Genomic DNA, 46,967 nt, shown 5'->3' on the forward strand with positions numbered 1-46,967 from the left:
GTGCGTCTCGGGCGTCGTGCGGGTGATGCCGCAATCGATCTGCGGGTTGGTGATCTTGCCGGTCAAATAGGAGAACGGCACCGGGTCCTCATCGGGACCCTGCCGATCGAGGCCGCGCCAGTCGATCGTCCGCCCGTCGAGCCGTGCCGGCGTGCCGGTCTTCAACCGCCCCAGCCGCAGGCCGAGCCGGCGCAGCGTGCCGGAGAGACCGGTCGACGGATCCTCGCCCATGCGGCCGGCCGGGATCTTGCGGTCGCCGATATGGATGAGGCCGGAGAGGAACGTCCCGGTCGTCAGCACCACCGCGCGGCAGGCGATGGTCCGGCCGTCCGAGAGGATCACGCCGGTGACGCGGTTGGCGTCGTCCAGCGCCAGATCGGCGACGTCGGCCTCGAGGACCGTCAGCCCGGCCTGCGCAGCGATGGCCGCCTGCATAGCGTCGCGATACAGACGGCGGTCCGCCTGGGTCCGGGGTCCGCGCACGGCCGGTCCCTTGCTACGATTGAGCAGACGAAACTGGATGCCGGCCGCATCGGCCACCTGGCCCATCAGCCCGCCCAGCGCGTCGATCTCGCGCACCAGATGACCCTTGCCGATCCCGCCAATGGCCGGGTTGCAGCTCATCGCGCCGATCGTATCGAAGCGATGTGTGACCAGCAGCGTCTCAGCGCCCGCCCGCGCCGCCGCACTCGCCGCCTCGCAGCCGGCATGGCCGCCGCCGATGATCAGCACGTCGCAGGAGGAAGGAGCGGCATGCGCCGGAGAAAAGGACATCGACATCTCTGAGGTCGTGACGGGCCGTGCCCGGAAGATCAAGGGAATCTCAGGCTATAGTCCCGAAAAGGGGCGGAAACAACGCCGCAGCCTAGCCACGGGTGCGCGCTGGTCTTCCGGGCAACAAAAGGCTCGCGCATCGTTTCACGTGAGTCGTTCTGCGGCTGGTTTCACGTGAGTCATCTCACTTTCCGATGCAGAACTCTGAAAAGATGACATCCAGCAGCTCTTCCACGCCGACCTGGCCGGTCAGTGCGCCCAGCCGATCCCCGGCCATCCGCAGCATCTCTGCGGCGACCTCGGGCGGCACCGAAGGGTCGGCCAGATACTGATCGAGTACCCGCAGCGCGTCACTCACCAACTCCCGATGGCGCACCCGCACGGGCACCGCCTCGTCGGGATCCCCGGCTGCCTCAGCTGCCAGCGTGGCAATCCGTTCGACGAGCGCTACCATGCCTTCCCCGGTCTGCGTCGAGATCGCGGCATCGAAGCGCACGTCGTTTCGCTCCTCGGCAGTCTCTGCGGACAGACCTGCCGGCGACATGTCGGTCTTTGTACGCACTGTCAGGATCTGGCGGCGTGGGTTATGCGGCGGCGGAGGTGCCTCCACGACCTCATCCCGCCCGGCCAGCATCATCGGGTGTTTCACGTGAGTCAGCAGTTCCCCCAGCCGAGCGAGCGGCCCCGGTGCCTGATCCGGATCGACGAGGACCAGGACGAGGTCAGCCGCCGCCATGACCTCCCGGGCGCGCTCGACGCCGATAGCCTCGATTTGGTCGGTTGTTTCGCGAATGCCAGCCGTATCGGAAAACCGCACCGAGATACCGCCCAGATCAAGCGTTGCCTGGATCACGTCACGCGTCGTGCCCGGAATCTCGGTCACGATCGCCACCTCTCGGTCAGCCAACGCATTGAGAAGGCTGGACTTGCCGGCATTCGGCGCGCCGACGATGGCGACCTTGTAGCCCTCGCGCAGGATTTCGCCACGCCCGGCCTTGGCGAGATGGTCCCGCATGTCTTCGGCAAGGCGGCGCATGTCGGACGCGACGTCGGCACCCACATCGGCGCCGACATCGCCCTCGTCGGCAAAATCGAACGAAGCCTCGATCATCGCCCGCGCGTGGGTCAGGCGCTGCATCCAGCCCTCATAGACGGCCCGCAAGGCACCACCGGCCTGCGCCACCGCCATGCGCCGCTGGCCTTCGGTCTCGGCGGCCAGAAGATCGGCCAGCCCTTCCGCCTCGGTCAGATCGATACGGCCATTCTCGAAGGCGCGGCGGGTGAACTCGCCGGCGACGGCCAGGCGCATGCCCGGCAGCGCCGTCAGCGTCTCGAGCAGCGCTGCAACCACCGCGCGGCCGCCATGCAGATGAAACTCGGCAAGGTCCTCGCCGGTGACGCTGCGCGGCCCGGCGAAGAACAGCGCGATGCCGCGATCGATCAGCCTGCGGTCCGGCCCGCGGAAGCTGCGCAGGCTCGCGCGCCGCTCCGGCGGCACGTCGCCGGCGATCCGCCTCAGCGCCTCCCTGACCGCCGGGCCGCTCACGCGCACCACGGCAACGCCCGAGGGGAGCGAACCCGTGGACAAAGCGGCGATGGTATCGGCGAGCATGGCAGTTCCGAACAATTGGGCTTCAATCGGGGCACCGGCACACGAGAGGGCGTCGGCGGCTTCGCAAACGGGCATCGGGCTGCAGCACGGTGCTCTCTACCACGCACATGGCCAGCGACGAAAAGGATTGCCGGCTCCGGCCCTCGAAAGCCGAGGCCGCCGCGTTAGCCTAAAGGCGACACCGCCCGAAGGGAAAGCCCATGAGCGACCAATCCGGCAACCGCCTGGCCAATGCCGTCAGCCCCTATCTCATCCAGCACAAGGACAATCCGGTACATTGGTGGGAGTGGTCGGACGCCGCGCTCGACGAGGCGCGCGCCACCGATCGGCCGATCCTGCTGTCGGTCGGCTATGCCGCCTGCCATTGGTGCCACGTCATGGCGCATGAGAGCTTCGAGGATCCGGAGGTCGCCGCGGTGATGAACCGGCTTTACGTGAACGTGAAGGTCGATCGCGAGGAACGCCCGGAGATCGACCAGCTCTACATGACGGCGCTGCAGGCGATGGGCGAGCAAGGCGGCTGGCCAATGACGATTTTCCTCACCCCGGACGGGCGGCCGTTCTTCGGCGGCACCTATTTCCCCAAACGGGCGAGCCACGGGCGGCCCGGCTTCGTGCAGCTGCTCGAGGCGGTGGCGACCGCCTGGCAGGACCGGCGGGAGGAACTCGACGGCAGCGCCACGGCCATTCTCGACCGGCTTTCCGGCTTCCTCTCCACTACGGCCGAGGCCGGGCGACTGGACACGCTGGGGGTGGCGCCGGCTGCCGGCCGAATCATCCAGCTGACCGACCCCGTGCTCGGCGGCTTCCGCGGCGCGCCGAAGTTTCCGAATGCGCCGTATATGGAGGTGCTGGCCCGCTCCAGCTTCGAGGGCGGCCCGGCGACGCATCGCGACGCGTTCGTGCGGACCCTGCGCTCGCTGTGCTCGGGTGGCATCTACGACCATGTCGGCGGCGGGCTGCACCGCTATGCGACCGACGAGCGCTGGCTGGTGCCACATTTCGAGAAGATGCTCTACGACAACGCTCAGTTCCTGCGCCATCTGGGCTGGGCCTACCGCGCGTCGGGCGACGTGCTGTTCCGCACCCGGATCGACGAGACGGTCGACTGGCTGGCCCGCGAGATGCGGGTGAAGGGTGGAGGGCTGGCCGCCTCGCTCGACGCCGACAGCCTCGATGCGACAGGCCATCCGGAGGAGGGCGCCTTCTATGTCTGGACCGAAGAAGAGATCGATGACGTGCTCGGCGGCGCCGACGCCGCGTTCAAGCGCGCCTATGGCGTGACGGCGGGCGGCAACTGGGAAGGCAAGTCGATCCTGCACCGCCTGCATCCGGGCGCGACCTCCGCCGATCCGGACTTTGCCAAGGCCCGCAACCGGCTGCTCGATGCACGGGCGGAGCGGACCCGTCCGGGTCGCGACGACAAGGTGCTGGCGGACTGGAACGGCATGGCCATCCGGGCGCTGGCGGAAGCCGCCCGCGCCACCCGCAACCCCCGGGCGCTGGAAATGGCGCAGGATGCCTTCGCCTATGTCTCGACGCATATGATCGTCGATGGCCGGCTGCGACACGCAGCCCGCAACGGGCGCACCGCCGGGCTGGCGCTCTCCACCGATTACGGCACGCTGATCCAGGCCGCCGTAGCGATGTTCGCGACGACGCTCGACAGCTCGTATCTTGACCGCGCATCGTTCTTCGCCGCCGAGCTCGAACGCTGGCATGCTGACGGCACCGGCGGACACTATCTCAACCCTTCGGATTCCTCCGACGTGCCGATCCGCCTGCGCGGCGATCACGACGAGGCGGTGCCCAGCGGCACGGCGACGGTGATCGAGGGGCTGTCGATGCTCGCCCAGGCGACCGGCTCGATCGAGATCGCCGAGCGGGCCGAGCAGGCGGCGCTGCTGGCAGCAGGCCGTCTCGGGGAAGGCGCCGGCGGAGCGCCGGGCATCGTTTCCGCAGCGGGGCGGCTGCGGCGGGGCAGCGAGCTCTGCATCATCGGCGATCCGGCCGATCCGGGCTTCATCGCGATGGTGGACCTCGCTCGGGCGCGGGTCGACCTCGACCGGCTCGACCTGATCACCGACGCGCCGGAGAAGCTGCCCGCCTATATGCCGCTTGCCGCGGTGCATCCGTCGCGCCTGCCGGCGGCCTATATCTGCGAGGATCGCGTCTGCCGGGCGCCGGTCTACGACGCGGCGGCATTGCAGGCGCTGCTTGGCGAGGGCTGAGCCGCCGCAAGCCACCAGCAGCTACAACCTCAGGTGACCGGCCCGGCGCTGGCGCCGGTGGCACTGCGCAGCTGCAGCGGCACCACCTCGAAGACGTGGCGGGGCGTGCCGGCTGCGGCCCAGACCGTCGCGTACTGGAACAGATCCTCGTCCATGAACGTGCGCAGCCGCCCGGAGCCGCCGAGCGGCGAGACACCGCCAATGGCAAAGCCGGTGGCCGTGCGGACGAAATCCGCGTCCGGCCGCTCCAGCGCTTCGCCGAGCAGTGCGGCCATCGCCGCCTCGTTGACGCGGTTGGCGCCCGAGACCAGCAGGAGATAGGCCTCGCCGCTGTCCCGGCCGCAAAACACCAGCGACTTCACGATCTGGCCGACCTGCGCGCCGACCGCCTCGGCGGCTTCCGCGGCGGAGCGGGCCGAGGTCGCGGTCTCGATGATGCTGATCTTCAGGCCTTTAGCCGCGGCATCCGCCGCCACACGCTCCACCGCATCCGGTCGCTGGGCCATTTCGACGCTCCCTCTCCTGTTACCCCCGACCTCTCGCAACAGGCTCACGGGTGTCAAGCGTGGAACGATGCTGAGGCGGAAACGAAAACGGCGACCCAAAGGCCGCCGTTTTGATCATCGAAACCAGAGCCGTTTGGCAGCGTCAGGTGTTCATCGAGTCGAAGAAATCCGAGTTCGACTTGGTCTGCTTCAACTTGTCGTTGAGGAACTCGATCGCATCGGTGGTGCCCATCGGGGCGAGGATCCGGCGCAGCACGAAGATCTTCTGCAGCTCCTGGCGCGGGACCAGCAGGTCCTCCTTGCGGGTGCCGGACTTGAGGATGTCCATGGCCGGGTAGATCCGCTTGTCGGCGACCTTGCGGTCGAGCACGATTTCGGAATTGCCGGTGCCCTTGAACTCCTCGAAGATGACCTCGTCCATGCGGCTGCCGGTATCGATCAGCGCCGTCGCGATGATCGTCAGCGAGCCGCCTTCCTCGATGTTTCGGGCCGCACCGAAGAAGCGTTTCGGCCGCTGCAGGGCGTTGGCGTCGACACCGCCGGTCAGCACCTTGCCGGAGGACGGCACGACGGTGTTGTAGGCGCGGCCGAGGCGGGTGATCGAATCCAGCAGGATGACGACGTCGCGGCCATGCTCGACCAGGCGCTTGGCCTTCTCGATGACCATCTCGGCGACGGCGACGTGGCGCGTCGCGGGCTCGTCGAAGGTCGAGGAGACGACCTCGCCCTTCACCGAACGCTGCATGTCGGTGACTTCCTCCGGCCGCTCGTCGATGAGCAGCACGATGAGGTAGCATTCCGGATGGTTGGCGGTGATCGAATGGGCGATGTTCTGCAGGAGCACCGTCTTGCCGGTACGCGGCGGCGCCACGATCAGGCCGCGCTGGCCCTTGCCGAGCGGGGCGACGAGGTCGATGACCCGGGCCGACAGATCCTTCTTCGCGGTCGGATCGTCGAGCTCCATCTTGAAGCGCTCGTCCGGATAGAGCGGCGTCAGATTGTCGAAATGGCTCTTGTAGCGGATCTTCTCGGGGTCGTCGAAATTGATTGTGTTGACCTTGAGAAGCGCGAAATACCGCTCGCCTTCCTTGGGGCTGCGGATCGGCCCCTCGACCGTGTCGCCGGTCTTCAGCTGGAACTTGCGGATCTGCGAGGGCGACACGTAGATGTCGTCCGGTCCCGGCAGGTAGTTGGCTTCCGGCGAGCGCAGGAAGGCGAAGCCATCCTGCAGGATCTCGACGACGCCTTCGCCGACGATCTCGACTTCCTCGGCGGCCAGCTGCTTCAGGATCGCGAACAGCAATTCCTGCTTGCGCAACACCGAGGCATTCTCGACGTGGTTTTCTTCGGCGAACGCGATGAGTTCCGGCGCGCTCTTGTTCTTCAGGTCCTGAAGCTTCATTCGGGTGGATGCTCTTTGGGGCTTGCCCCGATGGCTGGACCGGGACCGATGGGAAACTGCGATGGGGAAATATAAGGCCTCGGACGCGAACGGTCTTTGGCGGGAACGACACGGGGCACCTTGTTCGGCACCACCGCGCCTCTCAGGAGGCTGCATTCACACTTCGATATAGCCAGAGGCGGGCGCCAACGCAAGTGGGCTTTGACGTCAGCCCGGCGTGGCGAGGCCAAGCCGTTCAAGGACACGGGCCACGACCGCGGGCGGTGGCACGTCGACCGTCACCGTCACGCCGTCCTCGTCGGGGCCCAGTGGCTCCAGCGCGTCGAACTGCGACTGCAGCAGGGTCGCCGGCATGTAGTGGCCGCTGCGATGTTCCAGGCGGGACGCGACGAGCGCAGGATCGGCTGTCAGAGCGACGAACCGCACCCGCGCGCCAGATTCACGCAGCACGTCGCGATAGCGGTGCTTCAGCGCAGAACAGGTGAGGACGGTGGATCGACCCGCTGCCGCCTGTGCGGTGATCCAGTCCCGGATTTCTGCCAGCCAGGGCGCCCGGTCGGCGTCGTCGAGCGGGTGTCCGGTGGTCATCTTGGCGATGTTGGCTTTCGGGTGAAAGCGATCGGCTTCCGCGAACGGCCAGCCCAGCGCCGCGGCCAGCGCTTCGGCGGTGGTCGACTTGCCGACACCGGACGGGCCCATGACGACCAGCGCGGTCGGAATCTCGCCCGTCAACTCGCTCTGCCGTCCAGGCCCGTCGCGGTCGGCCGCCATCAGAAGGGCTTCACCACGACGAGAATGACGATGAGGATCAACAGGATGGTCGGCGCCTCGTTCATGATGCGCCAGTGCTTGACGGACTTCGTGTTGGCGTCGTTGGCGAAGCGCCGCACCGAGGCCGAGTAGTAGCCATGGAGGCCCGACATCAGCACGACCAGGACGATCTTGGCGTGCAGCCAGCCATTGCCGTCCGCGACGAACCAGCCGCCCTTGAAGGCCAGCCACAGGCCGGCAACCCAGGTGACGATCATCGCCGGGTTCATGATCGCCTTCAAAAGCCGGCGTTCCATGACCTTGAAGGTCTCGGACTGCGGCGTGCCGGGTCCGATCTCGGCGTGGTAGACGAACAGCCGCGGCAGATACAGCGTGCCGGCCATCCAGGCGATCAGCGCGATGATGTGCAGCGACTTCATCCAGAGATAGCCGGTGCTGTTGTAGTCGCCCGGGATCAGCAGGAAGACCAGCGCCACGGCGGCGGCGGTGATGACGAGGGCGATCACGGCGTTCTTCATGCGGAAACGATCCTTCGGGCGGCAGTCTGGGCAGGGCATAGACCGAAGCCGGCCGCGGCGAAAGGTTTATACCCTGGGCCGCGGCGAAAGGTTTATACCCTGGCAGCTGGACGGTTCGTGCTAGCCGCGGATGCGCCGAAGCAGCGCCTCGACATGCTCGACCGGGGCGTTCGGCGTGATGCCGTGGCCGAGATTGAACACCAGCGGGCCGCTGCCGAGGCTTTCCAGGATCCGGTCGACGCCCTCGTCGAGCGCCCGGCCGCCGGCGATCAGCCGCAGCGGGTCGAGATTGCCCTGCACGGCGCCATCCTTCTGCAGTTCCTTGGCAAACGACAGCGGCACGCCCCAGTCGAGCCCGATCCCGTCGACGCCGGTCTTCTGGCGATAGGTCGACAGCAACGCACCCGCGCCCTTGGCGAAACCGATGATCTTGGCGCCGGGAACCGCGGCACGAACCTTCTCGACCATCCGCGCCACGGGCTTGACCGCATAGGCCTCGAACGAGGCCTCATCCAGCACGCCGGCCCAGGAATCGAAGATCTGCACGCAGTCGGCGCCCGCCTGCAGCTGGCGGATCAGGTAGTCGGCGCTCATCTCCGCAAGCATGGAAAGTAGCATTTCCATGGCTTCGGGATGGGTGTAGCCGAACAGCCGCGCCGGGGCCTGGTCGGGCGTTCCGTGCCCGGCGATCATGTAGGTCGCCACCGTCCAGGGCGCGCCGCAGAAGCCGATCAGCGTCGTCTCCTCGGGCAGTTGCTCGCGCAGCCGGGCCACCGTCGCGATGACCGGGGCGAGATGCGTGTCCGCACTGGACGGGTCCAGCCGCTCGATCTCGTCGACGCGCAGCGGCGTCAGCTTCGGGCCTTCGCCTTCGACGAAATGCAGGCCGCGATCGAGTGCGTCGGGGATCACCAGGATGTCGGAGAACAGAATCGCCGCATCGAAGCCGAACCGCCTGATCGGCTGCAGGGTGACTTCCGTAGCCAGGTCCGGGTTGTAGCAGAGGTCGAGGAAGCCCCCGGCCTTGGCGCGGGTGGCCCTGTATTCCGGGAGATACCGTCCGGCCTGCCGCATCAGCCATACCGGCGGGGGAGAGACGCTTTCGCCCTCAAGGACGCGGACGAGCTTGCGCTTCTCCATCAGGTCTTGGCTCCCATTCAATAAAGAAAAGATTCTCTTAGATAGAGATTATGATTCTTAGAGTCGGTGAATAGTCGGAATCCACACGGGCCGGTAGATGGAGGCCATGCGGCCATCGTCCACAGGCAATCATGACGGGTATTGCGCCGCAATGGGGATCGTCGGGAGATTCCTTAGGCCGGGACGGCGCTTAGCGTGGCCTTGGGCGATCTCGCATCTGGGGACGAATGGGGGATGACCAGACTCTCGTCCACAAATTCCCGCAATGCTCGCACATCGCCGCGAGGCGTCGCCGATTGGGGACAACCGCACCCTTGTCCCCCGGCGCCCGGTGGACGGTCGGGCTCTCGCCCATAACCCTTCGTTAACCCACAGGCTGGCGAAGAATCATGGGTGCTGTTCCCGCGCCGGCTTGCCGGCGGGGGGCGAATCGAGTCCGGCGCTCTTGGCCTTTCGCGATCCGAAGCGCTATCAAGCCCGGCGTCCTTAAAGAAATCGTTAAAAGGCGAGCGAAATGGCCAAGGGCATCGTACTGGCGTCGAGCAGCGTCCATCGGCGCGAGCTCCTCAAGAATGCCGGCATCGACTTCACCGTGGAGGCGAGCGACCTCGACGAGCGGGCGATCGAGCTACCCCTCCTCGAAAGCGGCGTCTCGCCGGAAGACATTGCGGGCATTCTGGCCGAGGCCAAGGCGACCGACGTCTCGACGCGCCACCAGGGCGCGATCGTGATCGGCGCCGACCAGACCCTGTCGCTCGGCGACGAGGTGCTGCACAAGCCCGCCACGATGGAAGACGCGCGCCGCACGCTGTTGAAGCTCTCCGGCCGCACCCACCATCTCAACAGCGCCGTGGTGCTGGTCGAGGACGGCGCGGTCACCTGGCGCCATGTCGCGACGGCGTCGATCACGCTGCGCGAACTCGATCCCGGCTTCATCGGCCGCTATCTCGCCCATACCGGCCCAAAGGCGCTGACCAGCGTCGGCGCCTACCAGATCGAGAAGGAGGGGATCCAGCTGATGGAATCGATCGAGGGCGACTTCTTCACCATCATCGGGCTGCCGCTGCTGCCGCTGGTCAAGGAATTGCAGCGTCGCGGAGAGATCGATGGCTGAGCAGGACTGGACACCCGAGCCCTATGTCAGCGGCGCCGAGCGCCCGCGCGGCGAAGGGTCGATCTTCGATCCCAACCTCGTTCAGGCAGCGACGGAGGGCCCGCGCGCCTTCGTCACCGGCTGGCCGGTCTGGCACTCGCGCTCGCCGATGATCCACCGCGCCTGGCTGAAGCAGTTCGGCCTGCCGGGCTCCTATGATCGCGTCGGCGTGCCGCCGGAGGAGATCGGCGAATTCTTCAAGACCCTGCGCCGACAAGGTTTCGTCGGCGGCAACGTTACGCTGCCGCACAAGCTGGCGGCACTCGATGCGGTCGCGCGCCGAGACGCTGCGGCTGAGGCCATCGGCGCGGTCAACACGCTGTGGTTCGAGAAATCCGGCCGGCTCGTCGGCGGCAACACCGATGCCTACGGTTTTGCGGCAAATCTCGATGCGCAGCTGCCCGGCTGGGCCGATGCCGGCACCGCGACGGTGCTCGGCGCCGGCGGCGCAGCGCGGGCGGTGATCTTCGCGCTCCTGAAGGGCGGCATCCCGTCCGTTCGGGTCATCAACCGGACGGTTTCGCGGGCCGGGGAACTTGCCGAGCGCTTCGGGCCGAAGGTCAGCGCCCATGGCGAGGAAGAGAAGCCCGAGCTGCTTGCCTCGAGCGACCTCCTGGTCAACACGACGCCGATTCCCGCGCCGGATCCGGACGACGAGACGCCGGACTGGTTCGCGCCGAAGCTTCCCGATCTTTCGGCGTTGCCCGATCACGCGATGGTCGCCGACATCGTCTACGTGCCGCTGGCAACACCGATCCTTCAGGCCGCCACCGAGCGGGGTCTGCGGACGTCGGACGGGCTCGGCATGCTGCTGCACCAGGCGGTGCCGGGCTTCGAGCGCTGGTTCGGCCGGCGCCCGGCGGTCGACGCGGCGCTGCGCGACGCGATCGTCCGCGACATCGAAAGCGGCGTCTGATGATCGTGCTCTGTCTCACCGGCTCGATCGGCATGGGCAAGACGACGACCTCGCACATGTTCGCGGCCGAGGGCGCGCCGGTGCATTCGGCGGACGCCGTGGTCCACCAGCTCTATGCCGGCAAGGCCGCGCCGCTGATCGAGGCGGCGTTTCCCGAGACGGTGGTGAATGGCGTCGTCGATCGCGAACAGCTTTCCGCCCGGGTGCTCGACGATCCGAAAGCGCTGAAGCGGCTGGAGGCGATCGTCCATCCGCTGGTGCGCGCCGAGGAGGAGGCCTTTCTCGAAGCGGCGCGCCAGCGCAGTGCGCGGCTTGCCGTCCTCGACGTGCCGCTGCTGTTCGAGACGGGTGCCGACAGTCGCTGCGACAGGATCGTCGTGGTGACGGCTCCGCCCGAGGTCCAGCGCGAACGGGTGCTGTCGCGGCCGGGCATGACCGAGGCGAAGCTGGAAGCGATCCTGGCCCGCCAGATGCCGGACGAGGAAAAGCGCGCCCGCGCCGACTTCATCGTCGACACCGGCAACGGCATGGAAGCGGCCCGGCTGGCGGTAAAGGCCATCGTCAAGCGCTGCCGAGCGCTCTAGGCCCCTCTCCTGAAGCCTTGATAATCAGGCCTCTGGCCGGAGCATGCCCTCCGCCAGATGCCGGAACGCCGCCACCGCCTTGTCGAGAACCGCCGGCGGATCGTCGGCGGCGGCGATCCACAGGGCGGCATTCAGCGCTGCGCCGTTGAGCAGCCGGGCTGCCGCCTCGGCATCCAGCCTCTTCAGCGTTCCCTGGTCGATCAGCGCCTGGATCGTCTGCGTGGTCGTGGCAAGGCAGGCGTTCTGGTTCGGCCAGCGCGACGGATCGCCGAGCACGGCCGGCCCATCCAGCAGCATGATGCGCTGGATCTCCGGCTCGAGCGCCATCTCGATATAGGCGATGCTCTCGGCCAGGAAGCCGAGCCACGGCGTCTCGGCACCAGCCTTCGCCGCGCGCATCCGGTCCAGCATCTCGGCGTCGATCTGGTCGATGACGGCCTGCAGCAGCCCCTTCTTGTCGCCGAAATTGTGATAGAGCGCGCCGCGCGTCAGGCCGGCCTCGGCCGTCAGCTCGTCCATCGATGCCGCGGCATATCCCTTGGCGGCGAAGGCGCGCCGTGCGGCGTGAACCAGCTTGCCGCGGGTTTCCTCCACCATCTCTGCTCGACGTTTCCCGGCCACGGCTAATCCTCCTTCGCATACGTGAAGTATGCGTATTGACATACGGCGCGTATGCCATCACCTATGCACATACGCGACGTATATCAATCCTGCCCCCGACGACAGTGGGCGCCGCGGCGTGCGGCAGACGGACATAACGGTCGATTGCCGCAAGTTCTCACAACAGGAGTGCCACGATGGCCCAGCGCGATGCGATCTTCCCTGCCGGACGGCAGGCCCTCTACGACATCAACAAATACTCGGCCGCCATCCGGTCGGCTGACCTCCTGTTCGTCTCCGGACAGGTCGGCAGCCGCGAGGACGGCTCTCCCGAGCCCGACTTCCAGGCGCAGGTCCAATTGGCCTTCGACAATCTCGCCGCCGTGCTGACGGCAGCCGGCGCCACGTTCGACGACATCGTCGATGTCACGACGTTCCACACCGATCCGGAAACCCAGTTCGCCGCCGTCAACGCCGTCCGCGCGACCGTCTTCGGCGAGCCGCCTTACCCGAACTGGACCGCGGTTGGCGTCAACTGGCTCGCCGGGTTCGATTTCGAGATCAAGGTGATCGCGCGCCTGCCCCGCTGATCACGCTGGCAGCATGGGCCGAAAGAACATAGAGAGAACATACACTTAAGCTGGTGGATAGGGGCGCGTCGCCGTCCCTGTCGCCTTGCCTCGTCGACCCGCCTGCCCGACAAGGAGACCGGAAGCGGAGTATCCCATGCGCGAAATCGTCTTCGACACGGAAACCACCGGGCTCGATCCGGCGGTCGAGCGCGTGGTCGAGATCGGCGCCGTGGAACTGTGGAACCACATCCCGACGGGCCGGAACTATCACACCTTCGTGCGTCCGGCCGGCCGCAAGGTCGATCCCGCCGCCTTCGACGTCCACGGCATCTCCGACGCGTTCCTCGCCGACAAGCCGCTGTTCGAGGAGGTCGCGGACGATTTCCTCGAATTCTTTGCGGGGGCGCGGCTGATCGCCCACAATGCCGCGTTCGACGTGCAGTTTCTCAATGCCGAGCTGGCGCGGATCGGCCAGCCGCCGATCGATTCCAGCATGGTGATCGACACGCTGCCGATGGCGCGGCGCAAGTTCCCGATGGCCCCGGCGACGCTCGACGCCCTCTGCTCGCGCTTCTCGGTCGACACCAGCCGCCGCGACAAGCACGGGGCGCTGCTGGATTCCGAGCTCCTCGCCGAGGTCTATATCGAGCTGATCGGCGGCCGGCAGGCGGCCTTGGGCCTCGTCGTCGACACCGGCGAGCCGCTGGAAGGGTCGGAAGAGGATCTCGGCCGCATCGCGCCGCGGCCGGTGCCGTTGCCGCCGCGTCTCTCGGCTGACGAGATCGTCGCCCATGCCGGCTTCGTCGCCAGTCTCGGCAAGGACGCGCTGTGGTGGCGCTACATCGAGCGACCGGAACCGGCGGCTGCGGCGTCCTGATCGACTGCAGTCTGAAAATGAAAAGGCCGGCGACATCGAGCGATGCGCCGGCCTTTCTCGTCTGCGATCTGCGCCGGGGCGCGGCGTCGCCTCAGGTCGTCTGGACCTGCTGGCGGGCGCGTTCCTCGGCCATGCGCTGCTGGAACAGCTGCGCGAAGTCGATCGGGTCGATCATCAGCGGCGGGAAGCCGCCATTGCGGGTGACGTCGGCGATCACCTGCCGCGCGAACGGGAAGAGCAGCCGCGGGCACTCGATGAACAGCACCGGCAGGAGATGCTCCTGCGGGAAGTTCTGCAGCTTGAAGACGCCGCCATAGTCGAGCTCGACATTGAACATCAGGTCGGCGCCCTCGCCGGCCTTGGCGTTGAGGCTCAGCCGCACGTCGTACTCGCCCTCGGTGCCCTGGATCGGGTTGGCACCGACATTGACGCCGATGTTGATCGCCGGGGCCTTCTTCTGGCCGCGCAGGGCCGCCGGCGCATTGGGGCTCTCGAAGGACATGTCGCGGATGTACTGGGTGAGGATGTTGATGCTCGGCGGCGTGGCCGATGCCGGCGTCGCCGGCGTGCCGCCGTTGCCGCCGGACTGATGGTCGGTGGTGTCGGACATGACTGCTCCCGTCTCGCTTGTATCGTCGGCTTGGCGACCGCCTGAAGCGGCTCGTGCCGGGCTTGGGTCGGCCGGTCGCCGCAGGGCTGGCCGGCCTGAAAGATCGGCCGGAGCGCTATCATGCGGGCGCTATCAGGACAAGGCGAGGCGCGCCCGGCTGAGAAAGACGACCCTCAGTGCAGGATGCGGCGCGGCGGTTCGCCGTCGGGGCCGGCCTGCCCGTCCGTGCCGCGCCAGGGCGACGTCGGATCCGGCCGACGCTCGAACTCGGCGCCCGACAGGTCGACGACGTCCGGATCGCCGCGCGGCGCGGGCCCCGGACCACGGCCGAAACCGCTGGACGCGACCACGACGACCCGGGCCTTCAGGAAATTCCAGACCGCGTCGCGGATCGCCGGCACGAACAGGAGGAACCCGAGCGTGTCGGTGACCAGGCCCGGCGTCAGCAGGAGCACGCCGGCAATGGCGATCATCACGCCGTTGACGAGTTCGCGCGCCGGCACCCGCCCGGCCCGTGTCTCGGCCTGGATGCGGGTCAGCGTGTCGATCCCCTGGCGCCGCAGCAGCAGCGTCCCGAAGATCGCGGTAACGACCACGAGTCCCAGCGTCGGCCACAGGCCGATCAGGTTGCCGACGAGGATGAAGACGGCGATCTCGAGGATCGGGATCACCAGAAGCAGGACCGGGATCAGGGCAAGGGGCATGGTCGGGTTCTCCGGCAAAAGCTCTTCCGGCGTCCCGCCGGGGTGTCGCGGCATCCGGTTCGGACCGTTCGCTGCGATCACAGAGATAGGAACGGTCGAAAGGAATTTGAATGCGTTGCCGTGCGTCTCTATATGGGGACGACAAGTGGTTCGGCTGAGAGGTGGCGGCGCGCAATGAGTTTTGGGACGATCTTCTTCATAGTGCTGGCGGTGATCGTCCTCTTTCAGCTGCGTAACGTGCTCGGCCGCCGCACTGGCAACGAGCGCCCGCCGTTCGATCCCTATACGCGCACCGAAAAGCCGCGAGAGGATGCCGCCGCCGGCGGCAACGTCGTCACGCTGCCGCACCGGCGCCTGCCGGACAACGGCGAGCCCGCGACCCCGCGCCAGCCTTACGAGACCATCGACGCGGTGGCGCCGACGGGAACGCCGCTGAACGCCGAGCTGCGGCGCATCTACGACAACGATCCGTCCTTCGATCCGAAGGAATTCCTCGAGGGCGCCAAGATCGCCTACGAGATGATCGTCACGGCCTTCGCCGACGGCGACCGCAAGCTCTTGAAAAACCTGCTGACTCCAGAGGTCTACCAGGGCTTCGAGCAGGCGATCATCGACCGCGAATCGCGCGGGGAGCGCATGCAGTCCTCCTTCGTCGGCATCGACGACGCGACGCTGGTCTCGGCCGAGCTAAAGGCCCGCGAGGCGCTGGTCACCGTGCGCATCGTCGCGCAGATGATCACCGCGGTTGTCACGCAGTCGGGCGAGGTCACCGATGGCGATCCGGAAACCGTCGTCGAGGTGAAGGACGTCTGGACGTTCTCGCGCGACACGCGGTCGCGCGATCCGAACTGGAAGCTCGCCGGCACCGAATCCGAAGAAGGCTGAGCCGAGGGCGATGGTCGCCTTCCGCCGCCGCCGCTTCGCCGACCTGCCCGAATGGGCGGCGGCGGATCACGGGCTCGCCCACGCCGCCTTTCGTCGCAGCGCCGAGCAGCTCGTTTCCGGGGCATTCCGGACCGGCACGCTCGGCATCGCGGCGGCTGCCTTCCGTGACGCTGCGGCGTCGGCCCTCGCGACTGAACGCGATGATGCGGTAGCCCGGGCCTTTTTCGAAGAGTATTTCGTTCCGCTGCAGATCGTCCCCGACGCCGCCGCGACCGACGGCGAGCACGGTTTCGTGACCGGCTATTACGAACCGGTCGTCGAGGCCTCGGCGATCAAGACGCCGCGCTTCCGCTTTCCGCTCTACGTACCGCCGCCGGAGCTGGTGAAGATCGACGACGTGTCGCGGCCGCCGGGCATGGATCCGTCTTTCCGGTTTGCCCGGCGCAAATCCTGCGGGCTGCTCGAGGAACATCCGGACCGCGCCGCCATCGAGGCAGGCCTCCTGCGCGGCCGCGGGCTGGAAATCGCCTGGCTTGCCGATCCCGTCGACGCGTTCTTCATCCACATACAGGGCTCCGCCCGGCTCGAGCTGACCGACGGGCGTCAGATGCGGGTCGGGTTTGCCGCCAAGTCCGGCCACGAATTCACGGCGATCGGCCGGCTGCTGGTCGATGCCGGCGAGCTGACCCTCGCCGAGGCGGACATGGACGGCATCCGCGCCTGGCTCGCGGCGCATCCCGAACGCCAGCGCGCGCTGTTCGATCGCAACCGCTCCTTCATCTTCTTCCGCGAGGCGGCGGTCGACGATGCCTCGCTCGGCCCGGTCGGCGCGGCGCAGGTGCCGCTGACGGCGCTCGCCTCGATCGCCGTCGACCGGGAACTGGCAACCTTCGGCGTGCCCTACTTCATCGCGGCCTCCCAGCTTCGGATCGGCGGCCGGCCGTTCAACCGGCTGATGATCGCCCAGGATACCGGCTCGGCGATCATCGGGCCGGCGCGGGCGGACATTTATGTCGGCTCCGGGTTCGAGGCCGGCCGCGTCGCCGGGCGCATCCGCGACGCCGCCGATTTCACTGTGCTGGTGCCGCCGCGCCTCGCCGAGAGCCTGGCGCGATGAGGCGCCGGCGCGGCCTCAGCACCGAGGAAGCCCGACTCTGGGCGGGCGTCGCGCGATCCGCGATCCCGCTGAAGGGTCGGTCCTATCCACCGCTGCCGCCGGAGATCCGGGTGGAAAAGCCGGCCGCCCCGGCAAAACCCGCCGCCGCCAAGCCAAATGCCGTGCTTGCCCCCGTTCGGCCAGCGCCCGAGCCGGCCGCCCGCCTCAGCCAGCACGCGATCGAGAAGCCGACGCGCCGCAAGCTCGCCAAGGGACGCCTGGCGATCGACGCGCGCATCGACCTGCACGAGATGACCCAGCAGCGCGCCCATGACGCCCTGGTGAGCTTCCTGCGCCAGGCACAGGCGATGGGGCTGCGACATGTGCTGGTGATTACCGGCCGTGGCGGCACCGCCGGCTCGGCCTTCGGCTCCCGTGGCGTGTTGCGGCGGGTGGTGCCGCAATGGTTCGCCGGTCCCGAGTTCCGCCCCCTCGTCTCCGGCTTCGATAGCGCCGAGCGCCATCACGGCGGCGACGGCGCGCTCTATGTCCGGGTGCGGCGACCGCGATGACCCCGTTCGGCGAACGCATCCGGGCGCTGCGCAAGGAGCGTGGTGTCACCCAGGGCCAGATGGCGGCCGCGCTCAATGTGTCGAGCGCCTACCTCTCGGCGCTGGAGCATGGCCGACGGGGCCGGCCCACATGGGACCTCCTGCAGCGGATCATCGGCTATCTCAACGTGATCTGGGACGACGCCGAGGAGCTCGAGCGCCTGGCGGCCCTGTCGCATCCCAAGGTGACGGTGGAGACCGCCGGGCTGAGCGCCGAGGCGACGACGCTCGCCAACCGTCTGGCCGAGTCGATCGCGATCCTGGCACCGGACGACATCCGGAAGATCCTGACGGAGGTCGAGCAGGCCGCGGAACGCGCCGAAGCGGCGGTGCGGGAGAAGCGCCGCCGCCAGGCAGCCGGCAAGGGCCGCGGTTTCACGTGAAACTGCCTGCTTTAACCTGGCATTAACCATGCCAGGCGGAACGTGGGGGATGGGGCCGCAAGCCGGTCCGCTCTTGCCCGGTGCCATGCCGAATGTGCCGACTTCTCGCCTATGCCGGCCCGCCGATCCTCCTGGAAAAGCTGCTCGTCGAGCCGCGCGCCTCGCTGATCTCGCAGTCGCTGGCGGCGCGCGAGGCACGCACCATCGTCAACGGCGACGGCTGCGGCATCGGCTGGTATGGCGAGCGGCCGGAGCCGGGTGTCTATCGCGGCATATTGCCAGCCTGGTCCGACGCCAACCTCGTCTCGCTCTGCCGACAGATCCGCTCGCCGATGTTCGTCGCGCATGTCCGTTCGGCGACCTCCGGCGAGGTGTCCACCGCCAATTGCCATCCCTTCACAGACGGCCGGCACCTGTTCATGCATAACGGCCAGATCGGCGGTTATCCGACGCTGCGCCGGGCGGTCGATGCGATGATCCCCGACGCGCTGTATGCACGCCGCCGCGGCACCAGCGATTCCGAAGCGATCTTCCTGGCTTCCTTGGGCAATGGCCTGGACGAGGACCCGGTCGGCGCCCTCGGCGCGACGCTTGCGGCCATCGAGTCAGAGGCGGCCAGGCAGGGCGTCGCCGAGCCGCTGCGCTTTGCCGCGGTGCATGCCGATGGCGACCGTCTGTGGGCCTATCGCTGGTCCAGCGACGGCCATCCGCCGACGCTCTACTGGCGCCAGGCCGGCGATGGCGTCGTCGTTGCCTCCGAGCCCTGCGATGCGGGCTCCGAGACCTGGAGCATGGTGCCGCCCGACTCCGTCATGACGATCGGCCGGGACGGATCGCGCGAGATCAGCGCCTTCCGCCGACCGGCCGTCACGCGTCAGGCGGCCTGAAGCCGGCCCAACCTCAGCCCATGAAAAAGGGCAGGCGCCGAAGCGGCCCGCCCTCCTTCTGAAGTCCGTTCGAACCGCGTGCCGGTCCTACTGCTCGCGCGTCAGGCGCAGGATGGCAGACGTGTCGGCATCCGGATCTTCGGTGACGGCGTAGACCGCCCCGTCCGGGCCGACGCGCACGTCGCGGATGCGGGCATCCAGCGGCACCCGCTCCTCGAAGGCGACCTGTTCGCCATTTTCGTCCAGATGGACGACGACGAGGCCGGTTGTCACGAGTCCGCCGACCAGGAATGCGTCCTCCCAGCTCGGGAACTCATCGCCGTCGTAGAGCGCCATGCCGGACGGTCCGATCACCGGATCCCAGTAATAGACCGGCTGCTCCATGCCTTCCTGGCTGGTGCGGCCCGGACCGACTTCCTCACCCGAATAGGCGATGCCGTAGGTGATGGCTGGCCAGCCGTAGTTCAGGCCGGCTTCCGGCATGTTGAGCTCGTCGCCGCCGCGCGGGCCGTGCTCGATGGTCCACAGACGGCCGTCGGCGTCCAGCGCGGCCGACTGCAGGTTGCGGTGCCCCCAGCTCCAGATTTCCGGCTGGATCTTGGCGTGCTCCACGAACGGGTTGTCGGCGATCGCCTCGCCAGTTTCCGGATCGATGCGGAAGACCTTGCCGAGGCCCGAAACGAGGCTCTGGGCCTCGTCGCGGATCGGCGTGTCTGACCGCTCGCCGACCGTCACGTACAGATGGCCCTCCGGCGAGAACACCAGGCGCGAGCCGAAATGCTTGTCGCCGTCATAGGTCGGCATCTGCTGGAAGATGACCTCGACATCCTCGAGGCTGCCGCCGCCATTGTCGTCGAGGTTGAGCGTCGCGCGGGCGACCGACGTGCCGTTGCCGCCGTCACGCGGCTCGGCGAACGAGAAGAAGATGCGGTTGGTGGTCTCGAAGTCCGGCGCCAGCGCCACGTCGAGCAGGCCGCCCTGGCCGGCCGAAGCCACCTCGATCATGCCGCTGAGCGCAGGGCCCGCCTCGCCTTCAGCGGAGATCACGTGGAAGTCGCCTTCCTTGGCGGTGACCAGCATGCGGTCGTCCGGCAGGAACTCCATGGCCCAGAGCTGCGGCAGGCCCTCGGCAAAAGTCTCGACCGCCACGTCCGGCATCTCGCTCGGCTGCGGCGCGCGCGTCTGGCCGGGGAATGCCGGCTCCTGATCGGGCGCGTTGGCAGCCGCGGTCTCGACCGGCTCGCCGGCCGGAATACCCTGATCGCCCTCGGCAGGCGGCTGGCCTTCGACCTGCTCGACGGGCGACGCATCGCCGGTCGAGCCCTGGGAATGGGCCGGCACGACGGCAAGACCCGCCGACAGGACGGTTCCGGTGAGCAGCATAGTGAGTGTCTTCATGGGAAAATCTCCTCGAAGAAGGCATTGCGATGCGACCGAAATCGGCCGCTGCGATGACGTCCCACATGGGGCGCAGGCCGGCGGAGGAAACGAAAAAGCCCCGCGCCGGGGGCGCGGGGCCGTTCACTTAAAATCTATGGAACGCTGGCAAGAACGACGGAACGCTGGCGGCTGGCGCGTGTCCTCAGAGGATGAAGCGCGACAGGTCGACGTTTCCGGCGATACCGTCCAGCGCCTTGTGGACATAGGCGGCATCGACCCGATAGCTCTCGCCGCCCTTGTCGGGCGCCTCGAACGAGATGTCGTCGAGCACCCGCTCCATCACCGTCTGCAGCCGCCGTGCGCCGATATTCTCGATCGAGCCGTTGAGCGAGACCGCGAGGTCGGCGATGGCGTCGATGGCGTCGTCGGTGATCTCCAGGTCGACGTTCTCGGTCTTCATCAGCGCGACGTACTGCTTGATCAGCGAGGCCTCGGTTTCGGTGAGGATGCGGCGGAAATCCTCCTTGGTCAGCGCCCGCAGCTCGACGCGGATCGGCAGGCGGCCCTGCAGCTCCGGCAACAGGTCCGACGGCTTGGAGACGTGGAACGCGCCCGAGGCGATGAACAGGATGTGATCGGTCTTCACCGGCCCGTGCTTGGTCGCGACCGTCGTGCCCTCCACCAACGGCAGCAGGTCGCGCTGCACGCCTTCGCGGGAAACGCCGGCGCCGCCATGGCCGTCCTTGTTCGCCACCTTGTCGATCTCGTCGAGGAACACGATGCCGTTGTTCTCGACCGCCGAGACCGCCTCGCGGACCAGTTGCTCCTGGTCGAGCAGCTTGTCGGATTCCTCGCCGATCAGCAGCTCGTAGCTCTCCTTGACGCTGGTCCGGCGCTGCTTGGTGCGCTGGCCGCCCATCTTGCCGAACATTTCGGACAGGTTGAGCACGCCGATATTGGCGCCCGGCATGCCGGGGATCTCCATGCCGCCCATCGGGTTGCCGGAATCGGCGATCTCGATGTCGATCTCCTTGTCGTCGAGTTCGCCGGAGCGCAGCTTCTTGCGGAAGGAATCGCGCGTCGCCGGCGAGGCGGTCTTGCCGACCAGCGCGTCGAGGACGCGCTCTTCAGCGCCCTGATGGGCTTTCGCCTTGACCTCCTCGCGTTTCTTCTCGCGGACCAGGCCGATGCCGATCTCGACCAGGTCGCGGATGATCTGCTCGACGTCACGGCCAACATAGCCGACCTCGGTGAACTTGGTCGCCTCGACCTTGATGAAGGGCGCCCCGGCGAGCCGGGCGAGACGGCGGGAGATCTCGGTCTTGCCGACGCCGGTGGGTCCGATCATCAGGATGTTCTTCGGCATCACCTCTTCGCGCAGCGAGCCTTCCAGCTGCTGCCGGCGCCAGCGGTTGCGCAACGCGACGGCGACCGCGCGCTTGGCGTCTTTCTGGCCGATGATGTGCCGATCGAGTTCGGAAACGATCTCGCGGGGGGAAAAATCTGACATGGATATCTTCTTTTCGGGGGGTGCCGCCCCGTGTCGGCGGCCAATCGGTCGGCGCCAGCTTCAAGCGCCTCGCCGCTAGATGGGTGTCCCGGCCGGCGGCTGCCACCCCGGTGGCCACGACCGGGTGCGGCTCCCCGGCAAGGGTTCAATCTCGCCGGGATTGCGGCCACAATGGCGAGGACCCGAATCGCGGTCGAATCGACGGGACAACTGGATCGGATAGCGAGCACGGCATGCCGTCTGGAATGCGCGGGGACAACAGCAATGAAAGCTTGGACGAGGGCCGCGGTGAAAGCCGCGCGGCCTGCTCGCCACCCCTGCGGATCGCCGGCATGAACGGCGCCCTGGCGCGTCTTGCCGCCTTTGCGGCGGACTGGGACGAGCCGCTGCTGCACCAGCTTCTCGACGACGTCGCCGGCGATTACGGGTTCTCGCACGCGGCAGCGCTGGCCATGCCCTCCACCGACGATGGCGGCACGGCGACGCGGTTCCTGTTCGGCAACTGGTCGGACGGCTTCGTGCGCAGCTACGATCAGCTCGGGCTGCATCGCTTCAAGCTGGTGGTGGGCGCGCTGAAGACCGATCCGATGCCCTTCGTCTGGGACATCGACACGCTGTACGGCGCCGACGAGCCCGACCCCAGCCCGGCCGCCCGGATGCTGCTCGCCGAATCCTGTCTCGCCGGGGCGCTGTTTCCGGTGCACGGGCTGACCGCCTTCAACGGCGCGCTGTCGCTGGCCGGAGCGAAACCCGACGTCTCGGCGCAGGCGCTGCGCGAGCTGCATGTCTTCGCCTTCGCGCTTTTCGGCATGCTGGCGGCGGCCCGCTTCGAGGAAAATCGCCGCAACAATCCGCTGTCGGGGCGCGAACGCGACTGCCTGAAGCTGGCGATGCTGGGCAAGACCTCCTCGGAGATCGGCCTCATCCTGTCCCTGTCGGAATACACGATCTCGCAATATCTGACCGCGGCGCAGCGCAAGATGAACGCCTCCAACCGAACCCATGCCGTCGCCCTCGCCGCGCAGCTCGGCTATCTGTCCTGACCGGTTCGGCAGCCATGGGGCCGCAAACTTGAACGTGCTGCCCAAAGGCGTCCGGCACATGCCCGGGCATCTGGACCGCGAGGCGCAGATCGCGCTGCTGGACAGCATCCGCGCGGTGGTGGCTGAGGCACCGCTCTATGACCCGGAAATGCCCCGGACCGGCAAGAAGCTGTCGGTGCGCATGACCAATTGCGGTCCGCTCGGCTGGGTCGCCGACCGCAACGGCTATCGCTACCAGCCGAACCACCCGGTCACCGGCGCGCCCTGGCCGGCCATGCCGGCCTCGCTGCTGGCGCTGTGGGAGGAGGTTTCGGCCTACGACCATCCGCCGGAGGCCTGCCTGATCAATTTCTACGCCGAGACCGCGAAGATGGGCCTCCACCAGGACCGCGACGAGAAGGATTTCGCGGCGCCCGTAGTGTCGATCTCGCTCGGCGACGACTGCCTGTTCCGCATCGGCGAGACGACGCGGGGCGGGCGAACGACCTCGCTGCGGCTGGGCTCCGGCGACGTTGTCATCCTCGGCGGCGAAGGGCGGCTCTGCCATCACGGCGTCGACCGGATCTACCCGGCGACCTCGACGCTCCTGAAGAATGGCGGCCGGATCAACCTGACGCTGCGCCGGGTGACCGTTCCGGGCTGATCGGCCGGCCGATCGCGGAGCGCGTCCGCTGCGCTCAGATCTTGCGCAGCGCCACCTGTTCGATGAGGTGGTTCGGGCCCTTGCGCAGGATCAGGTCGGCGCGCGGCCGGGTCGGCAGGATGTTCTCGTAGAGGTTCTTGCCGTTGATGTCCCGCCACAGCGCCTCGGCGATAGCCAGTGCCTCGTCCTCGGGGATCTGCGAGTAGCGGTGGAAGAACGAATCCGCCTCGCGGAAGGCGGTTTCGCGCAGCCGCATGAACCGTTCGACATACCAGCGGCGGATTTCCGCCTCGTCGGCGTCGATATAGATCGAATGATCGAAGAAGTCGGAGACGAACGGCACCGCCTTGCCGTCCTTCGGCATCTCGCGCACCTGCAGGACGTTCAGCCCCTCGAAGATCAATATGTCCGGCCGGTCGATGGTGATCCGCTGGCCGGGCACGACGTCGTAGACGAAATGCGAATAGACCGGCGCCTCGACGCGCGGCCGGCCAGCCTTGATGTCGGAGAGGAAGCGCAGGATCGACCCGACGTCGTAGCTCTCCGGAAAGCCCTTGCGCTGCATCAGCCCCTCGGCCTCCAGCACGGCATTCGGATAGAGGAAGCCGTCGGTGGTGACGAGATCGACCTTGGGGGAGGAGGGCCAGCGGGCCAGGAGCTCCTTCAGGATGCGCGCCGTGGTCGACTTGCCGACCGCCACCGAGCCGGCGATGCCGATGATGAAGGGCGTCTTCTGCACCGTCGCGCCGCCCGACAGGAAGCTCTGGCGCTGGCGAAACAGCAGCTGCGAGGATTCGACATGGGCGTAGAGCAGGCGCGACACCGCCAGGTAGATCCGCGCCACCTCGTCGAGATCGACCGGATCGCCGATCGAGCGCAGCCGGCGGACCTCGTCCTCGGTCAGCGTCATCGGCGCATCGGCCCGGAACTTCGCCCATTCCGCCGCGGTGAAGACGCGGTAGGGAGAAAATTTCGAGGGGGTCAGCTGGTCCATCATTCGCTGGACGTACCGGCCTTGGGCGTGCCCGGCCGGGCAGCCTTTTCGGCGATGCCGCTCTGGCTGGTGCGGCGCCCGAGCTCGGCCATGACGTCGGCGAGCGGGATCTGCCGGACCTGCAGCAGCACGACGAGGTGATAGAGCAGGTCGGCGCTTTCCGCGACGAGGCTCGCATCGTCCTCGGCGACGGCGGCGATCACCGTTTCGCTCGCCTCCTCGCCGAGCTTCTTGGCGACGTGCTTTGCGCCGCGCGCCGCCAGCGTCGCCGTGTAGGACGCCTGCGTGTCACCGGATGCGATCCGCGCGGCGACGATGGTCTCGAGATCGGCGAGGGTGAACTGCAAGCTGCAAGCCTTTCGATGAGCCGGGCGATCAGCTCCGATGGACGGACGCCTGGAAAGCCGGATCGAGCCGCATCGGGATGCCGGCCTGTGCCATGTGGGCCTTGGCCTCGGCGATCGTGTGGGTGCCGAAATGGAAGATCGAGGCGGCGAGCACGGCCGCCGCATGGCCGTCGCGCACGCCCGCGACCAGATGGTCGAGCGTGCCGACCCCGCCCGAGGCGATGACAGGCACGGCGACGGCGTCGGCGACGGCGCGGGTGAGGTCGATGTCGAAGCCGGACTTGGTGCCGTCGCGGTCCATCGAGGTCAGCAGGATCTCGCCGGCCCCGAGCGAAACGACACGGCGGGCGAACTCGACCGCGTCGATGCCCGTTGCGGTGCGGCCGCCATGGGTGAAGATTTCCCAGCGCGGCGCCGCCTCGGTGCCGGCGACGCGCCGCGCGTCGATGGCGACGACGATGCACTGGTCGCCGAATTTGTGCGCCGCCTCGGCGACGAGTTCGGGGCGCAGCACCGCGGCGGTGTTGATCGACACCTTGTCGGCACCGGCCAGCAGCAGGCGGCGCACGTCCGCGACGGTGCGCACGCCGCCGCCGACGGTGACCGGCATGAAGCACTGCTCGGCCGTCCGGGAGACGACGTCGAAGATCGTCTCGCGATTGTCGGAGGAAGCGGTGATGTCGAGGAAGCAGAGCTCGTCGGCGCCGGCGGCGTCATAGGCGCGCGCCGCCTCGACCGGGTCGCCGGCATCGACCAGGCCCTGGAAATTGACGCCCTTGACCACCCGCCCGTCCTTGACGTCGAGGCAGGGAATGATGCGTGCCTTGAGGGTCATGGAAAGCGCCTGGTCTGCCGCGGCGCGGCGTGCGCCACGGCGACGGCCCCGGCGGCGCCTTGCTGGCAAAAAGGGTTCGGATCGGGAACGGGCATCGTCAGGGGCGTCGGCCGTTTGCTGTGCTGGTGCGCGCCTTATGCGACGCCGCGAGGGAACTCGGCAAGAGGCAGCGCGAATCGGCTCCGGGTGACCGGCCATCGCCGCGGCCTTGCCCAGCCGCGGAAATCGCCTGCCGACTTGCCGGCCAATGCCTGTATAGGCTTGGCGCAACCACCGTCCGGTCGGACGAAGCAGCCATCAGCAGGAAGCCTGATCGTGACATCGCAAGAGACCCTGGCCACGCGATCGGTCGTCGCCGGCGACCTCACCGTCGCCTATCTCGAGGCCGGGCCGGCGTCGGGCCTGCCGGTGCTGTGCCTGCACGGTGCGGTGCAGACCAAATCCGTCTGGCGCCCGCAGATCGCCGGCCTTGCGAGCGACTATCGCCTGCTGGCGCCGGATCTGCGCGGCCATGGCGAGACGCTGGGCGACACGACGGAAATGTCGGTCGAGAGCCTGGCGGTGGACGCGTTCCGCTTTCTCGACGCGCTGGGGGTCGAACGCGCCGCGATCTGCGGTGTCTCGCTGGGCGGCATGGTGGCGCTGGAAATGGCGGCGCAGCGGCCGGAGCGGGTCGCCGCCCTGGTGCTCGCCGACACGCCGCTGGCGCTGTCGCTCAACGGGCCGCTGCGGGCGGCGCTGGAGTGGCTGGGGCCGCAGCGCATCCTGCCGGCGGCCTTCGCCGTCCTCGGCCAGCACCGCACGGCGCGGTGGGGCATTGCCGGCGCGAAGAAGATATTCGGCAAGGAATGGGTCGGTGCGGACGCCGAGCGGCATTTCGTCGACGGCTTTTCGTCCATGCCGGCCGATGCCGTGGTCGCCGCCTATGCGGCGATCGTCGCGGCCGATCCGGCAGCGATCCGCGCCCTCGACATCGCCTGCCTCGTCGTCATCGGCCGCCACGAGACGCAGCTGGTCATCGACCACGCCGGCGAGATCGCCCGCCGCATCGGCCGGGCCGAGATCGTCACCGTCGAGGCTGGGCACGTCTCAAACCTCGACGCGCCGGAGGCGTTCAACGCCGCAGTCAAGTCGTTCCTGGCCGAACTGCCGTAACAGTCGGCGCTCGGTGGTGCTGCTCTCAGCCCGCGGCGCTAAGCACGCGCAGCGCCTCGGCGGCGTCGATCCGGCCGTCATAGAGCGCCCGCCCGGAGATCGCGCCCTCGAGCAGCTGCGCGTCCGGCATGGTGAGCCGCGCCACGTCGGCGATCGAGGCGAGGCCGCCCGAGGCGATCACCGGGATCGACACGGCACCGGCGAGGTCGATCGTCGCCTCCCAGTTGATGCCCGCCAGGATCCCGTCGCGGTCGACATCGGTGTAGATGATCGCCGCGACGCCGGCGTCCTCGAACTGGCGGGCAAGGTCGACCGCGGTCAGCTGCGAGGTCTCCGCCCAGCCTTCGACCGCCACCTTGCCGCCCTTGGCGTCGATGCCGACGGCGATGCGGCCGGGAAAGCGCTTCGCCGCTTGCCTGACGAGCTCGGGGTCGCGCACCGCGACGGTGCCGAGGATCACCCGCGACAGGCCCTTGTCGAGCCAGGCTTCGATGTCGGCCATGGTCCTTATGCCGCCGCCGAGCTGCACGCGCATGGTGCTGCCGACCGCCGCGATGATCGCGTCGACGGCGGCGCCGTTGACCGCCCGGCCCGCGAAGGCGCCGTTGAGATCGACGACATGAAGATGGGTGAAGCCGGCATCGCGGAACTCACGCGCCTGCGCCGCCGGATCGGCGTTGTAGACCGTCGCCTCTTCCATCAGCCCGAGCTTGAGGCGCACGCAGGCGCCGTCCTTGAGGTCGATGGCGGGAAAGAGAATGGGCATGGGCTCTCGCAGAAGGCTCGGGGAGACCGCTTCTTCCACCATGAAGCCCGTCCGGCAAGCCCGGATGCGTCGTCCGCCTGCCTACCGGTCGCGCCGGTTGCGGGCGCGGAGGCGTGGCGCGATGATCCAGGCGATCGGCGCGGCGAGGACGAAGCTCGCCACCACGACGACCGGGATGATGTACGGCCAGGCCTCGGAGATCTCCGGGAAGCTCAGCACCAGGATGATGCCGAAGCCGAAGATCACGGCGTTGATCATGCCGTAGAGCAGCATCGCGATTCGGAAACGTGTCGACATGCCTGGCCTCGGCGTCAGGAGGGATTCGCCCTACCCCGATACCGCGCCTGCCGACCCGGCGGATTGACCTGAATCATGTGGCGGCTGCCGATCCGGCGTCCTAGGGCTTCCATTTCAGGAAATTGCCGATCAGCGCGAGGCCGAGCGCCTGGCTCTTTTCCGGATGGAACTGCGTGCCGGCCTTGTTGCCGCTTGCGACGATCGCCGTGACCTCGCCGCCATATTCGGCGCCCGCCAGAATGTCGGCCTCGTTCTCGGCGACGAGGTGGTAGGAGTGGACGAAATAGGCGTGCAGCCCCGCCTCGCCGGTGGGAATGCCGGCGAGCAGCGCATGATCGCGATGCGCCTTGATGGTGTTCCAGCCGATCTGCGGCACCTTCAGCGCCGGGTCCGACGGCGTGATGTGGACGACGTCGCCGGGGATCCAGCCGAAGCCTTGCGTGACGGCCTTCTCGTGGCCGCGCGAGGCCATCAGCTGCATGCCGACGCAGATCCCGAGAAACGGTTTCGCCTGGGCTTCGACCGCCTCGCGCAGCGCTTCGGTCAGGCCCGGCACCGCGTCGATGCCGGCCCGGCAGTCGGCGAAGGCGCCGACGCCCGGCAGCACGATCCGGTCGGCCCGGCGGACCGTCTCGGGATCGTCGGTGAGGATGATCTCGGCGTCGGCGCCCGCCTCGCTCGCAGCGCGCTCGAAGGCCTTGGCGGCCGAGCGAAGATTGCCGGAGCCGTAGTCGATGATGGCGACTGTCTGCATGGGTCAGCGGGCCTTCATGGCGTCAAAAAAGCCGCCGGTCGCGGCAGGGCGCGGAGCGCGCGGCGCAGTCTTCCAGGGCGCCTGGGCGAGAACCGGCGCGGGCGCGGCGATCGCGGGCCGGGACGTGCCGTAATAGATCAGCTCGGCTTCGGCGCGATCATCGGCGTGGAAGGCGGCTGTCTCGCGCCAGCCCTTGCGGCGGTATTTCGCGGCGCGCAGGCTCGGCCCCTCCAGCGCGACGATGAGGCCGAGGAGGATCGGCAGCACCGTCCCGGCGAGGCCGAAGCCCTCGACGCTGCCCAGCCAGGCGAGGCCGAAGCCGGCGACGAGCACGACGACGGCCGAAATCCACAGCCCGTAGCGCAGCAGCCAGAGGAACGGCACCAGCAACGCCCAGACCGAGAACCGGTCGCGCACGAACACCGCTCTGTCGGTGGTGCCCGACGAGGCCGGCGGCTCGAAGACGATGTAGCGGGTCAGCGCCATGGGCCGCTCACGCCAGCATGCCCTTGGTCGAGGGCACGAGGTCGCCCTGGCGCGGATCGATCGCGACGGCGTCGCCCAGTACCCGGGCCACCGCCTTGAAGCAGGTTTCGGCGACGTGGTGGGCGTTGGTGCCGGTGAGATTGGTGATGTGCAGCGTCACGCCGGCGTTCTGCGCCAGGGCCTGGAAGAACTCCTGCACCAGCTCGGTATCGAAGCTGCCGATCTTTTCTCGCTGGAAGCGCGCGTCGAAGACCAGGAACGGCCGGCCCGAGACGTCGATCGCCGCGCGGGTCAGGCATTCGTCCATGGCGAGGTCGAGCGAGGCGTAACGGCGGATGCCGCGGCGCTCGCCGAGCGCCTTTCGGATCGCCTGGCCGAGCGCGATGCCGGTGTCCTCCACCGTGTGGTGGTCGTCGATGTGACGGTCGCCGTCGGCTTCGATCTCCATGTCGATCAGCGAGTGGCGCGACAGCTGCTCGAGCATGTGGTCGAAGAAGCCGACGCCGGTGGCGATCGTCGAACGGCCGGTGCCGTCGAGATCGACGCGCACGCGGATCTTCGTCTCGTTGGTCTTGCGCTCGACGACGGCATCGCGCCGCCCGGCTGTCTCGGCCATCACGTCACCTTCAAGCGGTTGCGCCCGGCTTCTATCACTCGGCCCGCGTCGATGCCAACTGGCGGGGCCCAACTTGGAAAAACCCGTCCGAGCGCCCACATGCGGCCCGGATCGGCGACCGCCGCGCCTGTCGGGCGGCGGCCTGCCGGATGAAAGGATCACGAAGAATGAGCATGGAAAGCCACGACCCGGCGACGATGTACGGCACCACGATCGTCGCCGTCCGCAAGGGCGGCAAGGTGGTGATCGCCGGCGACGGCCAGGTCTCGCTCGGCAACACGGTGATGAAGGGCAACGCCCGCAAGGTCCGCCGCATCGGCAAGGGCGGCGAGGTCATCGCCGGCTTCGCCGGGGCGACGGCCGACGCCTTCACCCTGCTGGAGCGGCTCGAGGCCAAGCTCGAGCAGTATCCCGACCAGCTGATGCGCGCCTGCGTCGAACTCGCCAAGGACTGGCGCACCGACCGCTATCTGCGCCGGCTGGAGGCGATGATGATCGTTGCGGATCGCCAGGTGACGCTGACGCTGACCGGCAACGGCGACGTGCTGGAGCCCGAGCATGGCGTCATCGCCATCGGCTCCGGCGGCAATTTCGCCCTGGCCGCGGCGCGCGCACTGGCCGACACCGAGTACGATGCCGAGGAGATCGCCCGACGCGCCATGAAGATCGCCGGTGAGATCTGCATCTACACCAACGGCAACGTCGTCTTCGAAAGCCTCGACGAAGCCGCCTGAGCGGCATGGCCTGACGGCCTTGCCTCTCATTTAAAGACCACCAACGAAAAAGGCCCGCGGCGAGGGATCGCCGCGGGCCTTTTGTTTCACGTGGAACCGGCCGGAGCCGGTTGCCGACTATTCCTCGTCGCCGCGACCCTTGAGGGCGGCGCCCAGGATGTCGCCGAGCGAAGCACCGGAGTCCTGCGACCCGTACTGCTGCACCGCTTCCTTCTCTTCGAAGATCTGCAGCGCCTTGATCGACACGCCGACGCGGCGGGCCTTCTTGTCGAACTGCGTCACGCGGGCGTCCAGCTTCTGGCCGACCTGGAAGCGCTCGGGGCGCTGTTCGTCCCGGTCGCGGGCGAGATCGGAGCGACGGATGAACGAGGTGAGATCGGTGTCGACGATCTTGACCTCAAGCCCGCCTTCCTTGATCTCCGTCACCTCGCAGGTGACCACCGCACCGCGGCGGACGTCGCCGGCCTCGGCAGCATCGACGAACGGATCGCCACCAACCTGCTTCATGCCGAGCGAGATGCGCTCCTTCTCGACATCGATGTCGAGAACCTGAGCCTTCACCATGTCGCCCTTGTTGAACTCCTCGATGACCTGCTCGCCCGGACGGTTCCAGTCGAGATCGGAGAGGTGGACCATGCCGTCGACATCGCCATCCAGACCGATGAACAGGCCGAACTCGGTCTTGTTCTTGACCTCGCCCTCGACGACCGTGCCGATCGGGAACTGGTCGCGGAACGACTCCCACGGATTGGAGAGCGTCTGCTTCAGGCCGAGCGAGATGCGGCGCTTGTTCGGGTCGACCTCGAGCACGACGACCTCGACCTCCTGGGAGGTGGAGAGAATTTTGCCCGGATGGACGTTCTTCTTGGTCCAGGACATTTCCGAGACGTGGATGAGGCCTTCGATGCCCGGCTCCAGCTCGACGAACGCACCGTAGTCGGTGATGTTGGTGACGCGTCCGGTGACCTTGACGCCCATCGGGTACTTGACCCCGATGCCGTCCCAGGGATCCGCCTCGAGCTGCTTCATGCCCAGCGAGATGCGATGCGTCTCCTGGTTGATGCGGATGATCTGGACCTTCACCGTCTGGCCGATCTGCAGGATCTCGGTCGGATGGTTGACGCGGCGCCAGGCCATGTCGGTGACGTGAAGCAGGCCGTCAATGCCACCGAGATCGACGAAGGCGCCGTAATCGGTGATGTTCTTGACGATACCGTCGACCGTCTGGCCCTCTTCGAGGTTCTGGACGATCTCCGAACGCTGCTCGGCCCGGCTCTCCTCGAGAACGGTACGACGCGACACGACTATGTTGCCGCGGCGCTTGTCCATCTTGAGGATCTGGAAGGGCTGCGGCGTGTTCATCAGCGGCGTGACGTCGCGGATCGGCCGGATGTCGACTTGGCTGCGCGGCAGGAAGGCCACGGCGCCATCGAGGTCGACCGTGAAGCCGCCCTTGACCTGGTTGAAGATCTGGCCTTCGACCTTCTCGTTGGCGTTGAACTTCTCTTCGAGCTTGACCCAGCTCTCTTCGCGGCGCGCCTTGTCGCGCGACAGCACGGCCTCGCCGAGGGCATTCTCGATGCGCTCGACATAGACCTCGACGGTGTCGCCGATCTTCAGCTCGCCACCGGCGCGGCCGCCGAATTCCTTGAGGGCGACACGGCCCTCGACCTTCAGGCCGGCATCGATGACGGCCATGTCCTTTTCGATCGCGACGACGGTCCCTCGGACCACCATGCCCTCGGCCACGTCCTGTTCATGGAACGAGGCTTCGAGCAGCGAGGCGAAATCCTCGCGCGACGGGTTTGCGTTCGACATTCTGTCTCCTTGGAAACTCTTCGCCGCATCGAAGGGCGAAAAGCGCCGCGCCGTGGGGCTGAGGCCCCGGTCTGGTGTTGCGTTTACCCGTGGGCGCGGTCCGGTCCGGTGCCGCGATGGTGCGGACGGACCCGAAAGGCCTCCGCGCGCAGGCAGGAGGCGATTTCGTTCGGCGCGAGGAACCGCGGCCGGGCAGTGTTAAGCATGGCATGACGGGCAAAAGCCCGCTTTCGGCCTATAGCCGAAAGGGCGGACCGTCTTGCGAAGGCCGCCCTCTAATCGTCGTTCGGGTTGGCGAGAGATCGATCGATCACCTCGCAGGCCGCCCGGAACGCCGCTTCTATACCCAATTCGCTGGTGTCCAGCAAGTGTGCGTCGGCGGCCGGCTTCAGCGGCGCGACGCTGCGGCCGGCGTCGCGGGCGTCGCGTTCCTTCACCTCGGCGAGGATCCGCGCGTAGTCGACGTCGCGCCCCTTGGCCCGAAGCTCGTCGGTGCGCCGCCGCGCCCGGACTTCGGCGCTGGCGGTGACGAAGATTTTCACCCGCGCCTGCGGACAGATCACCGTGCCGATGTCGCGGCCGTCGAGGACGGCGCCCGCCGCGCCGGTGGCAAAGCTGCGCTGGAACGCCGTCAGCGCATCGCGGACCGGCGGGTGGACGGCGACGCGCGAGGCGAGTTGGCCGGCCTCGTGGCCGCGCAGCGTACCGTCGTCGAGATGCGACGTGTCGAGCCGCGCGGCGAAGACCGCCATCGCCTCGGCGTCGTCGAGATCGCCGCCGGCCTCTGCCGCCAGCTTGCCGACCGCCCGGTAGAGCAGGCCGGTGTCGAGATAGGGCAGGCCGTAATGCGCCGCCACGCGCTTGGCGAGCGTGCCCTTGCCCGCGGCGGCCGGCCCGTCGATGGCGATGGTGAGGGGATGGCTCATGGCGAGGGATCCTTGGCAGCGGTGTCGGTCGGCTCGAGCGGCGCCGGCGCGGCAAGCGCGAGGAAGCCGCGCGCATCGAGCGCGAGCAAGAGGGCGGCGATGACGACGCCGATGAGATAGGGCCCGGCGACCATGAACAGGATCAGCTCGAGCTCGCCGACCCAGCGCGCCAGCGTCAGCACCGCGTCGATGACGCCGTTGCCGGTGGCAAGCGCATCGGCCCTCCCAGTCTCGTGGACGATCGCCAGGGCCCCGCAGACCGCCAGGAAGGCCGGCATCGGCAGCAGCGCCGCCAGCCGGCCACGGAGGGCCTCGTGGCGTTGCCTGAGATGGCGGGCCCGGTAGCGCCCGTAGATGACGGCCGCCGGCAGGAACAGGACGAGGAGGACGACGGCGGCCGTCAAGTCTCAGCCCGCGCCATCGTCGAAGGCCGCACCGAGGCCGGCCATCATCGGCTGGAAGGCCGGAAAGCTCGTGGCGATCATCCGTGCGTCGTCGACCGTGACCGGCGCCTTGCAGGCCATGCCGAGCACCAGGAAGCTCATGGCGATGCGGTGGTCGAGATGCGTGGCGACCGTGCCGCCGCCGAAGCCGCGTCCCTCCGGGTCGCCGGTGACCGTCAGCCAGTCCTCGCCGGTCTCGTGGACGATGGCGTTGGCGGCGAGCCCCGCCGCGACGGCGGCCAGACGGTCGCTTTCCTTGACGCGCAGCTCTTCCAGGCCGCGCATCACCGTGGTGCCCGAGGCGAAGGCGGCAGCGACCGCGAGCACCGGATATTCGTCGATCATCGCCGGGGCGCGCTCCGACGGTACGGTGACGCCGGTGAGCGTCGAATGGCGGACCCGCAGGTCTGCGACGTCCTCGCCGCCGGCGATTCGCCGGTCGAGGATCTCGATCGAACCGCCCATCTCGATCAGCGTCTCGATAAGCCCGGTGCGGGTCGGGTTCATCAGGACGTTCTCGATGGTGACCTCCGAACCCGGCACGATCAGCGCCGCGACGATCGGGAAGGCAGCCGAGGAAGGATCGCCCGGCACCTCGAAATCGGCGACGCCGGTGAGGTTGCCCTGGCCCTCGAGACGGATGCGGCGTGTGCCGCCGCCGTCCGTCTCCACCGCGATCGTCGCGCCGAAGCCGGCCAGCATCTTCTCGGTATGGTCCCGGGTCATCACCGTCTCGATGACCGTCGTGGTGCCTGGGGCGTTGAGCCCGGCGAGCAGCACGGCGGACTTCACCTGCGCCGAGGCCATCGGCACGCGGTATTCGATCGGGGCGGCGACGCGCGGCCCGCGCAGCGACAGCGGCAGCCGGTCGCCGGAGCGAGCGACGATCTGCGTGCCGATCAGCCGCAGCGGATCGAGCACCCGGCCCATCGGCCGCTTCGACAGCGACGCGTCGCCGACGAAGGTTGCGCCGAAATCATAAGCGCCGACGAGGCCCATGGTCAGCCGCACGCCGGTGCCGGCATTGCCGAAATCGAGCACGCCATCGGGCTCCAGCAGGCAGCCATTGCCGACGCCGTCGACGATCCAGGTGTCGCCCTCCTTGCGGATCCGGGCGCCCATGGCGCGCATGGCGTTGCCGGTGGCGATGACGTCCTCGCCCTCCAGCAGGCCGCGGACGCGGGTGGTGCCGCTGGCGAGGCCGCCGAACAGGAAGGCGCGGTGCGAGATCGACTTGTCGCCCGGCACCTTGACCCGGCCGCTCAGCTTTCCGGCGTCTCGCGTGGCGACCGGCCGTGGGCCCGTGGTTCCGTGCATGCTGCGTCCCTGTTCCTGGCTGGCGTCGGCGCGCCGATTCCGCGGCGATTTCAACGCCGATGGCGCCCTTGTCGCATCGTGCCGAAAGGCTTGCTGCAACTCCGCCCTTTCTGTAGCCGCGATCCGGCTTTGACAAGGGCTGGGGGACGCCGTAAGGGACCAACCGATTTTCAACCGGACCGGGAACGCGGCAACCATCGTGCCGGCGGCGCATTCGCAGCGGATGACACCGCGGCGCGGCGGCCGGTCCCCCGCCACCCTGCCCACCGACCGCCGCCACCTGCGGCGGGGGGTGCGGCGGCAGAACGACGACGAGGCAAGCATGGCCAAACCCGAACTCGGCACCAAGCGGATCGATCCGGAAACGGGCCGCAAATTCTACGACCTGAATAAGGACCCGATCGTCTCGCCCTATACCGGCAAAACCTATCCGCGCTCCTATTTCGAGGTCGAAGCCGTCGCCTCGAAGAAGAAGGTGGTGAAGGAAGTCGCGGAGGAAGAGGAGGAGGTCGAGACCGTCGAGGTCGAGGCGACTCCGAACACCGTGTCGCTCAGCGAGGTCGAGGAAGAGGAATCGGACGACGCGACGCCTGATCTGCCCGATGTCGACGACAGCGACGACGAGGACACGGCAGACGACGACAACACCTTCCTGCCGGACGAGGAAGACGAGGACGACGACGTCGCCGACATCATCGGCGGCGGCCGCGACGACGACGACGACTAAGGGGGCCTGACCGCTCGGCTGCCCTCGCGGCGGCCGAGCCATCCAGGTGCCCTTGCCGGGCACTGTCGGAAATCGCTTGATCTTCGTGGCGGACTTTCATATGAACCCGCCACACCACGCGGCCCGCACCCAGGGGCCGCGTCTTCCGCCTGACGGCGGCGTGGGGCCATAGCTCAGCTGGGAGAGCGCTACAATGGCATTGTAGAGGTCAGCGGTTCGATCCCGCTTGGCTCCACCAAATCGCTTCCCGATGTAGTTTTCAGACCATCTGCCCGCCTGACCCAGTCAGGCATTGGGCGAATAGCCTGTCCGCGTGCAGCGATGATCGGCGTTGCCCGACTGTCGGCGCTTGGTCCTAGTCCGGCGAATCGACCGACTGCCCGACGCTGCCGACGAGCCGGAACGTCACGCCGCCGGGTTCGAAGGCGAGCGTCGCCTTGCCGTCGAAATACGGGCCGACGATGCGCTCGATCAGCCGCGTGCCGAATCCGGTGCGCGTCGGCGGCGTGACCGGCGCTCCACCACGCTCGCACCAGTCGAAGACGAAGACGTCGTCCTGCGTGTGCTGCCAGGCGATGTCGACGCAGCCGCCCGCCTCCGACAGCGCGCCGTGCTTGACCGCGTTGGTGGCGAGTTCGTGCAGCGCCAGCGACAGCCCGATCACCTGCTGGGCGGTCAGCTCGAGATCCGGGCCGGCGACGTCGAAGCGTCCCTCGCCGGTGCGGTAGGGGGCGAGTGCGTCGCGCACCACCTCGCTGATCGCCGCGTGGGTGCCGCTGGTCTGGGTAAGGATGTCCTGCGCCCGCGCCAGCGCCTCGATGCGCGTGCCGATCGCGTCGCGCGCCTCGGCGACGGAGGATGCCGTGCGCAGGCTCTGTCCGACGATCGACTGGACCATCGCGAAGCTGTTCTTCATCCGGTGCGACATTTCGCGCGTCAGCTCGAGGCGCTGGGCCTCGGCCTGGTGCTGCAGCGTGCGGTCGCGCAGGATCTTGACGTAGCCGAGATGATTGTCGTCGTCGTCGCGCAGCGGCATCATCTCGCCCGACGCCCAGAACCGGCTGCCGTCGCGGCGCCGGTGCCAGCGTTCGTCGGAGCCGCGACCGCGTTCCTGCGCGGCCTGCATCTCCTGGTCCGGAATGCCGGCGGCCTGGTCCTCTTCGGTGAAGAACACGTCGGCGGGCCGGCCGAGCATCTCGGCCTCGCTCCAGCCGAGGATCGATTCGGCCCCGACGCTCCAGGAGGTGACGCGCCCGTCCAGGTCGAGCGTGATGATGCCGAAATCGATGGCGCTGTCGACGATCTGGCGGTGCCGCGTCTCCATGTCCTTGGCCTCGCGCAGCGCCTGCCGCGTCGCGGCCAGCGAGCGCCGCAGCTCCAGCTGCGTCATCGCCTGGCGGGCCAGAAGCAGCAGCGTCCGGATCTGGTTGGCGTCGAGCTCGCGCGGCTGGTGATCGAGGACGCACATCGTGCCGATCGGCACGCCCTCGCGGGTCTTCAGAAGCGCCCCCGCATAGAAGCGGACCTTCGGATCCTGGTAGACCAGCGGATTGCCGTCGAAGCGGGAATCCTTCGTCGCGTCGGGGATGACGAGAATATCGTCCACCAGCAGCGCATGGGCGCAGAACGACGTCGCGATCGGCGTCTCGCGCACGCCGAGCCCGATTTCCGCCTTGAAGAACTGCCGTTCCACGTCGACGAGGCTGACCAGCGCGATCGGCGTGCCGCAGACTTCCGCCGCGATCCGCGCCAGATCGTCGAACTCCGCTTCGGGCGGCGTATCGAGAATGTCGAAGCTCCGGATCGCTTCGCTGCGCTCGCTCTCGGTAAAGCTCGGCTTTTCTTGCGTCACGTACAATGTCCTGTTCGCGCCGCAGCAACTGGGCGACCCCAACGGCTTAGAGGCGAACCAGCCTCCGTGGCAACCGCCCGCACCCCGGTTCGGGACGAAAGCAGCGTCTTCCCGGCGGCTTGAGCGTCTTTATTCGCGCAATTCGATCCAGATGACATCGCTCGCGTCGTCCGGCGTCGTGCGCGCCGCGATGGTCTCGCCGTCGAACCCGCCGATCACCGCCCGCGCTTCTGTCTCCGCAACCGCGACGGCCGAGATCCAGACGGCCGGCACCGGTTCGGCTTCCGGCCGGCTGGCCACCGGCAGCGCGTCGAGCGTGGCGTTGTCGTCGATGCCGAAATAGCCGCGCGGGCGCATCATGTTGACGACCTCGCCGGACAAAAGCTGGCCGGCGACGGGCGCCGCCTCGGCGGGAAACAGCCGGAGGTCGGCGATCGCGGTGGAGTGCGGAAAGGCGCTGCGATAGATCCGCGTCGTCGCATAGCCGTCCGCTTCGACGACGAATTCGTAGGGCTGCGCCGGATCGACCGCCACCGGGCCGTAGCGCCCGTCCTCCGCCACGGTCTGGCGCAGGACCGGCTCACCCTGGCGCTCGGCCGTCTCGGCATCGACGGCGTAGACGGTGAGCGTCGCGCCTTCGAGGACCATATTGGTGGGGGCGCCATTCGCCCAGCCGGAGATCTCGCCGGAAATCTGGGGTGCCGTCTCGGGCTCGGCGTCGAGACGGGCCGGCGGCTGGCCGGTCACGGCCGTATGGAGGGCGATGAAGGCTTCCGGCGCGGTCGCCGTCTCGCGGTGGTCGAGACCTTCCAGAACGATGTCCTCGGCACCTTCCAGCGCCGGGGCGTCGTAGGAGACGCCCGTCGGCTCGCCCGGCAGGCCGAGGAAGCGGCCGTCAGGCTGAGCGTAGAGGTCGAAGCGATCCGATCGCAGCACGGTGGTCGGGATGCCTTCCGGCACCTCGCCGCCGGCGTTGAGAGCGGTCAGGAAGGTCCCGGCGCCATTGAACTCGGCGTCGAGCTGCTCCTGCGGATTGCGATAGGCGCCGTGGCTGAGGCAGCCGGCGAGCACCAGCCGAGCGACCTTCGCGGCTCCGTCGAAGTTCTTCACGTAGTTGCGCGCCGTCTGGCAACCGCGGCCATGGGCGACGATCGCCACCTTCTCCGCGCCCGTCTCGCCGAGCGCCCGATCGACCGTCGCCGCAACGGCGCGGGCGGCCTCCTCGGTCGAGGAGCGGTTGTCCTCCGGCACCGTGTCGAGGGTGCGGGCGGCCGGGTGGTCGATATCCGCCGCGAACAGGAAATCGGCGGGATAGCCGTTGGCCTCAAAGCGCCAGAACGTCGTGGTCCAGAACCCGGCGCCATCGCCGTCGCCATGGACGAACACGATCGGCGGGGCGGAATCGCCCGCTTCCGTGCCTTGGCCGGCGGCCGGCGTGAAGATCAGCGCGAGCGAAAGCGCGGCCAGGGAGCGGCGATACGACAAGGCCATGCGGCCTCCTTTGATGGCAGAGCGAGCAAACGCAGGCCCCGGAGATCGATCCGCCGGGGCCTGACCGGCGAAGCGCCGGCGGTCAGGCCGAGGGAGAAATCAGCTTGGATGGCAATCAGGCCGAGTGGGAAAAGATGTCTTCCTCGTCCCAGCCGGCGAGGTCGAGGCGGGCCCGCGTCGGCAGGAAGGCGAAGCAGGCCCTGGCGATGTCCATGCGGTCCTCGCGCTCCAGCCGCTTGTAGAGCCCGCCCATGATGTCGTGGAGGTAGAGCACGTCGGAGGCGGCGTACTCGACCTGCGCCGGCGTCAGCGTCTCGGCGGCCCAGTCGGAGGACTGCTGCTGCTTCGACAGATCGACGCCGATCAGCTCGCGCGCCAGATCCTTCAGCCCGTGCCGGTCGGTATAGGTGCGGGTCAGGCGCGAGGCGATCTTGGTGCAGAAGATGCCGTCGGTCATCACCCCGAAGGCGTGATAGAGCGCCGCCACGTCGAAGCGGGCATAGTGGAAGATCTTGGTCTTCGAGGCGTCGCGCAGCAACGCGGCGATGTTCGGCGCCTCGCGCTGGCCCTTGGCGATCTGCACCACGTCCGCCGTGCCGTCGCCGGGCGACAGCTGGATGACGCAGAGCCGGTCCCGCCTCGTCTCGAGGCCGAGCGTCTCGGTGTCGATGGCGACGGGGCCGCTGTAGCGGGAAATGTCGGGGAGATCGCCTTTGTGGACGCGGATGGTCATCGCCTGCCTTCGCTTTCGCTAAATCCTGCGTCCGCTCTAGCGGATTTCGCCGGCGACGCAAAAGCCTGATCGACGCTCGCGACGGAGGCTTGACAGCAAAAGTATTATCATACGACCTTAGACCGTCGGCGGGAGACCGGCTTTCAACACTGGGAGGTGATCGCATGCGTTTCATGAAACATGCCGGCGCGGCCGTTCTTGCCGCAGCCTTGCTGTCGTCGTCGGCGATGGCCGCCGACATGACGGTCGGATTTTCACAGATCGGTTCGGAGTCCGGCTGGCGCGCCGCTGAGACCTCGGTCACGCTGCAGGAGGCCGAAGAGCGCGGCATCGACCTGAAATTCGCCGATGCTCAGCAGAAGCAGGAAAACCAGATCCGGGCGATCCGCTCCTTCATCGCGCAAGGAGTCGACGCGATCCTGCTCGCCCCGGTCGTCGCCACCGGCTGGGACCAGGTGCTGGAAGAAGCGCAGGAGGCCGAGATCCCCGTCGTGCTGCTCGACCGCATGGTCGATTCCGCGGACGACCTCTACCTGACGGCGGTCGGCTCCGATCTCGTGCATGAGGGCCGCGTCGCCGGCGAATGGCTGGTCGAAACGGTCGGCGACAAGGAATGCAACGTCGTCGAGCTGGAAGGCACCACCGGCTCGTCGCCGGCGATCGACCGCAAGAACGGCTTCGCGGAGGCGATCGCCGGGCACGACAACATCAAGATCGTGCGCGCGCAGACCGGCGACTTCACCCGCACCAAGGGCAAGGAAGTCATGGAAAGCTTCCTGAAGGCGGAAGGCGGCGGCCAGGACATCTGCGCGCTCTACGCCCACAACGACGACATGGCCGTCGGCGCGATCCAGGCGATCAAGGAAGCCGGCCTGAAGCCGGGCGAGGACATCCTCGTCGTGTCGATCGACGCGGTGCCGGACATCTTCCAGGCGATGGCGGCGGGCGAGGCGAACGCCACGGTCGAGCTGACGCCGAACATGGCCGGCCCGGCCTTCGACGCGCTGGAGAAGTTCAAGGCCGACGGCACCATGCCGCCGAAGTTCATCCAGACGGAGTCCAAGCTCTACACCCAGGCCGACGACCCGATGGCGGTCTACGAGGAAAAGAAGAACCTCGGCTACTGAGGACAGAAGCGGGAGCCGTGTGTGCGGCTCCCGCCCCCGGCCCCGGACGGGCCGGTCTCAGCCATCCCATGACCGACGCGTGCGCGGAGCAGGCAATGAGCGACGAGCCGCTGTTGAGCGCGCGCGCCATCAGCAAGAGTTTTCTTGGCATCAAGGCGCTCGACCGCGTCGACTTCACGCTGCAGGCCGGCGAGGTGCATGCGCTGCTGGGCGAGAACGGCGCCGGCAAGTCGACGCTGATCAAGGTGCTGACCGGTGCCTATCATCGCGATTCCGGCGAGATCCGCCTGGACGGCGCACCGATCGACCCGCGCGACGTCACCGACGCCCAGCGCTTCGGCATCGGCACGGTCTATCAAGAGGTCAATCTCCTGGAGAACCTCACCGTCGCCGAGAACCTCTTCCTGGGCCGCGAGCCGCGCCGCTTCGGCCTGATCGACACGCGGGCGATGAACCGCGACGCGAGATCGGTGCTCGCCGGCTATGGCCTCGACATCGACGTCGACGTGCTGCTGGGCAGCTATTCGGTGGCGATCCGGCAGATCGTCGCCATTGCCCGGGCGGTCGATCTTTCTGGCAAGGTGCTGATCCTCGACGAGCCGACGGCGAGCCTCGACGCCGCCGAGGTCTCGACGCTGTTCGACATCATCCGCGACCTGCGCGACCGCGGCCTCGGCATCGTCTTCATCACACATTTCTTCGACCAGGTGTTCCGCCTCGCCGACCGGGTGACGGTGCTGCGCAACGGCAGGCTGATCGACACGCGACCGATCGCGGGCCTCGGGCGGCTCGAGCTCGTCTCGATGATGCTCGGCCACGAGCTTCTGGAGGAAGAAAGCCGGCGGGCGTCCGCCGAGGAGGCCGCCCAGGGCGAATTGCTCGCGCGCTTTACCGGCTACGGAAGGCGCGGCGCGATCGAGCCCTTCGACCTCGACATCCGACGCGGCGAGGTGGTGGGGGTTGCCGGCCTGCTCGGTTCCGGACGGACCGAGACTGCGGAACTGCTCTTCGGCATCGCGCAGCCGGATTCCGGCACCGTCGAGATCGACGGCGCAGCACGGCCGCTGGCCTCGCCCCGGGCGGCGATCGCCGCCGGCTTCGGCTTCTGCCCGGAGGATCGCAAGCAGGACGGCATCGTCGAGGATCTGTCGGTGCGCGAGAACATCGTTCTCGCCCTGCAGGCGCGAAAGGGCTGGGCGCGACCGTTGCCCCGGCGCGAGCAGGAGGCGATCGCCGACCGCTACATCGAAGCGCTCGACATCCGCACCGCCGACCGCGAGACGCCGATCAAGTTCCTGTCGGGCGGCAACCAGCAGAAGGTCATTCTCGCCCGCTGGCTCGCCATTGACCCGCGCTTCCTGATCCTCGACGAGCCGACCCGCGGCATCGATGTCGGCGCCCATGCCGAGATCATCCGGCTGGTCGAGAAGCTCTGCGACGACGGCATGGCGCTGCTCGTCATCTCCTCCGAGCTCGAGGAGCTGGTGGCCTATTCCAACCGGGTGCAGGTGCTGGCCGACCGCCGCCACGTCAGCGAACTGTCCGGCGACGACATCTCGACCGGCGCGATCATGACCGCGATCGCCGCGGCCACGCCCGACGAGGCGCAGCCATGAGCCTGCCCGCCGCCGTCGTCCGGCTCGCCCCGCAGCTCGTCGCCCTCGCCGTGATCCTGGCGCTGAACACCGCGATTTCGCCGGGCTTCCTCGATATCGCCTACCAGAACGGCCGGCTCTACGGCAGCCTGATCGACGTGGTCAATCGCGGCGCGCCGGTGGCGCTGCTGGCGATCGGCATGACCCTCGTCATCGCCACCAAGGGCATCGATCTCTCCGTCGGCGCGGTGATGGCGATCACCGGCGCGGTGGCCGCCGCTTCGATCACCGGCGGCTATTCGCTCGGCGCGACGCTCGGCGCGGCGCTCGGGGTCGGCATTCTCTGCGGTCTCTGGAACGGCGCGCTCGTCGCCTTCTTCAGCATCCAGCCGATCATCGCGACGCTGATCCTGATGGTCGCCGGGCGCGGCATAGCCCAGCTGGTGACCGAGGGCGTCATCCTGACCTTCAACCACCCCGGCCTGATCTTCCTCGGCAGCGGGTCGGTCGCCGGCATGCCCGTGCCGGTCATCCTCTGGGTCGTGCTCGGGCTCTTGGTCGCCGCGCTCGTCCGTTTCACCGCGCTCGGCATGCTGATCGAGGCGATCGGCATTAACCGCCGGGCCTCCCGTCTTGCCGGCATCGGCACCAGCTCGCTGCTGGTCGCGGTCTATGCCGCCTCGGGCCTCTGCGCCGCCGTCGCCGGCATCGTCGCGGCCGCCGACATCAGGGGCGCCGATGCCAACAATGCCGGGCTCTGGCTGGAGCTCGACGCGATCCTCGCCGTCGTCGTCGGTGGTAATTCCCTGCTCGGCGGCCGCTTCTCGATCGCCGGATCGCTGATCGGCGCGATGATCATCCAGTCGGTCAATACCGGCATCCTGCTGGCGGGCTTTCCGCCGGAATTCAACCTGATCATCAAGGCGGCGATCATCGTCGTCATCCTCGTGGTGCAGTCGCCGACCAGCCGTTCGGCCTTCGGCTTCTTCGGCCGGGCCCGCGAGCGCGCCGAAAGCCGCAAGCGGAGCACCGTGCGATGATCACCTCGCGCTATTTCGCCCTTGTCATGACGCTCGTCGTGTTCCTCGTCGCCTATGCGCTCTGCATCGCGCAGTTCCCGAACATGCTGTCGACCCGGGTCCTCGGCAATCTTTTGACCGACAACGCCTTTCTCGGCATCGCCGCGGTGGGCATGACCTTCGTCATCCTCTCCGGCGGCATCGACCTGTCGATCGGCTCGGTCATCGCCTTCGCCGGCATCTTCATCGCCGTCGCGGTGGGCGAGTGGGGGCTCCACCCGGTCGCCGCGATTACCCTGGTCCTGCTGCTGGCGACGCTGTTTGGCGGGGTGATGGGGGCGATGATCCACTATCTCGCCATGCCGGCCTTCATCGTGACGCTGGCCGGCATGTTCTTCGCGCGCGGCATGGCCTTCGTCGTCTCGACCCAGTCGGTGGCGATCGACCATCCCTTCTATGGCGCGCTTCAGGACCTGTGGATCCGCCTGCCCGGCGGCGGCCGGCTGACCTTCGTCGGCATGGTGATGCTGGCGGTCTTCGCCGTCGGGATCGTCGTCGCCCACCGCACGCGCTTCGGCCGCAACGTCTACGCGCTCGGCGGCAGCCGGCAGTCGGCGGAGCTGATGGGCGTCAAGGTCGCGCGCACCACGATCGGCATCTATGCGCTGTCGAGCTTCCTCGCCGGCCTGTCGGGGATCGTGCTTTCCCTCTACACCTCGGCCGGCTATTCGCTGGCGGCCGTCGGCGTCGAGCTCGACGCCATCGCGGCGGTGGTGATCGGCGGCACGCTGCTCACCGGCGGCTCCGGCTTCGTCGCCGGGACGTTTCTCGGGATCATGATCATGGGCCTCATCCAGACCTACATCGTCTTCGACGGAAGCCTCTCGAGCTGGTGGACGAAGATCGTCATCGGCTTCCTCCTGTTCGCCTTCATCGTGCTGCAGCGCGGGCTGGTCTGGCTCTCGGCCCGGCGCGGCGGCGCAGCCCTCGGCCACAGCCCGGCGTGATGGGCCTCCTCGACAACACCATCACCGACCGTGCGCCGCGCACCAGCCATGCCCATGTCGTCGCCGCGATCGGCCGGGAGATCGTCCGCGGCGACGTCCTGCCCGGCTCTATCCTGCCCGGCGACAAGGATCTGAGCGCCCGATTCGGGGTCTCGCGCACGGTGCTGCGGGAAGCCATGAAGACGCTGGCGGCCAAGGGGCTGATCCAGCCGAAGGCGCGGGTCGGAACGCGGGTGCTCGACCCGGTGCGCTGGAACCTTCTCGACGCCGAGGTGCTGCGCTGGCGCGTCGAAGCGGGTCTCGACGACGATTTCGTCTTCGATCTCGCCACCATGCGCCTCGCCTTCGAGCCGGCCGCGGCGGCGCTCGCCGCCCAGCGTGCCACGTCACAGGACATCGCAAGGCTGCGCGAGATCGTCGGGCGGCTCGGCGACGCCCGAAACGACCGGGCCAGCATCGCGACGGTCGACCTGGAGTTCCACCTCGCGGTGGCCGACATCTCGCGCAACCCGTTCATGCGGGCGATCGGCAGCCTCATCGAGGCGGCGATGGCGATCACCCTCAAGCTGAGTTCGCCGGCCAGCGATCCGGCGCTGATCGCCGAGGTCGCGGCCAATCATGCGCGCATCGTCGACGCGATGGAGGCCGGCGACGAGGAGGCGACGCGCGAGGCGATGCGCGCCGTGATCGATCTCGGCGCCGAGCGCACCCGCAAGGCGCTCGATCGCTGGATCGCCGGCCCGGCGCCGACGGAATAGGCGCCGGTCGAGCCTGGATGCTGTCGGCTTCGCCGGACCGGGCGCTACTGCGCCGCCGGCGCCGCCGGGGTTCCAGCCGACACGGCCGGGGTGGCGGCAGGTTTTGCCGGCGTTTCGAGGATGACGGTCGACTGGCCCTTCTCGATCTGGTCGATGACCAGAAGCCGGACCGGCTCGCTGCCGATGGCCTCGCCATAATGCCATTGCCCGATCGCTTCGATGATGAAGTCGCCGGTCTTGTAGGTCGTCGCCTCGTTCATCTCGGTGTTGATGACGCGCAATTCGCCGCTCATCACGTAGGCGTAGCGGGTCGAGGGATGCTCGTGCGACGGCAACTTGGCGCCGGCGGCGATGTCGTAGGTGGAGACGATCACCTCGACATTGTCCTTCGGCAGGACGATCGGCTGGCCGGTCGCCGTGACGCCGGTGGTCAGGATTTTCTCAACGGTCACCTGGGCGGCGGCGGGAAAGGCGAGGGCAGCCAGGCTGGCGGCAAGCAGCAGGAGGCGGGTCGACATGGCTTGTACTCGCTGGTTTGCGGCGGCGAGGACAGCCCCGGTGCCGACGATCTGGGACGGTACTGCGCATTGCCATCACAAGACAGCCCGTTGTTGCGGGCTTGCGGTTTTCCCTTCCATCAGCCAGTGAAAACACAGCTTTTGGAGAGGCCGGGTAGGACGTCCGTTTTCCCATGATCAGCGGGTTCGCGGCGGGGACATCCCGGCGGCGCAACCAGACGCGCGAGGAGACACGCGAATGAAGATCGGAACACCGCGCGAGAGCTATCCGGGAGAGCGCCGGGTCGCCCTGACGCCCGACAGCGCAGGCCGGCTGCAGAAGCTCGGCTACCAGTGCCTGCTCGAGGCGGGTGCCGGCGAGGCAGCGAACTTCGCCGACGCCGACTACCGTGCCGCCGGCGTCGAGATCGTCCCCGACGCCGATAGCCTGTGGCAGGCCTCGGACATCGTCCTCAAGGTTCGCCCGCCGCAGGACGGCGAGATCGCGCGGCTGCACGCCGGCAAGACGCTGATCGGCTTCGTCAATGCCGCCAGCGACGCCGAGCTGCTGCAGCGCCTGGCGGCGACCGGCGGCTCGGTCATCGCCATGGATGCGGTGCCGCGCATCAGCCGCGCCCAGAAGATGGATGCGCTGTCATCGATGGCGAACATCGCCGGCTACCGGGCCGTGATGGAGGCGGGCAATCATTTCGGCCGCTTCTTCACCGGCCAGATCACCGCGGCGGGCAAGGTCCCGCCGGCGAAGGTGCTGGTGGTCGGCGCCGGCGTCGCCGGCCTCGCGGCGATCGGCACCGCCACCTCGCTCGGCGCCATCACCCATGCCTTCGACGTGCGACCGGAAGTCGCCGAGCAGATCGAATCGATGGGCGCGCAGTTCGTCTACCTGGACTTCGAGGAAGCCCAGGACGGCGCGGCCACCGGCGGCTATGCCGCGCCGTCGAGCCCGGAATTCCGCGAGAAGCAGCTGGCACGGTTCCGCGAGCTGGCGCCGGAGATGGACATCGTCATCACCACGGCGCTGATCCCCGGCCGGCCGGCCCCCAAGCTCTGGACCGCCGACATGGTCGCGGCGATGAAGCCGGGCTCGGTGGTCGTCGACCTCGCCGCCGAGCGCGGTGGCAATTGCGACCTCACCGTCGCCGACGAGATCGTCACCAGCCCGAACGGCGTCACCGTCGTCGGCTACACCGACTATCCGAGCCGGATGGCAGCGCAGGCCTCGACCCTCTACGCCACCAATCTGC

50 protein-coding genes and 1 tRNA gene (1 of these 51 only partly in view) are annotated in these 46,967 nt (G+C 68.1%); 23 read left to right on the plus strand and 28 right to left on the minus strand.

All coding sequences use genetic code 11. The features are described from left to right. Positions 1–774: the start of a tRNA uridine-5-carboxymethylaminomethyl(34) synthesis enzyme MnmG gene (gene mnmG, locus GTW51_RS16895; protein ID WP_163045213.1), read on the minus strand. The gene continues 1,119 nt to the left of window position 1, outside the view; the window shows 774 of its 1,893 coding nt (coding positions 1–774); it begins with the start codon at positions 772–774; the stop codon falls past the left edge of the window. Positions 775–958: 184 nt separating this feature from the next. Further along, on the minus strand, positions 959–2,386 hold the full coding sequence (gene mnmE, locus GTW51_RS16900; RefSeq protein WP_163045214.1) for a tRNA uridine-5-carboxymethylaminomethyl(34) synthesis GTPase MnmE: 1,428 nt from the start codon (positions 2,384–2,386) through the stop codon (positions 959–961). 200 nt (positions 2,387–2,586) lie between these two features. Between mnmE and GTW51_RS16905 the strand changes: the two genes are divergently transcribed. Continuing rightward, positions 2,587–4,617 (plus strand): thioredoxin domain-containing protein, encoded by a 2,031-nt coding sequence (locus GTW51_RS16905; RefSeq protein WP_163045215.1) that lies wholly within the window; start codon positions 2,587–2,589, stop codon positions 4,615–4,617. 29 nt (positions 4,618–4,646) lie between these two features. Here the strand turns inward: GTW51_RS16905 and GTW51_RS16910 are convergent, their stop codons facing one another. The 5 genes from GTW51_RS16910 to hemE all read right to left on the minus strand — a co-directional run bounded on the left by GTW51_RS16910 (position 4,647) and on the right by hemE (position 8,954). Beyond that, a complete protein-coding gene (locus GTW51_RS16910) occupies positions 4,647–5,123 on the minus strand; it encodes a YbaK/EbsC family protein (protein ID WP_163045216.1) in 477 nt (158 codons plus the stop codon). Between the two features lie 142 nt (positions 5,124–5,265). Continuing rightward, positions 5,266–6,525 (minus strand): transcription termination factor Rho, encoded by a 1,260-nt coding sequence (gene rho, locus GTW51_RS16915; protein WP_163045217.1) that lies wholly within the window; start codon positions 6,523–6,525, stop codon positions 5,266–5,268. A 207-nt stretch (positions 6,526–6,732) separates the two neighbouring features. Beyond that, positions 6,733–7,296 (minus strand): gluconokinase, encoded by a 564-nt coding sequence (locus GTW51_RS16920; protein WP_163045218.1) that lies wholly within the window; start codon positions 7,294–7,296, stop codon positions 6,733–6,735. Further along, positions 7,296–7,814, minus strand: a complete 519-nt coding sequence (gene hemJ, locus GTW51_RS16925; protein WP_163045219.1) for a protoporphyrinogen oxidase HemJ — start codon at positions 7,812–7,814, stop codon at positions 7,296–7,298. The genes GTW51_RS16920 and hemJ overlap by 1 nt, the downstream gene beginning before the upstream one ends. Positions 7,815–7,934: 120 nt before the next feature. Beyond that, positions 7,935–8,954 carry a uroporphyrinogen decarboxylase gene (hemE, locus tag GTW51_RS16930; protein ID WP_163045220.1) on the minus strand — a complete coding sequence of 340 codons (1,020 nt, stop codon included), beginning with the start codon at positions 8,952–8,954 and terminating at the stop codon, positions 7,935–7,937. Positions 8,955–9,468: 514 nt separating this feature from the next. Between hemE and GTW51_RS16935 the strand changes: the two genes are divergently transcribed. Genes GTW51_RS16935 through coaE form a run of 3 tightly spaced genes read left to right on the plus strand, consistent with a single transcriptional unit; the run spans position 9,469 to position 11,607 of the window. Next, positions 9,469–10,068 carry a Maf-like protein gene (locus tag GTW51_RS16935; RefSeq protein WP_163045221.1) on the plus strand — a complete coding sequence of 200 codons (600 nt, stop codon included), beginning with the start codon at positions 9,469–9,471 and terminating at the stop codon, positions 10,066–10,068. After that, positions 10,061–11,023, plus strand: coding sequence for a shikimate dehydrogenase (locus GTW51_RS16940; protein WP_163045222.1), 963 nt, complete (start codon positions 10,061–10,063; stop codon positions 11,021–11,023). The genes GTW51_RS16935 and GTW51_RS16940 overlap by 8 nt, the downstream gene beginning before the upstream one ends. Then, entirely contained in the window at positions 11,023–11,607 is a 585-nt protein-coding gene (coaE, locus tag GTW51_RS16945; protein ID WP_163045223.1) for a dephospho-CoA kinase, read from the plus strand. The genes GTW51_RS16940 and coaE overlap by 1 nt, the downstream gene beginning before the upstream one ends. 24 nt (positions 11,608–11,631) lie before the next feature. Here the strand turns inward: coaE and GTW51_RS16950 are convergent, their stop codons facing one another. Next, positions 11,632–12,228, minus strand: coding sequence for a TetR/AcrR family transcriptional regulator (locus GTW51_RS16950; RefSeq protein ID WP_343034043.1), 597 nt, complete (start codon positions 12,226–12,228; stop codon positions 11,632–11,634). Between the two features lie 176 nt (positions 12,229–12,404). Here GTW51_RS16950 and GTW51_RS16955 point away from each other — a divergent pair, with 176 nt between their 5' ends. Further along, complete coding sequence (locus tag GTW51_RS16955) at positions 12,405–12,797, plus strand: RidA family protein (RefSeq protein WP_163045224.1); 393 nt, start codon at positions 12,405–12,407, stop codon at positions 12,795–12,797. A 136-nt stretch (positions 12,798–12,933) separates the two neighbouring features. Further along, positions 12,934–13,656 carry a DNA polymerase III subunit epsilon gene (dnaQ, locus tag GTW51_RS16960; RefSeq protein WP_163045225.1) on the plus strand — a complete coding sequence of 241 codons (723 nt, stop codon included), beginning with the start codon at positions 12,934–12,936 and terminating at the stop codon, positions 13,654–13,656. A 91-nt stretch (positions 13,657–13,747) separates the two neighbouring features. Here dnaQ and secB read toward each other — a convergent pair whose 3' ends face one another. Beyond that, a complete protein-coding gene (secB, locus tag GTW51_RS16965; RefSeq protein WP_163045226.1) occupies positions 13,748–14,266 on the minus strand; it encodes a protein-export chaperone SecB in 519 nt (172 codons plus the stop codon). A 173-nt stretch (positions 14,267–14,439) separates the two neighbouring features. Next, on the minus strand, positions 14,440–14,970 hold the full coding sequence (locus GTW51_RS16970; protein ID WP_163045227.1) for an FxsA family protein: 531 nt from the start codon (positions 14,968–14,970) through the stop codon (positions 14,440–14,442). A gap of 174 nt (positions 14,971–15,144) precedes the next feature. Between GTW51_RS16970 and GTW51_RS16975 the strand changes: the two genes are divergently transcribed. The 5 genes from GTW51_RS16975 to GTW51_RS16995 all read left to right on the plus strand — a co-directional run bounded on the left by GTW51_RS16975 (position 15,145) and on the right by GTW51_RS16995 (position 18,832). Continuing rightward, complete coding sequence (locus tag GTW51_RS16975; RefSeq protein WP_163045228.1) at positions 15,145–15,855, plus strand: Tim44/TimA family putative adaptor protein; 711 nt, start codon at positions 15,145–15,147, stop codon at positions 15,853–15,855. 10 nt (positions 15,856–15,865) lie between these two features. Then, positions 15,866–16,972, plus strand: coding sequence for a murein transglycosylase A (gene mltA / locus GTW51_RS16980; RefSeq protein WP_163045229.1), 1,107 nt, complete (start codon positions 15,866–15,868; stop codon positions 16,970–16,972). Then, positions 16,969–17,523, plus strand: a complete 555-nt coding sequence (locus GTW51_RS16985) for a Smr/MutS family protein (protein ID WP_163045230.1) — start codon at positions 16,969–16,971, stop codon at positions 17,521–17,523. The genes mltA and GTW51_RS16985 overlap by 4 nt, the downstream gene beginning before the upstream one ends. Further along, on the plus strand, positions 17,520–17,945 hold the full coding sequence (locus GTW51_RS16990) for a helix-turn-helix domain-containing protein (RefSeq protein ID WP_163045231.1): 426 nt from the start codon (positions 17,520–17,522) through the stop codon (positions 17,943–17,945). Before GTW51_RS16985 ends, GTW51_RS16990 begins: the two co-directional genes overlap by 4 nt. Before the next feature lie 92 nt (positions 17,946–18,037). Next, positions 18,038–18,832 carry a class II glutamine amidotransferase gene (locus GTW51_RS16995; protein WP_163045232.1) on the plus strand — a complete coding sequence of 265 codons (795 nt, stop codon included), beginning with the start codon at positions 18,038–18,040 and terminating at the stop codon, positions 18,830–18,832. Between the two features lie 87 nt (positions 18,833–18,919). Here the strand turns inward: GTW51_RS16995 and GTW51_RS17000 are convergent, their stop codons facing one another. After that, entirely contained in the window at positions 18,920–20,230 is a 1,311-nt protein-coding gene (locus tag GTW51_RS17000) for a PQQ-dependent sugar dehydrogenase (protein WP_163045233.1), read from the minus strand. Between the two features lie 184 nt (positions 20,231–20,414). Further along, the gene (gene hslU, locus GTW51_RS17005; protein ID WP_163045234.1) at positions 20,415–21,722 is read right to left on the minus strand and encodes an ATP-dependent protease ATPase subunit HslU; all 1,308 of its coding nucleotides are present in this window, start codon (positions 21,720–21,722) and stop codon (positions 20,415–20,417) included. Between the two features lie 332 nt (positions 21,723–22,054). On the opposite strand from hslU, the gene GTW51_RS17010 reads away from it, so the two are divergent. After that, positions 22,055–22,765 (plus strand): helix-turn-helix transcriptional regulator, encoded by a 711-nt coding sequence (locus GTW51_RS17010; protein WP_203566143.1) that lies wholly within the window; start codon positions 22,055–22,057, stop codon positions 22,763–22,765. Positions 22,766–22,793: 28 nt separating this feature from the next. Continuing rightward, on the plus strand, positions 22,794–23,408 hold the full coding sequence (locus GTW51_RS17015) for an alpha-ketoglutarate-dependent dioxygenase AlkB family protein (RefSeq protein WP_163045235.1): 615 nt from the start codon (positions 22,794–22,796) through the stop codon (positions 23,406–23,408). Between the two features lie 34 nt (positions 23,409–23,442). Here GTW51_RS17015 and coaA read toward each other — a convergent pair whose 3' ends face one another. The 3 genes from coaA to hisF are packed head-to-tail and all read right to left on the minus strand — an operon-like array spanning position 23,443 to position 25,584. Next, positions 23,443–24,402: a type I pantothenate kinase gene (gene coaA, locus GTW51_RS17020; RefSeq protein WP_163045266.1), complete on the minus strand. Its 960-nt coding sequence runs from the start codon at positions 24,400–24,402 to the stop codon at positions 23,443–23,445. Then, positions 24,402–24,749: a phosphoribosyl-ATP diphosphatase gene (locus GTW51_RS17025; RefSeq protein ID WP_163045236.1), complete on the minus strand. Its 348-nt coding sequence runs from the start codon at positions 24,747–24,749 to the stop codon at positions 24,402–24,404. Before GTW51_RS17025 ends, coaA begins: the two co-directional genes overlap by 1 nt. Before the next feature lie 28 nt (positions 24,750–24,777). Next, complete coding sequence (gene hisF, locus GTW51_RS17030; protein ID WP_163045237.1) at positions 24,778–25,584, minus strand: imidazole glycerol phosphate synthase subunit HisF; 807 nt, start codon at positions 25,582–25,584, stop codon at positions 24,778–24,780. Between the two features lie 315 nt (positions 25,585–25,899). Between hisF and GTW51_RS17035 the strand changes: the two genes are divergently transcribed. After that, entirely contained in the window at positions 25,900–26,739 is an 840-nt protein-coding gene (locus GTW51_RS17035; protein WP_163045238.1) for an alpha/beta fold hydrolase, read from the plus strand. A 25-nt stretch (positions 26,740–26,764) separates the two neighbouring features. On the opposite strand, the gene hisA is transcribed toward GTW51_RS17035, so the two are convergent. The 5 genes from hisA to hisB form a co-directional block, all read right to left on the minus strand. Further along, on the minus strand, positions 26,765–27,505 hold the full coding sequence (gene hisA / locus GTW51_RS17040) for a 1-(5-phosphoribosyl)-5-[(5-phosphoribosylamino)methylideneamino]imidazole-4-carboxamide isomerase (RefSeq protein ID WP_163045239.1): 741 nt from the start codon (positions 27,503–27,505) through the stop codon (positions 26,765–26,767). 81 nt (positions 27,506–27,586) lie between these two features. Then, entirely contained in the window at positions 27,587–27,802 is a 216-nt protein-coding gene (locus tag GTW51_RS17045) for a hypothetical protein (protein WP_163045240.1), read from the minus strand. A 100-nt stretch (positions 27,803–27,902) separates the two neighbouring features. Continuing rightward, a complete protein-coding gene (hisH, locus tag GTW51_RS17050) occupies positions 27,903–28,556 on the minus strand; it encodes an imidazole glycerol phosphate synthase subunit HisH (RefSeq protein ID WP_163045241.1) in 654 nt (217 codons plus the stop codon). Positions 28,557–28,559: 3 nt separating this feature from the next. After that, positions 28,560–29,042, minus strand: coding sequence for a DUF2628 domain-containing protein (locus GTW51_RS17055; protein ID WP_163045242.1), 483 nt, complete (start codon positions 29,040–29,042; stop codon positions 28,560–28,562). A 7-nt stretch (positions 29,043–29,049) separates the two neighbouring features. Then, complete coding sequence (hisB, locus tag GTW51_RS17060; RefSeq protein ID WP_163045243.1) at positions 29,050–29,658, minus strand: imidazoleglycerol-phosphate dehydratase HisB; 609 nt, start codon at positions 29,656–29,658, stop codon at positions 29,050–29,052. A 173-nt stretch (positions 29,659–29,831) separates the two neighbouring features. On the opposite strand from hisB, the gene hslV reads away from it, so the two are divergent. After that, positions 29,832–30,392 (plus strand): ATP-dependent protease subunit HslV, encoded by a 561-nt coding sequence (gene hslV, locus GTW51_RS17065; RefSeq protein ID WP_163045267.1) that lies wholly within the window; start codon positions 29,832–29,834, stop codon positions 30,390–30,392. Between the two features lie 117 nt (positions 30,393–30,509). Here hslV and rpsA read toward each other — a convergent pair whose 3' ends face one another. From rpsA to aroA, 4 genes are all read right to left on the minus strand, one after another. Beyond that, on the minus strand, positions 30,510–32,210 hold the full coding sequence (rpsA, locus tag GTW51_RS17070; RefSeq protein ID WP_163045244.1) for a 30S ribosomal protein S1: 1,701 nt from the start codon (positions 32,208–32,210) through the stop codon (positions 30,510–30,512). Between the two features lie 275 nt (positions 32,211–32,485). Continuing rightward, positions 32,486–33,136, minus strand: a complete 651-nt coding sequence (gene cmk, locus GTW51_RS17075) for a (d)CMP kinase (RefSeq protein ID WP_163045245.1) — start codon at positions 33,134–33,136, stop codon at positions 32,486–32,488. Then, positions 33,133–33,540 (minus strand): hypothetical protein, encoded by a 408-nt coding sequence (locus tag GTW51_RS17080; RefSeq protein ID WP_163045246.1) that lies wholly within the window; start codon positions 33,538–33,540, stop codon positions 33,133–33,135. Before GTW51_RS17080 ends, cmk begins: the two co-directional genes overlap by 4 nt. A 3-nt stretch (positions 33,541–33,543) precedes the next feature. Further along, positions 33,544–34,896: a 3-phosphoshikimate 1-carboxyvinyltransferase gene (aroA, locus tag GTW51_RS17085; protein ID WP_163045247.1), complete on the minus strand. Its 1,353-nt coding sequence runs from the start codon at positions 34,894–34,896 to the stop codon at positions 33,544–33,546. 322 nt (positions 34,897–35,218) lie between these two features. Here aroA and GTW51_RS17090 point away from each other — a divergent pair, with 322 nt between their 5' ends. Beyond that, positions 35,219–35,623: a TIGR02300 family protein gene (locus tag GTW51_RS17090; protein ID WP_163045248.1), complete on the plus strand. Its 405-nt coding sequence runs from the start codon at positions 35,219–35,221 to the stop codon at positions 35,621–35,623. 162 nt (positions 35,624–35,785) lie between these two features. Continuing rightward, a tRNA-Ala gene (locus GTW51_RS17095) sits at positions 35,786–35,861 on the plus strand. Between the two features lie 117 nt (positions 35,862–35,978). Here GTW51_RS17095 and GTW51_RS17100 read toward each other — a convergent pair. From GTW51_RS17100 to GTW51_RS17110, 3 genes are all read right to left on the minus strand, one after another. Beyond that, the gene (locus tag GTW51_RS17100; protein WP_163045249.1) at positions 35,979–37,475 is read right to left on the minus strand and encodes an HWE histidine kinase domain-containing protein; all 1,497 of its coding nucleotides are present in this window, start codon (positions 37,473–37,475) and stop codon (positions 35,979–35,981) included. Between the two features lie 129 nt (positions 37,476–37,604). After that, positions 37,605–38,966: a hypothetical protein gene (locus tag GTW51_RS17105; protein WP_163045250.1), complete on the minus strand. Its 1,362-nt coding sequence runs from the start codon at positions 38,964–38,966 to the stop codon at positions 37,605–37,607. Positions 38,967–39,081: 115 nt separating this feature from the next. After that, positions 39,082–39,699, minus strand: coding sequence for a ribonuclease D (locus GTW51_RS17110; RefSeq protein WP_163045251.1), 618 nt, complete (start codon positions 39,697–39,699; stop codon positions 39,082–39,084). Positions 39,700–39,872: 173 nt separating this feature from the next. On the opposite strand from GTW51_RS17110, the gene ytfQ reads away from it, so the two are divergent. The 5 genes from ytfQ to GTW51_RS17135 all read left to right on the plus strand — a co-directional run bounded on the left by ytfQ (position 39,873) and on the right by GTW51_RS17135 (position 45,205). Continuing rightward, positions 39,873–40,826, plus strand: coding sequence for a galactofuranose ABC transporter, galactofuranose-binding protein YtfQ (gene ytfQ, locus GTW51_RS17115; RefSeq protein WP_425483273.1), 954 nt, complete (start codon positions 39,873–39,875; stop codon positions 40,824–40,826). A 95-nt stretch (positions 40,827–40,921) separates the two neighbouring features. Next, positions 40,922–42,442, plus strand: coding sequence for a galactofuranose ABC transporter, ATP-binding protein YtfR (gene ytfR / locus GTW51_RS17120; protein ID WP_163045253.1), 1,521 nt, complete (start codon positions 40,922–40,924; stop codon positions 42,440–42,442). Further along, entirely contained in the window at positions 42,439–43,461 is a 1,023-nt protein-coding gene (locus GTW51_RS17125) for an ABC transporter permease (RefSeq protein ID WP_163045254.1), read from the plus strand. Before ytfR ends, GTW51_RS17125 begins: the two co-directional genes overlap by 4 nt. Next, a complete protein-coding gene (gene yjfF, locus GTW51_RS17130) occupies positions 43,458–44,447 on the plus strand; it encodes a galactofuranose ABC transporter, permease protein YjfF (protein ID WP_163045255.1) in 990 nt (329 codons plus the stop codon). Before GTW51_RS17125 ends, yjfF begins: the two co-directional genes overlap by 4 nt. Continuing rightward, positions 44,447–45,205, plus strand: coding sequence for a FadR/GntR family transcriptional regulator (locus GTW51_RS17135; RefSeq protein ID WP_163045256.1), 759 nt, complete (start codon positions 44,447–44,449; stop codon positions 45,203–45,205). The genes yjfF and GTW51_RS17135 overlap by 1 nt, the downstream gene beginning before the upstream one ends. Positions 45,206–45,249: 44 nt before the next feature. Here GTW51_RS17135 and GTW51_RS17140 read toward each other — a convergent pair whose 3' ends face one another. Continuing rightward, complete coding sequence (locus GTW51_RS17140) at positions 45,250–45,723, minus strand: cupin domain-containing protein (protein WP_163045257.1); 474 nt, start codon at positions 45,721–45,723, stop codon at positions 45,250–45,252. 238 nt (positions 45,724–45,961) lie between these two features. Here GTW51_RS17140 and GTW51_RS17145 point away from each other — a divergent pair. Continuing rightward, positions 45,962–46,967, plus strand: a 1,006-nt coding sequence (locus GTW51_RS17145; RefSeq protein ID WP_163045258.1) for a Re/Si-specific NAD(P)(+) transhydrogenase subunit alpha, incomplete at its 3' end; no start/stop codon positions are given.

The sequence above is a fragment of the Aurantimonas aggregata genome, assembly GCF_010500835.1.
Lineage (GTDB): Bacteria > Pseudomonadota > Alphaproteobacteria > Rhizobiales > Rhizobiaceae > Aurantimonas > Aurantimonas aggregata.

Coding starts and splice junctions, on each gene's coding strand:
- ytfR (WP_163045253.1), top strand. CDS start 40,922: ATGAGCGACGAGCCGCTGTTGAGCGCGCGCGCCATCAGCAAGAGTTTT.
- GTW51_RS16995 (WP_163045232.1), top strand. CDS start 18,038: ATGTGCCGACTTCTCGCCTATGCCGGCCCGCCGATCCTCCTGGAAAAG.
- hisB (WP_163045243.1), bottom strand. CDS start 29,658: ATGGCCGAGACAGCCGGGCGGCGCGATGCCGTCGTCGAGCGCAAGACC.
- GTW51_RS16975 (WP_163045228.1), top strand. CDS start 15,145: ATGAGTTTTGGGACGATCTTCTTCATAGTGCTGGCGGTGATCGTCCTC.
- GTW51_RS17010 (WP_203566143.1), top strand. CDS start 22,055: ATGAACGGCGCCCTGGCGCGTCTTGCCGCCTTTGCGGCGGACTGGGAC.
- secB (WP_163045226.1), bottom strand. CDS start 14,266: ATGTCCGACACCACCGACCATCAGTCCGGCGGCAACGGCGGCACGCCG.
- GTW51_RS17110 (WP_163045251.1), bottom strand. CDS start 39,699: ATGACCATCCGCGTCCACAAAGGCGATCTCCCCGACATTTCCCGCTAC.
- GTW51_RS17105 (WP_163045250.1), bottom strand. CDS start 38,966: ATGGCCTTGTCGTATCGCCGCTCCCTGGCCGCGCTTTCGCTCGCGCTG.
- cmk (WP_163045245.1), bottom strand. CDS start 33,136: ATGAGCCATCCCCTCACCATCGCCATCGACGGGCCGGCCGCCGCGGGC.
- GTW51_RS17045 (WP_163045240.1), bottom strand. CDS start 27,802: ATGTCGACACGTTTCCGAATCGCGATGCTGCTCTACGGCATGATCAAC.
- GTW51_RS16940 (WP_163045222.1), top strand. CDS start 10,061: ATGGCTGAGCAGGACTGGACACCCGAGCCCTATGTCAGCGGCGCCGAG.
- mltA (WP_163045229.1), top strand. CDS start 15,866: ATGGTCGCCTTCCGCCGCCGCCGCTTCGCCGACCTGCCCGAATGGGCG.
- GTW51_RS16905 (WP_163045215.1), top strand. CDS start 2,587: ATGAGCGACCAATCCGGCAACCGCCTGGCCAATGCCGTCAGCCCCTAT.
- GTW51_RS17125 (WP_163045254.1), top strand. CDS start 42,439: ATGAGCCTGCCCGCCGCCGTCGTCCGGCTCGCCCCGCAGCTCGTCGCC.
- yjfF (WP_163045255.1), top strand. CDS start 43,458: ATGATCACCTCGCGCTATTTCGCCCTTGTCATGACGCTCGTCGTGTTC.
- GTW51_RS16955 (WP_163045224.1), top strand. CDS start 12,405: ATGGCCCAGCGCGATGCGATCTTCCCTGCCGGACGGCAGGCCCTCTAC.
- hemE (WP_163045220.1), bottom strand. CDS start 8,954: ATGGAGAAGCGCAAGCTCGTCCGCGTCCTTGAGGGCGAAAGCGTCTCT.
- GTW51_RS16920 (WP_163045218.1), bottom strand. CDS start 7,296: ATGGCGGCCGACCGCGACGGGCCTGGACGGCAGAGCGAGTTGACGGGC.
- coaA (WP_163045266.1), bottom strand. CDS start 24,402: ATGGACCAGCTGACCCCCTCGAAATTTTCTCCCTACCGCGTCTTCACC.
- dnaQ (WP_163045225.1), top strand. CDS start 12,934: ATGCGCGAAATCGTCTTCGACACGGAAACCACCGGGCTCGATCCGGCG.
- GTW51_RS16985 (WP_163045230.1), top strand. CDS start 16,969: ATGAGGCGCCGGCGCGGCCTCAGCACCGAGGAAGCCCGACTCTGGGCG.
- aroA (WP_163045247.1), bottom strand. CDS start 34,896: ATGCACGGAACCACGGGCCCACGGCCGGTCGCCACGCGAGACGCCGGA.
- mnmE (WP_163045214.1), bottom strand. CDS start 2,386: ATGCTCGCCGATACCATCGCCGCTTTGTCCACGGGTTCGCTCCCCTCG.
- rho (WP_163045217.1), bottom strand. CDS start 6,525: ATGAAGCTTCAGGACCTGAAGAACAAGAGCGCGCCGGAACTCATCGCG.
- hslV (WP_163045267.1), top strand. CDS start 29,832: ATGGAAAGCCACGACCCGGCGACGATGTACGGCACCACGATCGTCGCC.
- GTW51_RS17000 (WP_163045233.1), bottom strand. CDS start 20,230: ATGAAGACACTCACTATGCTGCTCACCGGAACCGTCCTGTCGGCGGGT.
- hslU (WP_163045234.1), bottom strand. CDS start 21,722: ATGTCAGATTTTTCCCCCCGCGAGATCGTTTCCGAACTCGATCGGCAC.
- ytfQ (WP_425483273.1), top strand. CDS start 39,873: ATGAAACATGCCGGCGCGGCCGTTCTTGCCGCAGCCTTGCTGTCGTCG.
- GTW51_RS16970 (WP_163045227.1), bottom strand. CDS start 14,970: ATGCCCCTTGCCCTGATCCCGGTCCTGCTTCTGGTGATCCCGATCCTC.
- rpsA (WP_163045244.1), bottom strand. CDS start 32,210: ATGTCGAACGCAAACCCGTCGCGCGAGGATTTCGCCTCGCTGCTCGAA.
- hemJ (WP_163045219.1), bottom strand. CDS start 7,814: ATGAAGAACGCCGTGATCGCCCTCGTCATCACCGCCGCCGCCGTGGCG.
- hisF (WP_163045237.1), bottom strand. CDS start 25,584: ATGACCCTCAAGGCACGCATCATTCCCTGCCTCGACGTCAAGGACGGG.
- GTW51_RS17135 (WP_163045256.1), top strand. CDS start 44,447: ATGGGCCTCCTCGACAACACCATCACCGACCGTGCGCCGCGCACCAGC.
- GTW51_RS16990 (WP_163045231.1), top strand. CDS start 17,520: ATGACCCCGTTCGGCGAACGCATCCGGGCGCTGCGCAAGGAGCGTGGT.
- GTW51_RS17140 (WP_163045257.1), bottom strand. CDS start 45,723: ATGTCGACCCGCCTCCTGCTGCTTGCCGCCAGCCTGGCTGCCCTCGCC.
- coaE (WP_163045223.1), top strand. CDS start 11,023: ATGATCGTGCTCTGTCTCACCGGCTCGATCGGCATGGGCAAGACGACG.
- GTW51_RS16910 (WP_163045216.1), bottom strand. CDS start 5,123: ATGGCCCAGCGACCGGATGCGGTGGAGCGTGTGGCGGCGGATGCCGCG.
- GTW51_RS17055 (WP_163045242.1), bottom strand. CDS start 29,042: ATGGCGCTGACCCGCTACATCGTCTTCGAGCCGCCGGCCTCGTCGGGC.
- hisH (WP_163045241.1), bottom strand. CDS start 28,556: ATGCAGACAGTCGCCATCATCGACTACGGCTCCGGCAATCTTCGCTCG.
- GTW51_RS16935 (WP_163045221.1), top strand. CDS start 9,469: ATGGCCAAGGGCATCGTACTGGCGTCGAGCAGCGTCCATCGGCGCGAG.
- GTW51_RS17090 (WP_163045248.1), top strand. CDS start 35,219: ATGGCCAAACCCGAACTCGGCACCAAGCGGATCGATCCGGAAACGGGC.
- hisA (WP_163045239.1), bottom strand. CDS start 27,505: ATGCCCATTCTCTTTCCCGCCATCGACCTCAAGGACGGCGCCTGCGTG.